Raw genomic sequence first — 49184 nt, 5'->3', positions numbered from 1 at the left:
GTACTCCGTCTCAAGACGCGGGAGAGTAGGTCGCTGCCAGGTCTGCAAAACGCAACAAATATCTTCTCAAGCAAACTCTTCGGCCCAGCCGATACAAAGGGCCGCTCAAAGCGGCCTTTTTGCATTGCGTAACATGAAAACATAAGGAAAACGCAACGTGCGTCCCTTAAAGGAGACAAATCGCCTTCGGCAATTTGCTCCGGAACTATACATCACAGCGTCCCTGTGATGCAGTCGCGATAAATCCCATAGGGATTTACGCTGGTCGCGATAAATCCAATAGGGATTTACGCTGGTAACGCGGGGTGGAGCAGCCCGGTAGCTCGTCAGGCTCATAACCTGAAGGCCGCAGGTTCAAATCCTGCCCCCGCAACCAATATCTTCAAGACTATCAACAACAAAGCCCTCCCATCCCGGAGGGCACCTTGCGTTTAGGGCCTTGGATACCGCAAATGAATTGCTGGCGGTATAGCCACGTGGGGCTCTGGTAGCGTGCAGCTAGGCCTGTATCCTGCTCCCGGAGCACTCTGCAACTATCTAACGATTGGTTCTGAAGATCACGTTCTGTTTTGGCGTATCCCAGTGAAAAACGAGGGCGCAAATCCAGAGTTGCTCGCGCCAATTCAAACCCCCTTAGTTTAGCTTTTCTAAACAAAAACGCATCTGTGGCGGGATTGTCTCTCTTTGTTGACGCGCAAATAATGAGATTTGTCAGAGGGATAAATTGAGGTGGGGCCTTGGGGCTGCAAATTGGTGAAGACCAAATTGCCAGCGAGTTTTTGAGGAAGTTCTGCCTCCCGCGAAACCCTTTGATCGTCTGCAGGTTGACGCAAGCCTTGAGCGATCTCACGGGGAGAGCTTTCGAGGCGATCTGCGGATTTCCGGATATTGCAATCATCAGGACAAGCAAATCATGACGACCCGCCTGGATCCACGTTTTCGCCCGTTCGAGGTAAAGCGCAAGGTGCGCGAGAGTGCCACGATCACGTCATTTTACCTCACGCCTCTCGATCCTGCGGATTGGTGTACTTTTGAGGCGGGCCAGTTTCTGACGATCCAGATACCGCATCCCGAAGGCAAAGAACCGCTTGTCCGGAATTACACGGTTTCGTCAGGACCAAATGAGATCGGGGTCTATCGTATTACCGTGAAACGGGAGGCCGCTTTAGCGCCCGATATGGCCGATGGTCTTGTTTCGTGCTGGCTCCATGACGCCGTAGAAGAGGGTGCGGTCATCCATATTGACAGGCCGCGTGGTGCCTTCAAACTCGACAAGGCCAGTCAGCGACCGGTTATTCTCTTGTCCGGTGGCGTCGGGCTGACACCTACGATATCCATGTTGAAGGTCTTGGTTGCGGAAAGCGATCGGCCCGTCTGGTTCGTCCATGCCTGCGACGGGGCTGCTACCCATGCGCTGCGTGAAGAAGTACGGGTGCTCGCTGAACAGCGCAGCAACGTCCATATTCATTACTGTTATCGTTTTCCGACCGACGAGGATGCTAAAGCCGGGCTGTTCCATTCCGCCGGTTTCATCACGCGGGAGACCTTGCAGTCGTTTCTGCCGCTGGACGATTACGAAGTCTATATGTGCGGACCACCGCCGTTCATGCAGGCGATGTATGACCTGCTCCTCTCCCTCGGCTTGGAGAAAAGCAAGATTGCCTACGAGTTTTTCGGGCCTGCCTCCCTGCTTTCGCCATCGCAGCCGAAGAAGGAAGCAAACCTCAGCCTCACTGTTGCTCCGGTGGCGTCAGAGCCTGAGTACTCAGGCATCGAGATCGTTCTTGGAAAGTCAAATGCCAGATTCGAGTGGGATTCAGCCTCGAAATCCATCCTGAGCTTTCTGGAGAGCCGGGGTATTGAGCCAGCATTCTCCTGTCGCGCGGGTGTCTGCGGCAGCTGTGTCCAGGACCTTGTGTCCGGCGACGTGGAATATGTGGAAGAGCCGCTGGATGACGTGCCATCCGGGCAGGTTCTCCTCTGTTGTTCCAAGCCCGTGAGTTCAGTCGTACTCGACCTCTGAAACCAGATTCCAGCGTTTATCCAAATCAGCGAGATCAACCCCATGGCCGATACACTCAGACTCAACCCGCACGTTGCTGAACTCCCGCCTTATAATGCTGGAATGAATATCGCCGTTGCGCGAAGCAAGACGGGTTTGACCGATATTGCGGCCCTTGCCAGCAATGAGAATCCATATGGTTGCTCGCCGAAGGTAACCGCTGCGCTGGCCAGTCTCGACCCTTCACGCTATGCGGATCCTGCCTGTGTGATCTTGCGTGATGCGCTTAGTCGAAAGATCGGCGTTGCCGGAAACCGGATTGTGATTGGAAACGGCTCGGAAGAGATGATTGCTGCCGTTTGTCGCGCGGTCCTGCGTCCGGATGCTACCGTGGTCGCGATGCTACCTGGTTTCGGCCTTCACGAAATCGAACCCAAAGCAAATGGTGCGAAAATCATCAAGATACCGATGACGAAGGATCTTCGGTTCGATCTTGAGGCGATGACGACCGCATTGCGCGAAAAGCCATCGATATTCTTCATCTCCTCGCCTTCCAATCCCGTGGGCCCGGCGTTGCGACTGGATCAGCTCTCAGCCCTCATTGCAGCTGTCCCGAAAGAGACGTTGCTTGTTTTCGACGAAGCCTATTTCGAATTCTGCGACGGGAATACGCCAGATGGGCTTAAGACACTGGCTGACAGCGCTATCTCCTGGGTCGTGCTCAGAACCTTCTCGAAGGCCTACGGGCTGGCTGGGTTGCGCGTCGGATATGCCGTGGCTTCCGATGAGCGGCTGGCACAGGCCATGTCATCTGCAAAGACACCGTTCAACGTCAATGCAGCCGCGCAATTGGCCGCAGTTGCCGCGCTCGATGACGAAAACTGGATGCGGGTTTCAGTCGAAAGCGTCATCAAGGAGCGCAGGCGCATGGCTGCGGCAATCGCCTCGCTTGATCTTTTCGTTCCGGACTCTCAGACGAATTTTCTCTTCATCGATGTTGGTTGCGACAGTTCGATCGCTTTCGATCATTTCCTGTCCCATGGCGTCATCGTCAAACCCTGGAAAGAACCGGAGTTCGCCAGCTTCATTCGTGTGACCGTCGGGCTTCCTGCGGAAAACGACCGTTTTCTCGAAGCGTTACGCTCACTCAAAGATAAGCTTCCTGAGGCAAAAGTCGCGTCATGATCGAACACAATACCGCCTCAACACGGGATTTGTCCGCCGCGTTTCTTAATGAAATCGACCAGATTATCGGCCTGTCGAACCTGAAACGCGGTGATGCCGTTGCCAATCTCGATTATGGCGTAACGCCTGCGAATTTCGGTGCGGATGCGGTTGCTTTCCCTTCATCTCCGCACGAGGTTGCGTCGATCATAAAAACTGCGGTTGCCCATGGTATATCGGTTGTACCGCAGGGTGGCCGAACCGGGCTTGTTGGCGGGGGTGTGTCCGTCCCCGGTCAAATCGTGGTGTCCACCGCCCGGCTGAACCGGATCGTGGAAATCTATCCAGATGAGCGGGTTGCCGTTGTGGAGGCGGGCGTTACGCTTCAAGCGTTGCAGGCGGCCGCATCGGAGCATCGTCTCGAGCCAGGCATCGACTTGCCATCGCGTGGTTCTGCCACGATTGGCGGAATGGTCTCGACCAATGCCGGCGGGATTTCTGCCTTTCGATATGGGGTGATGCGACATCGCGTGCTCGGACTGGAAGTCGTATTGCCTGATGGCTCGATATATTCCGACCTGACACGCGTGGTGAAGAACGCCGCAGGATACGATCTCAAGCATCTCTTCATCGGGGCCGAGGGTACGCTTGGTATAGTGACCAGGGTTGCCATCAAGCTGGAGCCGGTTCCCGCAGCAACCGCCACCGCACTTTTTGGGTTTCCCTCCGTTGAAGCGGCTCTTGAGGCAACCAGGCTGGGGTTGACCGTGAGGTATGGCCACATGTGTGCGGCGGAAGCGATCTGGAATTCGTTTTTCGCCCTGACGGCGGGCGAGCACCTTTGGTCGGCGCCAGATTATGCCCCTGACTATCCTGTCAACCTCATCATGTCTCTGGGCGGCGGTGACGAGGAACAGCTTCAGATGGAGCTCGGCCGGATTTACGAGGGGCTGTATGAAACCTATCCGAACGTGTCCGCTGTCGTCGCAACATCGAAGGCGCAGGAAGCAGAGTTGTGGCGTCTGAGGGAGGACACGGACCTTATCTATCGCAGATATCCGGCTGCGCCGTCCTTTGACGTCTCCGTCCCCTTGTCGCAGATCGGAGAATATGTGGCTCGCTGCGTACCGGAGCTTCGGTCAATCGATCCTCTCCTCGATCCCTACCTCTTCGGCCACATTGCCGATGGCAATCTTCACATTGTTCTCAATGCAGCCGGGACAGCTCTGACGACCGCCAAGATTGCTGCCATCGAATCCGTTCTCTACCGCGACTTGACGCAATCGGGTGGTTCGTTCTCGGCGGAACATGGGATAGGCTCCAAACGCATTCATTCGTTGCGAGAGACAGCAAACCCGGTAAAATTTGCCTTGATGACGCAGATCAAGGCCGCAATTGATGGCGGATGCACTCTTAACCCCGGCAAAGTCACCGGCTGACATGACAACGCCGCGCTCTTTAGGCGCGCGGCGCGGACACGATATAGGCGACTACGTTTCAGTTCGCCAGAACGCCATTTTTTTGGCTGTCCAGGCGGCGATATAGTCCATAAATGCGGATGACAGGCAGTCGTAAGGTTCGAGACTACTGGCCTTCAGCGCGCTTCGTGACGCATCAGATGTGCCTCGAGCATGCGGATGAGCATGACGAGGGTAAGGTTGATGACGAGGTAGATGGCACCCGCCAGGGCGAAAACCTCGAAAATCGCGAATGTCTGGCTCATCAGGCGCTTTGCATATCCCGTGATCTCGAGAACCGTGATTGTCGAGGCAAGGCTCGTACCCTTGACGACGAGGATCAGCTCATTGCCGTAAGCCGGCAGAGCCTGGCGAATGGCGAGCGGGAATTCGATCCGGCGGAAACGCATAAATGGTGACATTCCCGTGGCTTTGGCCGCTTCCTTGAGACCCGCGGGAACCGATAATAATCCGCCTCGCAGAATCTCCGATGTATAGGCGGCTGTGTTGAGCGCCATCGCCATGACCGCGCAGCGCGCACCATCACTAATCACCCACCACGTTATGGCATTGCCTTTGATAAAGCCAATTTGGCCAAGCCCGTAGTAAAACAGGAACAGCTGTACAAGCAGCGGTGTACCGCGAAAGACCATGCTGTAATATTTTGCAAACCCGGCAAGGAAACGGTTTTCGGACAGCCGCATGAGCGCAAGACCAAGGCCGAGATTGAAACCGATCGCGACAGATATCGCGGTTATGGTCGCCGTTGTGGAAAGCCCTTTCAAGAGGAAAGGCATCGATGTTTTCAGGAATTCGATATCCATCGCGTTACTTCCTCGCCCTTAGTCTCACCAGGCGTTCGACCCTGTCGAATCCAGCCTGGCTTATGATGGTGATCGCGAAATACACGACGGCTGCGATAAGAAAGAAAATCAGGGGATTGCGGGTGCTACCGGCGCCAACCGAGGCGGCGCGCATCAGTTCCTGTAGCCCGACAACCGATACCAGTGCCGTGTCCTTGATGGTTGTCTGCCAGACATTGTTCATACCGGGGATGGCAATGCGTAGCATTTGGGGGATGATGATGCGCCTGAAGATGCGGCGCCCGGGAATCCCCAGTGCGCGCGCAGCTTCTATGTGTCCCGTCGGGATGGAAGCCAATGCTCCCCTGATAACCTCGGTCGAGTAGGCGCCTGAAATCGTACCGATGGCAATGATGGCAATGATGAAGGCATATCCGCTGTCCGCAAGGGCAGCATATCCGAAAGCTGTGGCAACCTGTGTCACGAATTGCACGGAAGAAAAGAACAGCAGATAGATGATAAGCAGTTCAGGCACCCCCCGCACGAGAGAGGTATAGGCGTCTACCACAAGTGTCAGCGGGAATATCCGCGCCCACTTGATGACCCCGCACAAGGTTCCGATCAACGCACCGACAAGCATGCTGACCGTACCGACGGCAATCGTTATTGCGGCCCCCTGCAGAATGGCTCTTATCCAACCACCCTGCCAAACTAGGATCAGACTAGACTCCATTGGATTTGCCTTGGTTTTGCTGCGCACTCCCTTGCCTTTTTGGCAGCAGGCATCGTCAGCGTCTTCGACCGTGCGCACCCTGTCAGGTTGCGATTGAGTGGTTGCCCCGCACTTCTGGGAAGAGCGGGGCAGGCGTCTTAGTTGCAGGGTCTGGAGATATCCATCTTGAACCACTTCTGGCTCGCTTTGCCGATCGAACCATCCGCGACGAGCTCGCACAGTGCCTTGTCGATCTTCGTCTTCAGCTCGGTGTTCTCCTTGGCAATACCGACGCCGATCCCTTCGCCGAGGGTGGAATCGAATTTGCTCTGAACTTTCACGTCGACAAACTGAAAGTCCTTGCCTTCGGGCTTGGCGAGAAAATCCTGAAGTGCAGAGGCGTCTGCAAATGCTGCCTCAACGCGGCCGCTTGCGAGATCGATCTGCATATTGTCGAGCGTGTCGTAGGTTTTGAGATTGGCATTCGGTACCCGCTTTTCGATGAAATGGGCGTGCGTCGTGCCGGTTTGAACGCCGATCGTCTTGCCGTCCAAGCCCTTCAACAAAGTGTCGATATCCTTGATGCCGGCGAGATCGGACGTCTTGGGAACGAGGAACATGTTTGCCAGCTCAGCATATCCGACCGAAAAATTGATTTCCTTTTTTCGATCCTGGGTAATCGACATCCCGGAGATGATGACGTCGAAGCGCTTCGCCTTGAGGGCAGGGATCAGGCCATCAAAGGCCTGCACGACGAACCGGCACTTCACGGCGAGCTTCGTGCAGAGCAGGTTGCCGACATTGGCGTCGAAGCCGGTTACATTGCCGGCAGCATCGGCCATGCTCCATGGTGGATAGGCACCTTCGGTGCCGATCGACAATTCGCCTTCGGCAGCGTGCGCCGTGCTGACGCCTGCAAGAAGCAGGGCGAGTGACAGGACTTTCAGATTCATATGCGAATTCCCCTATTTGGTTATTTGTTGGGTTTGATTTGCCGGACACAGCGCCGGCACAGCGGATCACGTCATAACGTTCGCGACAGAAACTGACGCAGGCGTTCCGATCGCGGATTGGTGAACAATTCCGCCGGGGTACTCTCTTCCTCCACCTTTCCTTTGTGTAAGAAGAGAATCTTGTGAGATACCTCGCGCGCGAACTGCATTTCATGCGTCACGAGGATCATGGTATTGCCCTCTTCTGCCAGCTGACGGATCACGCGCAGGACCTCTCCCACAAGTTCGGGGTCGAGAGCGGATGTCGGTTCGTCACAGAGGATGACTTTTGGCCGCATGGCCAGTGTTCTTGCGATGGCCGCACGTTGCTGCTGGCCGCCGGAGAGCTGCCCGGGATATTGGGCATGCTTTTCCGACAGTCCCACTTTCTTCAACAACTGATGGGCATGGTCGATTGCATCCTGGCGACGCTCGCCAAGAACATGGACGGGAGCCTCGATGATGTTCTCAAGCACGGACATGTGGGGCCAGAGATTGAAGTTCTGGAATACCATTCCCACGCGGGCGCGAATTCTTTCGACCTGGCGCATGTCTGCTGGCTGCGAACGGCCATTCGCTCCGCCCTTCATTCGTATTTCCTCGCCATCAACGACGATCGTTCCACTGCTGGGCTGTTCGAGCAGGTTTATACAGCGCAAAAACGTGCTCTTGCCGGAACCTGACGAGCCGATCATCGAAACGACTTCACCGGGATCGGCACTCAGCCCCACGCCCGACAGGACTTCGTGCGTGCCGAAGCTTTTGTGGAGATCATGAACTTCAACGGCTGGCCGTTCATGGCGTTTGGTATTGAGAGGCACGGCCGGTGGCCAGTCGCTCACCAAAGCCGGAGCGGGTGCGCCCTTTGAAGCCGGGGGAGTAACCGAGGCAAGTGCGGTCAGCGCGCGGTCGAAATATCGCAAGCTTGTCCCAAGACAGTTCTGCTGCCATTCGGGATCGTCAGGAATGAACGCCGTTCTCAGCGTCTTCTTGATTTTCTGCCCAAGCGGAGATTCGATATTCCCGAAAAGATGCAGCCAGTTATCCGCCTGCACGGCGTCCATCACCACCGGGCCTTCAAGGGTTCCGCATTCGATTACCAGCGGCAATACGCGGCTCTCCGGCAAGGATTTGCAGACCGCTGCTGAAACGTAGCCCGTGGCCGTTGCCGCAATGCCGGTATCGGTCGTTGCGCCATTGCCGGTCATCACGACCGCGAGTGCGTGCCCATAGGTTTTCCTGCCCCATTCCAGACCGGCATGGTCCTCTTCCGCCACGGATAGCAGTGCGGGATATCCGTAAGGGCCTGCACCGGTGTGAAGATCGAAGACGACGACATCCGACGCGCCACTGACGAAAGTGCTCAAGATATCGTTGAGGGTGCGGTTCGACCATGTCGGGCCGTTGCCGCCATAAAACAGTCCGTCTGGAAAGTCGTATTGGCCTGCTTCGATAATCGCGGCGATCCCGGCGTGACCATTTAAAGCGGCCTTGGCATCTCTCAGCAGTTGATCGGCACGGTCACGATCGGGTCCATCCCACTCGGCGCAGACAAATGCATTATGGAGTGGGGCGTATCGTTCGTTTCGTGGAACCGCTCTCTTCCAGTCAACGAAGTTTCGGTTGAGATCGACATTGTCCTCGTTGACCCGTCGGCTCCATGCTGTTCCCCACGGGTTGATCAGATGGATCATCACCACAGCCGTATCGGGAGGAAGCGGTAAAGGGTTATTTGCGGCAAGCCATTCAGCCTGGCAAGCCGATCCGAATTGCCCCTCAACTCCGTGCGTGCCGGACAAGATGACGAGTTTTTTTGACGCGTTGCGTTCGCCCAGATATGCAAGATCCGTGAAAAGGTGCTCTCCATCTGGGCCATGCAATGGATGCTTATATTCGAACAACGCAGCATTCGACCGGCGCGCGGCGGAAAGAAAACGTTGCCGCAGCACATTATAGTCCACTGAATAGAGCTCAGGCTGCCTGATGTGGCGCATCAAGGATACTCCCGATTTGTGGCGGGCGTCGGCTTTTGCCGATCACCAGCTATGTTCCCGGTTATTATTTTTTTGCCATCTCCGCCTGACCATTTGAGCAGGCGAAGACCATATCGTTAGTCATTCCGGCGCAGGCGCTTACTCCGCGGCAGCGACGACATTCATGGTCTCGCTATCGATCATCTGTGAAAGCTTGCGTCTGAACCGCAGCGGTCCGACATCGATCTTCAGATCGAGGTTTGGAGTCTTCTTGTTCGCGATCCCGTGGTGGACCGCCTCCAGCACGACACGGTCTTCCTCGAATGCGCCGCGTACGGATGTTGCGAAGCGCGCTGAAACGTCCGGGTCGTCGGGCGCGAAATTTCGCATCTGAAACCAGTAATACTTCGTGCGGTTCTCATCGACTGGCGTCATGAAATTGTAGCTGTCCATCAAGAACGTATTGGCTGGCAATTCGCGGCCTTCGCCACCGGAGCCTGATGGTGCAAAGATGGCCTTGATGATGGCATTGCTGGGGTAGCGAACCTCGTAATGCTGTTTTCGATCGCATTTCCCCTCAAATTGCAGGAACGGTGCGTAGAAGGGGGCTGGATCTGAATCCAGCATCCAGCGCCAGACGACGACGCCATCGCTTTTCACCGTTGTTTCCAATGGCGTTTCTTCGCAGGCGGAACTGGCGAACGAGCTCTGATGCACCCATGCGACGTGGGATGGGTCCAGCAGATTGTCCGTCATGTAGAGGTAATTGCAGTTGATCGTCATCGACTCGCCGCGATTGACGCCCCAGGACGGATCACCGAAATGTTCGACATGGAAAATCTCTGCGGGATCGGCTTTCGCGGCCTCACCCATCCAGACCCAGACGAGCCCGTAACGTTCCTCCACCGGGTAGGAGCGGACGCAGGCCACATGTGGAATACGCTCTGCACCCGGCACGCGGGTGCAGGCGCCGGAACAGTCGAAGGTCAGTCCGTGATAGCCGCATTCGACGTCGTCGCCCTTGATACGCCCCATGGACAAGGGGAGCTTGCGATGGGGACAGGCATCTTCGAGCGCTGCAAGCTTGCCATTCTGAAGACGATAAAGAACGATATTTTCGCCGAGCATCGTTACGGGTGTCAGGTCTCGTCCGATTTCGTGATCCCAGGTGGCGACGTACCAAGCATTCTTGAGAAACATTTTCTTCCCCCGTTCTCGCTTTAATCGGAACAGTATTTTCCTTGTTGCGATGCGGGACAAGCGGATTTTCGTTGCGTTTTTGTTTAGAAAAACTTAACAAAAAGCAGAACTGGAGATACTCTATTGGCTATGCCCCCACTCCATGCCCTGCAAGCTTTCGAAGCCGTAGGAAGGTGCGGCACGATGAGCACGGCCGCCAAAGAACTGGGCGTAACACCCAGTGCCATCAGCCAACAGGTGCGCAAGCTTGAGAACCATCTCGGCGTTACGCTCCTCGAACGTATCGGACGCCGTGTGGAACTGACGTCGTGGGGTGTTCTTCTTCACAAGGAAGTCGCCAAAGGCTTCAGCCAGCTCAATCATTCCGTCGATGTTCTCGAACGGGCGCGGAGCCAGACCGGCATCGTGCTGACTGCGCTCAGCTCGGTTGTGAACAAGTGGATCGGCCGCAAGATCTTCGAGTGGCAGGCTCTCTATCCGGAAGCCAATGTCCGTATCATCGGCAAGGATGACGAACCCAGCCTGTCGGGCGGCCAGAGCGATTTTCGCATAACCTATGGAAAGCGGGCAGAGGTGCACGCGCATTTCGTGCCGCTTTATACGGATTGGGTGGTTCCCGCATGTTCGCCGCGTTTGCTCGGGGGACGGACATTATCGGCGCCCGCCGACCTTCTCAAATTCCCTTTGCTCAATATCGAGTGGGAAGCCCATTACAGCCGTCCGCCACAATGGAGCGAGTGGGCGCAGCTGGTTGGCGCGACCGTGAATGAAAAACTCTCGAGCCTGTTTTTCGCGCTGTCGAGCAACGCAATCGACGCTGCGGTCAACGGACACGGCTTCGTGCTGGCTCAGGTCTCGATGATCGAGGACGAGTTGCAGGCCGGTACACTTGTTGTTCCTTTCGACATCCGCCTTCCGCTTCCCGAGAGCTACTATCTGGCATGGGATCGTTCCGTTTTCGATAAGCCCTACGGAAGAGAATTTCATATGTGGGTGATGGGGATCGCGAAAAAGCAGTCTGTCGCATCGTCCCCGAACCGCAGTGCGTGACTAAGGGCCTACCGCTCGGGATATCACTTTCTGATGTGTTGATATTCTCCGCGCCAGTACAGAAGTGGCCGGGCATCGTCATGCGTCCTTATCGACCGGACGAGGCCGATCAGGATCACATGAGATCGATGGATGATCGCGTCTTCGAGTTCGCAGTCCAGACTTGCCAGAGCGCCATCCAGCGCAAGGCCGCCTGACGCCATCGTGTGCCAGACGGCGCCATCGTAGCGGCTGGCACCCTTAAGGCCATTAAAACCCGAGAATGAGTGGGCGACGTTTTCCTGACCTTCAGCGACGACGTTGACGCAAAACCGTCTGGCTTTCTCGACGATTTCCCAGGACGAGGATCCACGATTGAGTGCGACCATCACAGTCGGGCCATCCGCAGAAAGTGCTGTGACGGATGTTGCGGTGAAGCCGGTTCGTGTTTCACTCGTGCCTGTTGTGATGACGCAAACGGCACCCGCCAGATTCCGCATGGAGGATTTGAAGAGGTCAGCGCCCGGAGACGGCACCTGCATTTTCATCTGGTCCACTATGATCGGCTCCTTCAGATGCGCTCTTTATCGCCTTTGGCGGCCGTGTAACGGTTGGCAGGCATCGAAAGCCCCAGGTTCTCGCGCAGCGTCGATCCTTCATATTCCTCACGAAACAGTCCGCGTCGCCGCAACTCCGGCAAGACAAGGCGGACGAAATCTTCCAGGCTTGCGGGAAGTGTCGGGAACATAAGAATGAAACCGTCGGCGGCACGGGTTTCGAACCACTCTTCCATGTAGTCTGCGATTTGTTTTGGTGTCCCGGTTATTCCGTTTCCGGTGTGGCGTTCTGCGTAGTGGCGGATCAATTGTCCCACTGTCTGTCCTTGTTTGACGAACTCGACGAGCTGGTCAAACATCTTGCGCGAGCCTTTCGGCTCGGCGGGCAGCCGGTCCATCGGAAATGGTTGATCGAGGGGGACGCCACGAAGGTCGGCTTCGAGGAACTCCGAAAGCATCAACCGACCCACGTCCGGATGCAGGCTGTCGATGAGAAAATCGACTTTTGCCTTCGCCTCGGCCTCGGTCTCTCCGACATTGACGACAATTCCCGGCATGACCTTGAGATCTTCGGGATCGCGACCGAATGCCGGCATACGTCCTTTGACGTTCTGGTAGAAAGCCCTGTTGCTCTCGATGTTGGATGCCAGGCTGAAGACGATTTCAGACGTCCGTGCAGCAAGGTTCATTCCGGCCTCGGAGCCTCCGGCCTGAGCAATAACAGGCCGCCCCTGTTCGGAAGGCGCAATGTTGAGGGGGCCGCGCACCTGAAAATGCTTGCCGACATGATTGAGGATATGGTGCTTGTCCTTGTCATAATAAACGCCGCTTTCGCGATCAAGCAGCAGGGCGTCGCGTTCAAAGCTGTCCCATAGGCCGAACACTACGTCGATGAATTCTTGCGCGCGCTCGTAACGGACGGCGTGAGGATCGAGACCCTGACGATTGAAGTTGTAGCCGGTCTCGTCATGATCGGAGGTGACGACATTCCAGCAGGCGCGTCCCCGGCTCAGCTGATCGATAGACGCAAAAATCCGGGCGACATTGAAGGGTTCATAATAGCTCGTCGATACCGTCGAGACCAAACCCAGTCTTTCCGTCATCACCGAAAGTGCCGAGATGAGAGAAAGCGGTTCGAACCGGTTCTGCTTGGTCGGGCTGCGCGCCAGGGCGTCGGGGTCACCAACGGCAGCCGCAGCGGAATCGGCGAGGAACATGAAATCGAATTTGGCAGCTTCAGAAATTCTGGCCACATTCAACATGTGGCTGAAGTCGGTTGCTGCCGTTACCTTGCTTGCCGGGTGCCGCCATGCGGCTGCATGGAAGCCGAACGTGTAAACAAAGGTTCCGAGCTTGATCTTGTCCTGCCGTTTCAACATCGTTCCCTCTTTTGCCTGATACCAATTCTGGTCTCAGGCTATTCGAGGATCAACGCTGCAACAATCGGCCGAAATCTTCTCCGTAGGTTAGAAATACTAACAAGGATTAGTGGCGCGTCTGCGCATCAGCCCGAGAGGCTGCGGCGCCACGCAACAGGATCACATTCCCGTTGGAAGGCCTGATGATGGCGCTTCACTATAAGTATTCATAAGTCACACTTAAGTCGCTGTTAACCAACATCTGGTCAATTTATTCATATAAGAAGTTGTCTTCGCAGGCGAATTTCGCGCAGGCGCTTCATTTTTATGACCACATGACGCGGTCGTCTTTTCCCAAAAAAATGTTTCCAGATCCGTTGAATTCGCTCGGTGAAAGCCGAGGAGTTCGCGCGTCTATTCGCCCGCAATCCAATGATAGCGAGGACAAGTGCAAATCGTATTGGTCGATGACAGCAAGTCGATTCTTGTTGCCCTGAAAGCGACGGTCCGCGGGCTTCCGGATGTCGGCACCATCGTGGGCTTCACCGATCCCACGGAGGCGTTGGAATTCTGCCGCAACAATGCGGTCGATCTGCTTGTGGTGGATTATACGATGCCGAAATATAACGGCATACAGCTCCTCAAGGCACTGAATACGTATGAGCATTTCGCGCATGTGCCTGTCATCATGATCACATCGGAAAGAGGCCGGCCTGTCCTTATCGAAGCGATAGAGAGCGGTGTCACGGAATTCATCCACAAGCCCTTTGACCCGGTGGAGCTGAAGGCGCGGGTGCGCAACCTTCTCGCCTTGCGCAAGGCGCAGCGCGATCTTGCCGGACAGGCGCGCAGCCTTGTGGATGAGGTGCGCAAGGCCACCCGGCAACTCGCGGCCCGCGAAGAAGAAATCATCTGGCGCCTGGCGCGGGCCATCGAATTCCGCGACGGCCACACCGGCGACCATATTTCCCGCGTCGCGCAAATCAGCATGCTGATGGCAAAGGATCTCGGCCTCGATGACGAGCATTGCCGCATGATCTATCTCGCGGCACCCTTGCACGATGTCGGCAAGATCGGAATTTCCGACAGCGTGCTGCTGAAGCCGGGTCGCCTGACGCCTGATGAGATCACCGAAATGCGAAAACATGTCGGTATCGGCGTGCAAATTCTCGAAAACGGTTCATCCGATCTGCTGCGCATAGCCGAGGCGATTGCAGGCGGCCATCACGAAAAATGGGATGGAACGGGATATCCGCACGGCTTGTCGGGCGATGGCATTCCGCTGGAAGCCCGTATCGTCGCCATTGCGGACGTCTTTGAGGCTCTCTGCTCCGAGCGCCCTTACAAGAAGGCGTGGTCGACCCAAGAGGCCTATGCGCATGTTGTCGCGCATAGCGGCAGCCATTTCGATCCCGCCTGCGTCGCGGCGTTCCAGCGCCAATGGACGCTGATCGACAGGCTCATGACGGGTCACGGCGTTCTGGAGATCGAAGTGCCGAGCCTCGAAACACCGGAAGAACAACCGATCAGGGCGGATGGCGGCATGCACACCGAAACCGTTCGGGAGACTCCCCATGTTTGATGAAACCACGAACGACACACTGAAGATGCCGCAAGCGCTTTCCATACGGTCGATTGCGTCGGCACACGGTCTTCTTCTCGACCGTCTCAAAGACACCGACAGGCTGGTGGTCGAGGTGCCCAAGGATGCGGATGCGGATTTGAGCTTCGTGCAGCTGATGGAAGCCTCGCGCAATTTCGCGGCGCAGAACAACAAGACGATAACATTGAAAGAGCCGGCTGACGGTCAGGTTTTGCAGACATTGCGGCGGGGCGGTTTCCTGTCGCGGATGGATGAAGCCTCCCGCCAGTTCTGGTTGCATGGAAAGGACATATCATGAGCGCACATATTTTAACGGTCGACGATTCCGCCAGCATTCGCATGACGACGAAGATCGCCCTCACAGGCGCGGGCTACCAGATTACCGAGGCCGTTGATGGGCAGGACGGTCTTGCCAAGGCGAAGGCCGCGAATTTCGACCTCATCGTCACTGATCTCAACATGCCGAACATGAATGGTCTCGAGATGATTGAGGCGCTTCGGCAATCTCCGGCTCATACCGGCATTCCGATCATCTTTTTGACGACGGAATCCGATGCGGACATGAAGGCGCGCGCCAAGGCCGCCGGTGCCACCGGCTGGCTGACCAAGCCTTTCGATGCTGAACATCTGGTCAAGATCGTCAGAAAGGTCCTCGGAAAATGACGACGCTGGACCCTATTCAGGTTTTCAGAACGGAGGCTGCGGAGCTTTTCGAGCAAATCGAGGGGGGCCTTCTCGATCTGCTTCACGATTTGACCGATCAGGATCAGATCGACGCCGTTTTCCGCGGACTGCATACATTGAAGGGGTCCGGGGCAATGTTCGGGTTCGAGGCGCTTGCCGCCTTTACCCACCATTGCGAAACCGCCTTTGACCGGGTGCGCAAGGGCGAGGTTCCGGCAACCAGCGAACTGGTCGCAGCCGTTCTTGAAGCGCAGGATCATATGCAGGCGCTGGTCGACAATCCGCACGGTGTGCAGGGTGATGTTGGAGAGCAGCTGCTCGCCAAGCTTCGTGCGGCAGTCGGCACTCGTGGCGATGGCGGTGTCCTGACACATGTTCCGGCGCAGAATCTCGCCAGGAAGCAGGCAAAGGCAAAAGCTGCCACTTGGGAAATCCGGTTCCGGTTGCCCGTCAATGCCATGGCAAACGGAACCAATCCCCTTGGTCTGCTGGATGAACTGGCCGAACTCGGCGATTGTGAAATCGTTGCCGACACCTCGACGGTGCCGTCTCTCGATGCACTTAATCCGAGCGATCTCCATCTGGGCTGGACAGTCCGGCTGACGACCGAGCAGCCGCAATCGGCAATCGACGACGTTTTCATCTTCGTGATGGATGACATGGAGATCGATATCCGCGCAATCGAAGCGGTTGTCGAAGAAGAGCTCCCCGTTTCCGAGATCCTGCCGGAAGCCAGAAAGGTCGCCGCCGATCCGAAGGGCGGCAAGGCGGCCGAAAACGTGCGGGTGCCTGCCGAAAGACTTGACGAGTTGATGGATCGGGTCGGTGAACTCGTCATTGCCCAGTCCCGCCTTTCGCAGCTGGCGGGTAGCAGCGTCGATATTCTTTTGCGCTCTGTTTCGGAGGATGTCGAACGTCTTTCCGGAGAACTTCGCGATACGATGATGGTCCTGCGAATGGTGCCGATCGCCCAGCTTTTTGGTCGGTTCCGCCGTCTGATCCATGACCTGGCGCGGGAAACGGGTAAACAGATCGAGCTGGAGACCGAGGGCGAAGGCACAGAGGTCGACAAGGCGGTGATCGAACGCCTGGCTGATCCACTTGTGCACCTTGTCCGTAACTCCTGCGACCATGGACTCGAAAAAAGCGATGAGCGTGTGGCGGCCGGCAAACCGGCGACGGGGCGGATCACCCTCATTGCCCGCCAGTCGGGCGGTGATGTGACGATCACCATCCGTGACGATGGCCGTGGCATTGATCGCCAGCGCGTCCGGGCAAAAGCTGAGGCTTCCGGCCTTTTGGCTCCGAACGCGCAGGTCAGCGATCAGGAACTGCTGCAGATGATCTTCCAGCCGGGCTTTTCGACAGCCTCTGAAGTTACCAGTCTTTCCGGCCGTGGTGTCGGCATGGATGTGGTGAAAAAGAGTGTCGAGGCCCTTCGCGGCACGATCAGCGTTACCAGCACGCCGGGCGCGGGTTCGGAAGTTTCGCTGGCGATCCCGTTGACTCTGGCCATCATCGACGGCCTGCTGGTGCGGGTCGGCAATGGTTGTTACGTCATTCCGCTGCCGGCGGTGGAGGAATGCCTCGAACTGTCGCCTGACGACGATATTCGTTCGCGGGGCCGGTCCTTCATTTCACTGCGCGAGAGCCTCGTTCCCTTCATTCGCCTGCGCGAATTGTTCAACACCGGAACCAAGCCGGATCAGTTCCAGAAGATCGTCGTCATTTCCACCGGCTCCGAGCGGGTCGGGCTTGTGGTCGACCAGATCATCGGCGATCACCAGACGGTCATCAAGGCCATGTCGAAACTGCACCATGACGTCGCGACATTCTCCGGCGCGACCATCCTCGGTGACGGCAATGTCGCCCTTATCCTCGATGTCGCACATCTGGTGATGGCGGGGCAACAGCAGGAGGCGCGATTGCGGGCCGCGGGATGAACCAGTCTCTCTTGAAGCAGACGGACGAATTTTGGGGCGTGTCCGACGCCGTGGAAGTTCTAACCTTCAACATCGCGGGCGAGACCTTCGCCATCGAGGCGGTGAAGGTTCGGGAAATTCTGGATCTTCTGCCCGAAACCGCCGTTCCCGGTGCTAAAGCCTTTGTGGCGAGTGTTATCAACTTCCGGGGCAAGGTCATCCCTCTGGCCGATATCCGTCTTGCCTTCGGCATGGAAGCCACCGAGCGAACCATTGATAGCCGTATCGTCGTCATAGAACTGCCGTTTGATGGCGAGCCGGCATTGATCGGCATCAGGACCGATAAGGTCAACGAGGTGACCACGTTCAGCCGGGCAGCCAGCGAACCGCCGCCGAGCGTCGGCATGCGGTGGCGGGCGGATTACATCCATTGCCTCATCAAACGCGGCAGCGAGTTCGTCATTCTTCCAAATCTGACAGCAATTTTCACGGGGCATCGCGAGTCCGGACCGGTTTCGTCCAGCGCGCGTGGCAACGTCATCGAACTTTCCAAGGAGCATTGAGATGCGATTTACAATCAAGATGAAGCTGGCGGTTGCCTTCGGCTTTCTGATCCTGATGCTTGCCGGAACGGCCGGCTACGGCATCTACAGCCTCGGTATCGCCAAGAATGCCATGGACGATGTGGTCGACGGTACTGTCGTGCGCCTCGACAAGGTTCACCAGATGAACGCACTGGCGCTGGCAACCGTCCGGTCGCAGAAGAATATCATCCTTGCTGCTTCGCCGGAGGAAACCCAGCTTTTCAAGGCGGCCGGTAACGAAACTCGCGACCAGTTGACGGCCATGCTGAATGATATGGCAGCCACCGCCAGCGCCGAGACGCGTGCGTTCTGGACGGATCTGCAGGCCATCACCAAGGCTTTCGAGGCCAGTGATGATCACGTCCGGGAACTGGTTGCGCAGGGCAATACGTCGCTCGCCGCGTCGTACTCGTCCGGCAAGGGCCGTGACGCTGCCAATGCCCTGACAGGGAAACTGGGCGAGGGCGTCAAGATGAACCGCGACCGTCTTGAAGAATCGAAGCAATTGGCGGCTGATGACTATGAGCAGACCCGCACCCTGCTGGTCAGTGCATCGGTCGTTGCCGTACTAATCGCCATCGCGACAGCATTCTGGATCGCGCTCGGCATCAGCAGCGGATTGCGCAAGATCATGACCGTGGCGGAGGCGGTTGCGATCGGCGATCTCGATCAGAATGTCGAGATCAAGACCAATGACGAGATCAAGGATCTCGTTGCGCGCATCAACACGATGACGGGCAATCTGCGCAATACCGCAGGCATTGCCGACCGGATTGCCGATGGCGATCTTACCGTCATGCCGAAACCCCTGTCCGACAGGGATACTCTCGGCCTTGCGCTGGAACGGATGGTTGAGCGCCTGCGTGGCATTGTCGCCGATGCGCTTTCCGCTTCCGACAATGTGTCCTCCGGCAGCCAGGAACTGTCGGCCAGCTCCGAACAGCTAAGCCAGGGCGCGACCGAGCAGGCATCGTCTGCCGAAGAGGCTTCGGCCTCGATGGAAGAGATGGCTGCCAACATCAAGCAGAATGCCGACAATGCCGCGCAAACGGAAAAGATCGCGCGTCAGTCGTCCAAGGACGCCGAAGCCAGCGGTGAAGCCGTCAACCGTGCCGTGGTCGCCATGCGCACCATCGCCGAGAAGATTTCCATCGTGCAGGAAATTGCCCGCCAGACCGATCTTCTGGCGCTGAACGCCGCCGTTGAGGCGGCGCGCGCTGGAGAACACGGCAAGGGTTTTGCTGTCGTGGCATCGGAAGTGCGCAAGCTCGCCGAACGCAGCCAGGCTGCTGCCAGCGAGATCAGCTCGCTTTCCGGCGAGACCGTGCAGGTGGCAACCGAAGCGGGCGACATGCTTAACCGTCTGGTGCCGGACATTCGCAAGACCGCCGAGCTGGTTGCCGAAATCTCCGCCGCCTGCCGTGAGCAGGATATCGGCGCCTCCCAGATCAACGAGGCAATCCAGCAGCTTGACAAGGTGACGCAGCAGAACTCCGGGGCTTCGGAGGAAATGTCGGCGACTTCGGAAGAGCTGGCGGCGCAGGCCGAAGAGTTGCAAAGCAGTATCGCCTTCTTCAAGGTGGATACCTCAAGCGTCTCGTCGCGCCCCGCACAGGCTGCACATCGGCCTGCCGCAAAGCCTGCTGCGACGCGTCCGGCGATGAAGCCGGCCCCCGTTCGCAAACCGCAGACGGGCAACACCGTCAGCGCCCAGCAAGCCCGCGTCAAAGGTTTCGCACTGGATATGTCCATGGGCGGTCCCGATGCTGACGACGCGGATTTCCGCGAAAGCGCCTGACCATGACCAGCACATCTTCAGAAGGCCAGTTCGTGACATTCAGCCTCGGTGAGGAGGTCTTTGCGGTATCCGTCGCGGTCGTCCGTGAAATCCTCGACTATGAGGACACGTTCAAGATTCCGCATAGTCCTGAATATCTGCTGGGTCTGAGAGATGTGCGCGGGCAGGGTGTGCCCATCATCGATCTGCGGCTGCGGCTCGGAATGAGCCGCAGCGTGCGGACACCCCATACCCGCGTGCTGGTGCTGGATATTCCGTTTCCATCCCGCACGCTGGCGATAGGTCTCGTGGCGGACAAGGTATTCGAGGTGACGCCGTTCCGTCGCGACCAGATGGAAACGGCACCCGATATCGGCGTTCACTGGAACTCCGACTACATTGCAGGTGTGGTTCGCCGGGAAGGTGATTTCGTCGTCATCATCGATCTTGCAAAGCTTTTCTCGAACGAAGAAAATGCCATTGCCCGGCAGGGCGGCACACCGGTTCAGGCGGCATGAGGAGAGCCCTTCCCGTGGATGCCTCCATTGCTGCCAGCTCCGCGCATGATGGCCTGAGTCAGCGGGATTTCCGGCTGCTCGCCGAATACATCTACAATTACAGCGGCATAAAGATGCCGGACAGCAAGCGCACCATGCTGGAAGGGCGTCTGCGCAAGCGCCTTCGCGCCACGGGGCATGCCACCTTCGCTCAATATTGCAATTTCCTCTTCCGCGAAGACGGGCTGGAAGAGGAAGCGATCTACCTGATTGACGTGGTGACGACCAACAAGACGGATTTTTTCCGTGAGCCGAACCATTTCGACTACATGGAGAAATTCGCTTTGCCTGCACTTGCGGGTGAAGGCCATGGGCGTATCCGCGCCTGGAGTTCCGCCTGTTCGACGGGTGCGGAACCCTATACCATGGCGATGGTGCTCGCCGAAGCGGCCGAGAAACAGGTCATCAACAATTTCAGCATCCTTGCGACCGACCTTTCCACTGATGTGCTCAGGAAAGCCCATAGCGGTATCTATGCCCGTGAACTGCTCGAACCGGTTCCGGCCGACATGATGCGCAAATATGTCATGCGGTCGGTCGATGCCGGACGAAGGGAGGTTCGGATCGTGCCGCGGCTGCGTTCCAAGATCGGTTTTGCCCGCCTCAACCTCATGGACCCGACCTACCAGATCGGCGATGCGGTGCACCTTCTCTTCTGCCGTAACGTTCTCATCTACTTTGATAAAAAAACGCAGGTGCACGTCCTGACCCAATTGTGCAAGCGCCTGGTGCCGGGCGGTTACCTTTTCATCGGTCATTCCGAAACGATAACCGGTATCGACCTGCCCCTGCGGCAGGTCGCCAATACCGTTTTCAAGAAGCAATAGCGGCAGAGAGCCATGTCGAAAAAAATCCGCGTTCTTATCGTCGACGATTCCGCCAGCGTCCGGCAGACCCTGACGGAGGTTCTCGAAAGCGATCCCGGCATTGAGGTGATCGGGGCCGCTGCCGATCCGTTTGTTGCGGCCAAGCGCATCCAGGAAGAAATTCCCGATGTCATCACGCTTGATGTGGAAATGCCGCGCATGGACGGCATCACCTTCCTGCGCAAGATCATGTCGCAGAAACCGATCCCTGTAGTCATGTGCTCGTCGCTGACCGAGGCCGGATCGGAAACCCTGCTTCAGGCGCTGGAGGCGGGGGCGGTCGACATCATCCTCAAGCCGAGGATAGGCGCTGCGGATCATCTGGCGGAGCAGGCCACGCGCATCTGCGAGGTCGTCAAAAGTGCGGCGCACGCCCGCGTCGGCAATGCGCGGGCGGCGCTGCGTTCGGCTGCCGCAAGCGGTCCGCAGGCCAAGCTGACCGCCGATGCCGTGTTGCCGCCGCCTTCGGGCAAGGCCATGGCACGCACCACTGAAATGGTGGTCTGTGTCGGTGCATCCACCGGCGGCACAGAAGCGTTGCGCGCAATGCTGATGAAGCTGCCGGCCAATTCACCCGGCATCGTGATCGTTCAGCATATGCCGGAAAAATTTACCGCCGCATTTGCAAAACGCCTGAACAGTCTCTGCGATGTCGAGATCAAGGAGGCCGAGGACGGCGATCCGGTGCTGCGCGGCCATGTGCTGATTGCGCCGGGCGACAGACATATGCTGCTGGAGCGGCAGGGTGCACGTTATCGCGTTTCGGTCCGCACCGGGCCACTGGTTTCGCGACACCGGCCTTCAGTGGACGTTCTGTTTCGTTCTTCCGCGCGTGCCGCCGGTGCCAACGCCATGGGCATCATCATGACAGGCATGGGTGATGATGGCGCACGCGGCATGCTGGAGATGCATCAGGCCGGCGCCTTCACGGTGGCGCAGGACGAAGCATCCTCTGTTGTCTTCGGCATGCCGAAGGAAGCGATCGCCCATGGCGGTGTCGACAAGGTTCTGCCACTCGACAGGATCGCGCTGGAAATTCAGGCCGAAGACCGCCGCCGCTGATGGCGCGACCCTTTTTTTACCCGGCATTAACCAAACTCGCCAATGATGGCGGTAACACCATGCGACAGGTGCGTTCCGCGAGGCATGACAGTCTCCGCCCAGTTTTCCGGATCATGCCATGCCAGTTATCACCTTCGCGAACACCAAGGGCGGTGCCGGGAAAACCACGGCGGTTCTTCTCCTGGCGTCCGAACTGGCGCGTCGCGGATCGCGGGTTTGCGTCATCGATACAGATCCACAGCGCTGGATTTCCCGCTGGCGTGAAAAGGCCGATGCGCGTGTCGATTTTTCAGTCATCACCTATGTGACGGCGGCGACGTTACAGCAGCATGTCATCGACAGCCGCCGTGCATTCGATCATGTGATCATCGACCTGCCCGGTGCGCAATCGCCCCTGCTCGCGACTGCGATAGGTCTCTCCAACCATGTGCTGATACCCGTTCAGGGCAGCACCATGGATGCGCAGGGCGGGGCGCAGGTGCTCGAGCTGCTGCGTTATCTCGATGAAAAGGCGAATATCCGGATCGACCATTCCGTCGTGCTGACCCGCGTCAATCCGCTGGTCACGACCCGCGCGCTTCTGGCCGCACGGGAACTGCTGGCGCAAAGGAATGTACGTGTTCTCGATACGCCGATTTTCGAACGTTCTGCGTTTCGCGATATGTTCGAATTCGATGGATGCCTGCATATGATGAAAGCCGGCCATGTCAGCAATCTCGACAAGGCTCTGCAGAATGCCGAAGCTTTTGCCGCCGAGGTTCTCCGTCTCCTTGAGGCCTCCAGCAAGAAAAGCCCTGGCAAACTGATGCAGGCGGCCTGACGCCGGGAACCCGGCGCAGTAAAAGCGCCCCATCGATCCCGTTTAGATCGAATACGCTCTAGAAAAGCGCGTCGGCAAAGAGATCGTCGTCATCTTCGACGGTGGCGGGTGCTTTCTGCCCGGGCGCAAGATCGACCGGCAAGTAGCGAAGATGCACGTCGCGCTCCTGCGCCATCGTGTAGATCTTGTAGATGCATGTCGAAAACGGCTGGATTTTCTCCGCAAAGCCGGAAATGTCTCCGGCGCCGCCGGCGGCCAGCCCGCTTGCCACGTGATGGCATTCTTTCAGGACATCGCCGAGTTCGCTTTCGAAATCGAGCTTGATCACGGCGGCACTGATGCGGCTGAAAACGGCCTGACCTTCCGTGGCGAGATCCTGAAGACCGGTTTCCATCTGACCCTTGGCGTGGCTTATGGCTTCCAGTGCTTCGCTCAATGGTTCCCGCAGGTCACCGGCGCTCCGGTTCTCAGCCGTCTTCAGATTTGTAATGACGCTTTCGATCCGGTGGAGATCGGCAACGATCGAATCCGCCGGGCTTTCCAGCTTGTCGGCAAAGACCCGCAGCTCGCCGCTGACGACATTGACCGACCGGCCTTCGTCGCCCAGTTTCGAGCAGCGCAGGTTTGAGTTCAGCGCCATATAATGGATTTCAGTCTTGATCGAGCGCAGCACTTCAATGCCGTGCAACAGGTCCTGTGCGGTACCGGTAACGGAAGCGACGACCGCATTGGCATCCGCCATGCCTTCCTGAACGCGCCCGGCCAGATCGCACGCCTTTGCTATGTCCTTCTCAAGCAGCTGCAACGCGCTGCCGCCATCATTGGCAGCATCTTCCACCAGGGTGTCGCGCAGTGAAAGAATGGTTGCGGCATCGTCGGCGAAACTTGAGATGCCTGCAAAGATCTTGCGGCAATCCTGCTGGAAGGTGGTTGCCATCTCGTCGATCTGGGCGCTGACCATCTCGAAAACGGTGTCGTAAAGAGCGTCCATTTCGGCGGAATTTAACGCCTGCGCCTCTTCGGAATTCAGATAATCGCTGAACAGGGCGAGTGTCGTCTGCACATGTTCGACACGTTGGCGGGTGATGTCGCCGATCTGGAGGGAGGACAGCGTTGCCGCTATCTTGCCCTGCACGCCCTGCGCGACGGATTTCACCTTGGCCGCCATGGCCGTCATGGCGCGATGCTGTTCGCCGATGCGACCGGAATTTGTCTTCAAACCTGCGACGATGCCGGGGATCGTTGCTTCGAAATCGGCGCCGATGACGGATGAGACGTCGCGCGCTCTGGCAAGCTGCTTGTGCATGAGATCGAGATATTGCGCGAATTTGCCGACTTCAGTACCGCCGAAATGGATGCGCTCGCGGATTTCCTCGGCAAAGGAGGAAAATTCGGCGATGCCTGCGCCGGTAATCTTTACTGTGACCGCAAAGGTTTTCAGGTAACGGATCGTCTCGCGGATATCATCGACATGGCCGTTTGCAGACTTGCAAAGGGAACTCATTTCAACGAAGGCGGCCTGTCGCAACTGTTCGGTTTCCGGCAGGCGGACCATGTCCTCAATGGTCTTTTGCATGTTGGCCACTGCCGCATCCGCGGTATCGCCGTCCATCGAACCCGTCATGCGGTCCAATATGGTGATGAGCTGGTTCAGGATGTCCATGACTGAAACGAGCACGGAGCCGCCTTCGAGAAAGGTCTTCTCGATACGAGACTGTGCGGTTGCAAGGCGCGCGGTCAGGTACGCTTGCGGATCACTGGCTTCAGCTTTTGGTTGATTTTTCACGACGGTACTGTTTCCCATACTCGGATGGCGTGATCCTAGAGAGCAGGAAGAAACGGACAGTGAATATTCTGAGTTGATCGGGAGTTAACAACTCAATTGATTGACGAATTCCTCTCCCCCTGGAAGGCCTTCTCGGGGCTTATCGAATCTGGAGGTGGTCGGTGCCTACCGGAAAAGTCAGTTGTACCCTTGCGCCATCGCCCGGCATCGAGCTGATATGCGCCTCGCCGCCGCTCTGCCGGACGAAGCCGTAGACCATTGCAAGGCCGAGGCCTGCCCCGCCGTGTTCCTGCCGGGTGGTGAAATAGGGCTCGAAGGCCTTGTCCACCGCCTCGGGCGTCATGCCCACTCCCTCGTCGGTGACCGCGATCACAAGTGCATCCTTCTCGGAAGCGGCGCTGATCGAGATCAGGCCACCATCGGGCATGGCCGCTGCCGCATTCAGGCAAAGGTTGAGGATGGACTGCTCGAGGAGGGCAGGGTCTAGCGCAATCGAGGGAAGATCCTCGTCAATCTCCAGCGCAATCCGGCATTTCGGGCCGACTGCAATCTCAAGGATATCGGCCATGCCGCGCAGCAGGTTTGCGACGTTGATGCAGCTCGGATGAATGGGCTGCTGGCTGCCGATGGTCAGCATGCTGCTGGCCAGAGAACGGCCGCGATCCGCCGCCTTCCGGATACGGGCGATGTGGCGTTTCTGGCGATCGTTGAAACCAGTTTCGCGCTCCAGCAGGCCGAGGCTGCCGGTGATGATGCCGATCATGTTGCCCACTTCATGACTGACCTGATGAGTCATGCGCATGATGCCATCAAGCCTCTGGGCTTTTGCGGCCTCCGCCTCCTGACGATCGAGAGAAGTTACATCCCGGGCGAGCAGCACGATACCGCCATCCGGCTGGCGTGACATCGATACTTCGATCACTCGTTGATCTCCGGTGCGATGGCGCACGACTGCCCGGTCCATCAACTCGCCTCGGCCGCTCTCGAAAGGGAACAGTGCGGGATCGATCTCCGGTATCGGTTCGACAAAACGGCGAAGCGGCAGCTTACGCGACGAGCCGGAACGACCGACAAGTTCTATGATCCGGCGGTTCATGGTGATTGGCCGACCGGTCGGATCGAACAGCGCTATTCCCTCATTCATGTTGCGGAAGGTGGAGCGGATGGTTCGGGCCGCCGCTTCCGCCGTGCGCCGCAGGCGGGAGACACGATCGACGCTGTCATGGAAAGCCCGGAAAGCATCGAGCAGGCGGATCAGTTCCGTCTCCGATCCGGTGTAGGATGGCGGGCCGACATCCTTTTCACCCTTGGCGAGCGCGTTCATGCCGTTGGAAAGCGTCGCGATCCCGCGTGAGACACGCATCACTGATCGAATCGAGAATGTTGCCATGACCAGAACCAGAAGCGAAGCGACTGCGACGATGACCAATAGCCGGCTCAGAGCGTCCGAGGTCGAGATCAGGTCCTCGTTGAGGCTGCGGGCAACCGCATCGCTCTGGGTTTCGGTGACATGAGACAGATCGCGCGACACAATGTGAAGCCGCGATACCGAGGCGCGGATCGCAAACATTTCCAAGAGGTAACGGCTCTGCGCTTCAAAGACCCGCTCATAGGGTTGCAGCTCGGCCACGGGGAGCCGCTCTCCGGGATAACCTTCCTGGCGCGCGGTGGTTTCGGCAACATAGCGGCGGCGCAGTTCACCAAGCTGGAAGAGGCTGTCGGATGCGGATGCGGCCTGCACGATGCCGTTCATCCGCCTGCGCAGTTCGGGATCGGTGATGCCGCGACCCGTGGCAATTTCGCCAAGCGCGGCTGCCGCTTCCGCCTTGTGGCCCTGCGCCGCATCGGCATCCTTTGCCAGATCCAGCGTCTGTGTTCTGATCAATTCAAGGAGTTCGACGATGCGCTCGTTGGCAAAGCCGCGGGCGACCCGATCACCGTTGCCTGGCCCTGTCATCTCCAGCAGGATATCGACCTGCTGGACCACTGACCGGCTTTCGCTGGAGACGCGATAGGGCGAGGCGGCATTCATCAGGAAAGGTGCACTCGAGACGAGGTCGGAGACCTGCCGCGAAACCAGCGATGCCTTGGCAAGGCTGGAAAAGGCCTGCAGGCCGTAGGCGGCCATTTCATCGCGAGCGCGTTGCAGGCCGTAGATGGCGATGGCGGATAGGCTGAAGACGAGAATGCAGATGAAGACGATCGCAAAGGGCAGGCGAAAGGCGATCGAGGAAAGGAAGGAGCGGCTGATCACGGAGAAAGCTCGCCCTCGTCGGTGTGGAGCACATAACCCCTGCCGCGCCGCGTCTTGATGTGACGCGGCAGATCGGGGTTTCGCTCGATCTTGCGCCTCAGCCGCAGCACCAGCACATCGACGTTTCTATCGATATAGCGGTCGCTTTCCGAGCCCAGCCTGTCGAGGATCTGGGAGCGACTGACGGGCTGGTTGGGCGTTTCGGCCAGAATTTCCAGAAGTGCGAATTCGGCACTTGTCAGCGTTCTGCTGCGATCGGTCAGGCAGACCGCCTGTCGGGCATTGAGATCAATCGCCCAGTCGCTGAGGAGCAATGCTGCCCGGCCGTGGTCGCGCTCACTGTCCTTTTCCTGCTTTAAGGAGGGGATCGTCCGGCGCAGAACGGCCTTGATCCGTGCCGTGAGTTCGATCGGTTCGAAGGGTTTGACGACATAATCGTCGGCCGCTGTTTCCAGGCCGAGAACCCGGTCGGCGGCGCTGCCGGCAGCCGTTACCATGACGATGCCGATATCAACCTTGCTGCGTAGTCTCTGGGCAAAGGTGCGGCCGGAGGTGCCGGGCAAGTTGTGGTCTACGAGCACGAGCTGCATCACGTCCTTCGCCAATATCTCGTCCGCTTCCTCGGCGGAGCGCGCGCAGGTGGGCAGCCAGCCCTCGGCCTCGACGAGGTCCGAGATAAGCTCTGCCATATCCGGATCGTCCTCGACGATCAGAATGCGAACCTTCTGATTAAGCACTGCGTATTCCTCCCGCCATCATCATAGGCGCGGCAGACGCGATCTTCAAAGCCTAGCTGGTTATCCGCCCTGTCATATTTGTAATATCTGTAATCTTGTTCGGAAAGATTGGTAACCATTCTTCGATTGCGGTGCGGTCAGGATGTGACATGCTAATGGCGGAGATTGGAACGGGGAGGTTCCAAGCAGGGAGGCTCAGTTGAGAGCATTGACCGCACTTGCGGCGAGCATGGCCTTATGGCTGTGCGGCGCAGGGCATGGCATGGCCGCGACGAAGTTGAACGTCCTGTGCGGCGTCGACGAGGCTTGGTGCGTGACCATGCAGCGGGCTTTCGAAGCGCGGATGGGGGTCGAGATTTCGATGGTTCGCAAGAGCACCGGCGAAATCCTCGATCAGATTCGTGCCGAACGCGCCCATCCGACTGTCGACGTCTGGTGGGGCGGTACCGGCGACACTCATTTGCAGGCGGGTTCGGAAGGCCTTCTGGAAGAGTATCAGCCCGCCCATCAGCAGGATCTGCTGCCATGGGCGCAGAATTTCAATGCGATGTCGGGATCGAAATCGGCCGGAATCTATGCCGGTGCGCTCGGTTTTGCCTATAATTCGGAACTGCTCGCCAAGAACAATCTGCCGGCCCCGACATGCTGGAAGGATCTGGCGAAGGAGATTTATCGCGGCCATATCCAGACCGGCAACCCGAACTATTCGGGCACGGCCTTCACCATGCTTGCCACGCTTGTCCAGCTCTTTGGCGAGGAGGAGGCTTTCAGTTTCATGGGCAAGCTTAACCAGAATGTGGTGAGTTACACCAAGGTCGGCTCGGCGCCCGTAAAGGCGGCGGCGCGGGGGGAGGTTCTGATCGGGATTTCCTTCATGCATGACGCCGTGACACAGAAGATCGAAGGCTTTCCGCTGGTGATCGTCGCCCCTTGCGAGGGAACCGGTTACGAGATCGGGGCGGTCAGCATCGTCAAGGGCAACCACAACGATACGCTGGCGCAGGCCTTCGTTGAATTCGCGCTGACCCCGGAAGGGCAGGCGACCGGGGCAAAGGCGGGGCAGAACCAGGTGCCATCCAACGCCCGGGCGACATTGCCGCTGACGGCGCCCGATATATCGATGATCAAGATGGTGGATTACGACTTCGCCACCTTTGGCCAACCCGAAGAGCGAAGTCGATTGTTAAGCCGCTTCGACAACGAAATTCACCCGACCCAGTAGGGGTCAGCAATCCAAGACCGAAAAGACAGACAGCGTGGCAGCACAAGATGCCGCGACCGGCAGCGCCATGTTTGTGGACTGCCGAACCATTCAGACGCAAGCTACAGGAGGATAACCATGCGACTGACGATACTTTCCACATTGCTTTTTGCCGGTACGGCACTCGGCACCACATCGGTGCAGGCGGCAGGCGAGCTTAACCTGATCTGCTCTGCCGATGTCGTCATCTGCGAACAGATGAAGGGCGATTTCGAAAAGTCGCATGACATCAAGGTCAATATGGTTCGCCTGTCTTCCGGCGAAACTTATGCCAAGGTGCGTGCGGAAGCCCGCAACCCGAAGACCGATATCTGGTGGGCCGGCACCGGCGATCCGCACATGCAGGCGGCCTCCGAAAACCTGACGCTCGAATACAAGTCGCCGATGCTGGATCAGCTGCAGGACTGGGCCGTCAAACAGGCGGAAAGCACCGGTTACAGAACCGTCGGCGTTTATGCCGGCGCGCTGGGCTGGGGTTACAACACCGAAATCTTCAAATCCAAGGGTTACAAGGAGCCGAAGTGCTGGGCCGATCTGCTGGCACCGGAACTGAAGGGCGAAATCCAGATCGCCAATCCCAACTCTTCGGGCACAGCCTATACGGCGCTTGCCTCGCTCGTTCAGATCATGGGCGAAGACCAGGCGATCGATTATCTGAAGAAGCTCAACGCCAACATCTCGCAATATACCAAGTCCGGCTCCGCGCCGGTGAAGGCGGCAGCGCGTGGCGAGACGGCACTCGGCATCGTCTTCATGCATGATGCCGTGGCGCAGACAGCGGAAGGTTTCCCCGTCAAGTCCATCGCGCCCTGCGAAGGTACCGGCTACGAAATTGGCTCCATGTCGATCATCAAGGGTGCCCGCAACCTCGAAAATGCCAAGATCTGGTACGACTGGGCGCTGAAGCCAGAGGTCCAGTCACGCATGAAGGACGCCAAGTCCTTCCAGCTTCCATCCAACAAGACCGCGGAAGTGCCGAAGGAAGCGCCGAAGTTCGAGGACATCAAGCTCATCGACTACGACTTCAAGACCTATGGCGACCCGGCCAAGCGCAAGGCGCTGCTGGAACGCTGGGACCGCGAGGTCGGTGCAGTCGCAAACTGATCTGAACTCCGGCGATCGGCATCCCGGCTTTTGAAAGCCGGGATGTCCGCCGTTCTTTCATCGGCATGAAATAAGCGAGGTCGGCCATGACACGTGGCAATCGCAGGCTGAACATTGTCCTGGCGCTCGGGGCTTTTGCCCTGGTTTTTCTTCCCTGGTATCGCATTGAAGGCGGCTTCTTCAGCTTCCGCTGGCTGTCTGAGTTTCTCTCTTCCCCCAGCAATGCGCCCGGTGTGCTGCAAATATTGGTTTATGGAAAACCCTGGCTTGCCGGTGCCGGCCTGTTTTTCCTTGCCGGATGCCTTGTCCGCCCGATTGGCGATCCGATGCTGCGGGGCAAGCTGCTTGCGTGGATTGGTGCTGCCGGTCTCGTGGTTCTGATTTTGCAGGGATTGGCGATCGGCTTTACCGGCTGGACATGGAGCGTCAGTGAAAACCTGTTCGGCGTGCTTTCCGATGGCCAGCCCGCCATGGGCGCCGGTGCCGTCGTCATGTCGCTGGTCTTTGTGCTTTTCTTTGCCTTCGGGCTTGCCGAACGCGGCGTGATGAAAGGCGATGCCTTTGTCGTCGGCTCGATTTCCATTCTGGCCTTCCTCGTTACCGTTTTCGTATTCTATCCGATCGGCAGCATGCTGATCGCATCCGTTCAGGATTTCGATGGCTCCTTTAATGCCGATGGCTTCATCCGCAATATCAAGGATCCCGGCATCTGGAGCCTTGGCTGTGTCACGGGTGAAGAGCGCTGCGGCGTTGCCTGGCGAACGCTCTTCCTCGCCTTGATGACCGCCTTCGGCTCCACAGTGCTTGGGTTGGGTTTCGCGCTGGTCGCCACCCGCACCCGTTTTCCGTTCAAGAAGGGCCTGCGTCTTCTGACGGTTCTGCCGATCATAACGCCGCCTTTCGTCATCGGTCTTGCCCTGACGCTGCTCTTCGGCCGCGCCGGTGTCGTCACTGAATGGCTTTCCTATCTCTTCGGCATCGAACCCGGCCGCTGGCTCTACGGCATGACCGGCATATGGATCGCGCAGGTGCTCTCCTTCACGCCGATATCCTTCCTGGTGCTGATCGGTGTCGTCGAAGGTGTCAGCCCGTCGATGGAGGAGGCGTCGCAAACGCTTCGCGCCGACCGCTGGCGCACCTTCTGGCGGGTGTCGCTGCCGCTGATGAAGCCGGGTCTCGCCAATGCGTTTCTCATCGGCTTCATCGAAAGCATGGCGGATTTCGGCAATCCGCTGGTGCTTGGTGGCACGCATGGGGTGCTGTCGACGGAAATCTTCTTTGCCGTTGTCGGTTCGCAGAACGACCCTTCACGCGCCGCTGTTCTCGCCATTATCCTCCTGTGCTTCACGCTTTCGGCCTTCCTCGCCCAGCGTTTCTGGCTGGCCGGCAAGAACTTCGCCACGGTTACCGGCAAGGGCGACAGCGGCGCGCATATCGCGCTGCCACGCGGCCTGTCCATTGGTGTCCATGCCGTCGTCGTGCCGTGGATGGTCTTCACCATCGTCGTGTACGGCATGATCCTCGTCGGCGGTTTCGTGAAGACCTGGGGTCTGGACAATTCGCTGACGCTTGACCACTACATCCGCGCGTTCTCCGTCAGCTTCTCCAACGGCTCGATCGCCTGGACCGGTGTTGCCTGGAACTCCTTCTGGACCACCATGGAGATCGCGCTGGTGTCGGCGCCGCTGACCGCTGCCGTCGGTCTGCTGACGGCCTATATCATCGTGCGGCAGAAGTTTGCCGGTCGGAACATCTTCGAATTTGCCCTGATGATGAGCTTTGCCATTCCCGGAACGGTCATCGGCGTCAGCTATATCATGGCCTTCAACCTGCCGCCGGTGGAAATGACGGGATCGGCGCTGATCCTGATCGCCTGCTTCGTCTTCCGCAACATGCCGGTCGGCGTGCGCGGCGGCATTGCGGCAATGAGCCAACTCGACAAAAGCCTCGATGAGGCCTCGCTGACGCTGCGCGCCGACAGTTTCCGCACGATCAGGAAAGTGATCCTGCCACTGCTGCGCCCGGCGATCACGGCGGCTCTGGTCTACTCCTTCGTCCGAGCGATTACCTCGATCAGCGCCGTCATCTTCCTCGTCAGCGCCCAGTACAACATGGCGACCTCCTACATCGTCGGTCTCGTCGAAAACGGTGAATACGGTGTCGCCATTGCCTATTCCTCCATGCTGATCGTGGTGATGATCACTGTTATCACCGGCTTCCAGCTCATTGTAGGCGAGCGTCGCCTGCGCCGCGAAAACCGCGTCGCGGGACTGCCGTCCGCGTCCTCCGTTCCTCTCGCTCAGGAGAAAACCGCATGATTTCCGTAAAGCCCGGCTCGGTCACCTTTCAGAATGTCCGCAAGACATTCGGCGCCTTCACCGCCATCCCCGACCTTTCGCTCACCATCGAACCCGGCACGCTGGTGACACTGCTCGGTCCCTCCGGTTGCGGCAAGACGACGACGCTGCGCATGCTGGCGGGGCTCGAACATCCGACGGCCGGTCGCATTCTGATCGGCGACAAGGATGTGACCATGCTGCCGGCCAATGAGCGCGATGTCTCGATGGTTTTCCAGTCTTACGCGCTTTTCCCGCATATGACGGCGCTCGACAATGTCGCTTATGGCCTGCAATCCTCCGGACTGCGCAAGGCGGAAGCACGGGAGAAGGCCGAGGAAGGTCTGAAGCTCGTGGGGCTGGCCGGCATGGGACATCGTCTGCCTGCCGAGCTTTCCGGTGGTCAGCAGCAGCGCGTGGCGGTTGCCCGCGCTCTGGTGCTGGAGCCGCAGGTGCTGCTGCTCGATGAACCCCTTTCCAACCTCGATGCGCGTCTTCGCCGCCGGGTTCGTACCGAAATCCGGGAATTGCAGCAGCGGCTTGGTTTTACCGCCGTTTATGTGACGCATGATCAGGACGAGGCGCTGGCCGTTTCCGACCGGATCATCGTGATGAAGGAGGGCGAGATCGCCCAGTCAGGCGCGCCGCGGGAACTCTACGAGGCGCCGGCTTCTTCCTTCATCGCCGACTTCATGGGCGAGGCGAATGTCGTCGGCTGCGAGGTGGTCAGCCTTGAGGGCGCCGATGCGTTGATCCGCGTTGGGGGGATCGATCATCGTGTTGCGGCACGCAACGCTAAACCCGGCCCGGCAAAGCTCGCGGTTCGTCCGGGTTCGATTTCCATCGCCCAATCGGGCGGGCAGGGACTTGCCGGGCGGGTGCTGCACAGTGCCTATCTCGGCGGTCACGTCGAATATGAAGTCGAGACCGATATCGGCACGCTCTTCATCATCGACCATGCGGTCGAGACCAGCCTGCCGCCCGAAAGCGATGTCACACTCGGGTTCAAGAACCGTGGCATTGCCTTGATCCAGGCCTGAGTTTCAAAGCGTATCGCGGCGGCCCTCTCAAATGTCCTTTGCGAGACGCAGCGCATCGTAGATCGCCGCATGTGTATTGCGTGCGGCGACCGCATCGCCGATGCGGAACAGCCGGTAGGCACCGCCAGGGTTGCGCTCGACGGTTTGGGCGGAGCCCTCCAGCAAGGCGTCGTAGGATATTTCGCCGAGGTTCCTGGAGCCGGGCTTGAGGTCGAAATAGAGATCGTCCAGCGGCACCGTGCCGTGATTGACGACGATCTGGTCCACGGTCCTTGATTTCGTCACGCCGCCATAATCGCTGCCGACGTGGGCGACGAGCTGGTTGCCGTTTCTTTCCGCCGCTTCCAGCCGATAGGTGACGGTGAAGGTGACGTCGAGTGTTTGCAGTGAGCGCATGTAAGGAACCAGGTTCATCGCCATGACTTCGGGCGCGAAAGCGCGATCCGGGGTCATGATCTCCACTTTTGCGCCCGCCTTTGCGAGAAATTCTGCTGCCTGCAGGCCCGCATGGTCGCCGGCATCGTCGAAAACCAGCACATTCGTTCCCGGCTTGACGTCGCCGGAAATGATATCCCACGAGGAAACGACCAGATCATTGCCGTTTGAAAGCACATCGGTATGCGGCAATCCGCCGGTGGCGATGATGACGACATCTGGGCTCTCCGAGAGAACCGTGTCCGCTTCCGCCCAGCTGTTGAAGTGAAAGGTAACGCCGAGCCTTTCGCACTGGCTCATGCGCCAGTCGATAATGCTGATCATTTCGCGGCGGCGTTCGCTTTGCGCGGTCAGGCGGATCTGGCCGCCCGGATCGTTTGCGGCCTCGAAGACGACGACCTCATGGCCGCGTTCGGCACAGACACGCGCGGCCTCCAGCCCGGCCGGACCGGCGCCGACGATCACGACCTTCAGGCTTTCCTTCGCCTTGGTGATCTCGTGCGGCATCGTTTCTTCGCGGCCTGTCGCCGGATTGTGAATGCAGAATGCGAGGCCGCCCTGATAGATGCGGTCGAGACAGTAGTTGGCGCCAACGCAAGGCCTGATATCGTCCTCCCGCTTTTCCATGATCTTGCGCACGATATGCGGGTCCGTCATGTGAGCGCGGGTCATGCCGACCATATCGACCTTGCCGGAAGCGATGGCGTATCTGGCGGTGGCGACATCCTGGATCTTGGCGGCGTGGAAGGTGGGGAAACTGGTTGCCGCGCGGATTTCGCCCGCGAAGTCCAGATGCGGCGCGTTCGCCATGCCCTGAATGGGAATGACGTCGGTCAGGCCGGGATCGGTGTCGATATGGCCCCTGATAACGTTGAGATAGTCGATCAGGCCGCTATCCCGCAACCGGCGCGAGATTTCGAGGCCTTCCGCCTTTCCGGTGCCGCCTTCAAGACATTCGTCGGCGGTATAGCGAACCCCGAGGATGAAATCGTCGCCGACACGTTCGCGCATCGCCCTGAAGACGTCGAAACAGAAACGCATGCGGTTGTCCAGCGAGCCGCCATAGGGGCCATCCAGCTCGTTGGTCAGCGGCGAGACGAACTGGTCGATGAGATGGCCATAGGCTTCAAGCTCCACCCCGTCCATGCCGCCCGCCTTCATGCGTTCCGCAGCGTCGGCGAAGTCCTTGATGATGCGCTCGATATCCCAATCCTCGATCTTCTTCGGGAAAGCGCGATGCGCGGCTTCCCGCTGGTGGGATGGTGCCAGCACCGGCAGCCAGTCGCCCTTGTCCCAGCGCGTGCGGCGGCCGAGATGCGTCAGCTGGATCATGATCGCTGCACCCTCTTCATGCACGGCGTCGGTCATTTCCCTGATCCACGGAACGATTTCATCCTTGTAGGCCAAGAGGTTGTTGAAGACGGGCGGGCTGTCTTTCGAGACGGCTGCGGAGCCTGCCGTCATCGTCATGGCGACGCCGCCCTTTGCCCGCTCGAGCGTATAGGCGCGGTAGCGCCCTTTCGGCATGCCGTCCTCCGGATAGGCGGGTTCATGCGAGGTAACGATGATGCGGTTTCGCAGGGTGAGATGCTTTAGCTGGTAGGGCTGAAGAAGGGGGTCATTCGACATGGCGACCGTGCTCCGAGAACGTTTATCGGAGAAGGCTAAGCGGGAATGTACATAGGTGTCAATTAATAAAACACTTGTGTTTATGCATTCGACATGAGTGGACATTCGCCTTGTCGCGACCAGACCGATTTGCTAGGAAATCATCATGGAAGCGACATTGAACGAGACCGGTTGGCGCGGATCGCAGGAGGGCTGGCTTGAGGCCGCCTACCAGGCACTTCTCGAATCCGGCGTGGATTCCGTGAAAATCCTGCCGTTGGCGAAAAAACTCGGTCTGTCGCGCACGAGTTTCTACTGGTTCTTCCGGGATAGGGAGGAGTTGCTGGCCGCACTCGTCTCCCGCTGGCGCGAAAAGAATACCGGCAGCATCGTCAGGCAGTCGGAGGCCTATGCGGAGACCCTGGCCGAAGCGATGCTGAATGTCTTCGATTGCTGGCTGGATGCCGGCCTCTTCGACAATAGGTTCGAATTTGCGGTTCGCAGTTGGGCTCTTCAGTCCGATGATATTCTTGCCGAGGTGCGTAAGGCTGATCAGACGAGAATGGATGCACTTTCGCGCATGTTCATGCGTTTTGGCCATTCCGAAAATATGGCGGATGTGCGTGCCCGCACCACCTATCTCGTGCAGATCGGCTATATCTCCATGCAGTCGGAGGAAGATATGGCCGTGCGCATGAAAAGGATCCCGGACTATATTGCGATCTACACCGGTGAGGTGCCGCAGCAGCGCGAGCTTGACCGGTTTTATGCAAGACATGGGTACAGGCCGGGATAAGGCATCCAAGGTGTGACGGTCGATTTGCGTCTGGCAGGAGGGTGAGAGAAGGATAGTCCGGCTCCTTGCCTGCAATGTAGCTGTAACATTCACCGACCAGTGGTGAGGACGGCAAGAGTTCACCTTTGGGGAAAAGTCATTGCGAATCCTGCTTCTCGAGGATGAACCGGAAATGGCGCGGGTCCTGCTCGAAGCCCTGCGACGGCGTGATGTGCTTGCGGATCATGTCAGCACGATTGCCGATGCCGACGCGCTGGCGCGTGACGGCTCTTACGATGTGCTGGTTCTGGATCGTCGCCTTCCGGATGGTGAAGGGTTGAACCTTGTGTCTTCGCTTCGCAAAGCCAGGCATTCGGTGCCGATCCTCGTTCTGACGGCGCTCGGAAGTGTCGATCACCGCGTTGACGGTCTTGACGCCGGCGCGGATGATTACCTCGCCAAGCCTTTTGCGATCGAGGAATTGCTTGCCCGCCTTCGGGCGCTGCACAGGCGCGGCCCTTCGCTCTCCAGCCAATATGTGAGCTTCGGAAATCTGAGCATTGATCCGAAGAGCAATGAAGTCACGGTTGCCGGTGCCATCATCGAGTTTCGGCGGCGGGAATATCTGGCGCTCGAGGCTCTGATGCGACGCCCGAACCGCATCGTGACGCGTTCCAATCTGGTCGAGGCGGTTTACAACCTGGATGATGAGATCGAATCCAACGCTCTCGACGCCCATATCTCCCGCATCAGGAAGAAGCTCGCGCAGGCCGAAGCCACGGTCGAGATAAGAGCCGTGCGAAACATCGGCTATCTCATCCGGGCGAATACATGAAGCAGGAGCGCAACCGATCCCTGCGGTGGGCGCTGATGAAGCGTCTTTTCGCCTTGCAGGCGTTCTTGCTCGTTCTGTTTGTCATCCTCCTCGTCGGCTGGATCTGGATCATTGATCCACGGCTGGAGGGCGCCAATGAAGAGGCTGTCCGCATCGTTGCGGAAAGCGTGACAAAGGATGGGCAGGGCCGGGCGCAAGTTTTGCCCACGCCCGGATTGGTCGAGCTGAAACAGCGCTATCCGAATCTTTGGTTCTTGGTGCGGGACGCCGATGAAATCGTCCTGCGATATGGAGAAATCCCAGTACCGGCTTTGGCGGCAGTTTTTCCGTCAAGCATCGAAAGGGCGCGTCTGGAAGCGGGGGAAACAGTCCGGGCCACCATGGAAAACCGCGATACACCTGCCGGGCGGCTGCAATTCATTGCCGGGACGGAAAAAGGCATCCCGAATGACGGCCTCAGCCTATGGATCAGTATGCAGTTAGATCTGGAAAAGGATGCCAACGGCGAGATCCGCTGGCTTACAGTCTTGCCGGGTGTGGGCTTCGTCATTCTTATCGCCGTCGTGCCCATGCTGATCCTGACTGGTATCGCGACATTGATCGTGACCCCGTGGGCGGTCGGCCGTTCACTTGGCGGCCTGATGGAAACGGTCAGCCAGGCGCAATCCATCAATTTCGAGAACCGGTCTGCCCGTATCAATCGTTCCAAGGTGCCCAGCGAAATCATTCCCCTGGTAAATGCCTTCAACGTCGCGCTTTCCAAGCTGGATGAGGGATATAATCGCCGTAACCGCTTTCTTGCCGATGCCGCGCATGAGTTGAGAACGCCGATTGCAATCGCGCGGATCAGGGCCGATCTTTTGCCCGATGACGCGCTGAGCCTACAACTCCGGGCCGATATCGATCGCCTCACACGCGTTGCGCACCAGTTGCTGGAGATGCAGGCGGTCGGCGTGGTGGAATTACCCGCCGAGCGGCAGGACCTGAACATCCTTGTCGAGCGCATCGCGACCGATGTCGCGCCGATTGCGATGGATGCCGGTTACGAGTTCGATTTCGAGCCAAGTGAAGGAGAGGCCGTGTTCACGGTCCAGACTTCGATCATCGAGATGGCGGTCGTCAATCTCGTTCGCAACGCAATCGATCATGGCGGCGGCGAGGGTTCTATCACGATCCGGGTCGGTGCTGCGGGCTTCATTGACGTTTGCGATGAAGGGCCGGGCATCCCCGTCTCGGAGCGCGAGCAGGTATTCGAGCCGTTTCACCGCGTCAATACGAACTCGCCAGGAGCCGGCCTCGGATTGAACCTAGTCCAGAAGGCGGCAGAGATTCATGGCGGACGCGTTGTCTTCCTCGACCTCAATCCCGGTTTTTGCGTCCGGCTGGAAATTCGCTCGGTGGCTTTGAAAGGTGCTGCGGCTGACACTGTCTAGCTGACGGGATTTTAAGCGATCAGGCACGTTTCCCCGGCCTTACCGCCAAAAAGCTCAAGGATGGAAACGGCGTCACGGGTGCCGACTGCTGGAACCAGGGCTATCGGGTTGGCGCCGGCGTCGAACAGAGCTTCGGCGGCGGCCTGTCGGCCAAGTTTGGCGAGCGGCAGGTCGAAGTCCGATCCAAATGATCACGTCATCAAGGCCGGCCTGAACTACTGCTTCTGACCGGCCCATCCGATGAGAAATCCCAGGGAGAACGTTCCAACGAAAACCGCCGCTTCAAGCATCAAAGCGGCGGTCAAAAATCTGGGAGGGCGGAGTTTGAAATCCGGAAACGATCACTCGCATTCGAGCGCCGGTTGCCGGAAGCTCGTGACATACCATTCGCCGCCGGAATTGCGTGTGTAGAAAGTGTAGAAGCAGTCTATGCGCTCGACATAACCCGGCGTCTCGGACACTTCGTAACGCTCTCCGCGCCGTGTTGTCCGCACTTCGCCACTCGATGATCCGGCGACAACCTGTGTCTTGTTCTTCCGCCACTGGTAGGCCTGCTGTCCACCGCCAAGGCTATAGATATTGTCCGGCGACCCATAGTCCAGCATCACGCTGGTGATGGGCGCGCCGATATAGCTTTTCATGACTGTTGAGGCGCAGGCCGAAACCAGGATCGATGCTGTGACAAGGGCGAGCGTTGTCAGGAAGGCGGGTGACAATCTCTCGGACATGGGCAATTTTCCTCCGCTGTGGTGAGTTGCCACAGGGATAGGAACCAGCCATTACAAGTACATTGCACGCGAAGGTCGTGACGGGTCAGCGGATCCTTGGGGGATCAGAGACCGGCAATATTGCGGCCGATGTGGCGCAGGATGCTTTTGAAAAGTTTCACTTCGGCCGGGTCGAGGCCTTCGATCGCGGTCTTTTCGAACATGGCGGCGATGGGCATCAGTTCCTCGGCAAGTTCTTCACCCTTTGGCGTCAGCGTGATGCGCACGATCCGCGCATTGTCGACCGGTCGCTCGCGGCTGACGAGGTTGCGTCTGACGAGCAGGCCAACAAGCCGGGAGAGCGTGGAAATCTCCACCGACACGAGGTCTGAAAGCTCGGTCAGCGTTTTGCTTTCCTGTTGTCTCAGCGTTGCCAGCACACGATACATCGGCAGGGTAATGTCATAGGATGCCAGCCTCAGGGAGAAGCGCTCTCCAAGCCGAACACCTACCCAGTTGAGCAGGTAGGGTACCGAGTCAGTGAACTGATAAGACACAAGCAAAACCCCGTTTTGAGAAACACGTGCGCGGATGACGTGGCGCACCCATCGGCTGTACCGGCATAATCTATCAGTTTCAATAGTTTCGCTCCAGAAGACCGGGGACGGCGAGGCCATATCGCAGCTTCCCCCGCCATAAAACATTTGCATTGACAAATGTTGCAAATGAAAATATTTAAGAATGCAGGATTTGGGAGGATCTCATGACATCAGCACTGTTTGGCCTGAACAATCTTGCGCCTGAAGGCGTCGGCCAGAATTTCCGCACGACGATGCGCCGTTTTCCGGCGACAGTGACGGTCATCACTGCCTGTGCCACGGGTGATCAGCGCGATCACGGCATGACGGTTACCGCCGTCACCTCGGTTTCGATGGAGCCGCCCTCTCTTCTGGTTTGCCTGAACAACCGCACGTTTCTGCACGAATTGCTGCTCTGCCGGCCCGATTTCATCGTGAATGTGCTGACGCAGGACCAGATTGCCTTGTCTGATGCTTTCAGCGGCAAGGTTTCACCGGAGGAGCGTTTCCGCAACGGCGAGTGGCAGCGTCATGACAACGGTGTTCTTTATCTGCCCACGGCCCATGCCGCCATCGCCTGCCGCCGTGTCGCGGCAATGCCATATGGAACGCATACGGTGTTTATCGGACAGGTGGTGTCGGCCGATGTAAGCGAGACGACACGACCGCTGCTTTACGAAAATGCCCAATATTGCGCCGCAAGCCCGGCAGGCCTGTCCGCCTGATATTTCCCGGCTAGACTATTCTCGGAGGAGACAATCATGAACGATATGAGCCATGCGCCGCAGCCGGCGCAAACGAACCCGCATGTCCGCCTCGTCGGTCGCGTTGCCGGTGTAGCGGATCTTTTCCGGTCCAGCGCCCGACAAACAGAGGAGGCGCGCCGCGTTCCCGCCAGTCATATCGCGGCGCTGCGCGGCATCGGCTATTTCGATGTCGTCAAACCGCGGGCTTTCGGCGGGCAGGGCGGTGAATTTGCCGAGCTTGTCGAAGCCAATATCGAGCTTTCGGCGGCCTGCGCGTCGACTGGCTGGGTTGCCGGCCTGCTTTCCGCCCATCAATGGCTGCTGGCGATGTTTCCAGAGGAGGCGCAGGCGGATGTCTGGGGCGAAAATCCTGACGCGCTTCTGTGTGGTTCCTATGCGCCGGTAAAGATGGCGGAGGCCGCTGACGGCGGTTACCGCCTGAGCGGCAAATGGGCCTTTGCCTCGGGCTGCGAGAATGCCCAATGGTCTCTCTGCGCCGCCATCCTGCCGCCGCAGGGCGAAGGCAGGCCGGTTCCGGCCTTCCTTCTCGTGCCTGCGAGCCAATATGCCATTGAAGACACGTGGCATGTGGTCGGGCTGGCCGGCACGGGTTCCAAGACGCTGGTTCTCGATGATGTCTTTGTTCCCAAACATCGGGTTCTGACCTTTCCGGACGCGACCAGCGGCTACACGCCGGGCGGGCGGTTTTATGCGCAGGAAGGTCTCTTCAACATGCCGCTTCTGACCGGCATTCCTTCCTGTCTCGCCTCGGCTGGAGTCGGTGCAGCCAAGGGTGCCCTGGCAGCCTATGTCGATCATGTCGGTGGCCGGGTGACGCGCGGTGCGGTGGCGGGCGGCAATAACCGCATGGCGGAATTTCCAACCATCCAGCTGCGTGTCGCGGAAGCCGCTGCGAGCGTGGATGCCGCTTGTGAAATCCTGTTGCGCGACGTTGCGCGGGCTCAGACACTCTCACAGGCAAGGATTGAAGGGCGGGCGGAATTTTCGGTGGACGACCGGCTATTGAGCCGTCGCGGCCAGTCCTTTTCGGTCTCTCTGGCGCTACGCGCCGTGCAGGCACTCAACGATTCCACCGGCGGTGTCGGGCTCGATCTTTCCAATCCGGTCCAGCGGGCCTGGCGGGATGCGAATGCGGTGGGCCGCCATATCAGCATGAACTGGGATGCCGTGGGCACCATGATCGGCCAGAGCATGCTCGGCCTGGAACCCAAGGGCCAATATTGACCGCACATGTGGCGGCAACTGAACAGCGATTTTCGGAGGAAATAACATGCAAGGCAAGGTCGCTCTCGAAGAGCATTTCGCAATCCCGGAAACACTTCAGGATTCGGCCGGGTTCGTGCCCGGTGATTACTGGAAGGAACTGCAGCATCGCCTGCTCGACATTCAGGATACGCGCCTGAAGCTGATGGATGCGCATGGCATCGAAACCATGATCCTGTCGCTGAATGCGCCGGCGGTGCAGGCTATTCCCGACAAGAAGAAGGCGATCGAGATTGCGCGCCGCGCCAATGACGTCCTGGCTGAAGAATGCGCCAAGCGGCCGGACCGCTTCCTCGCCTTCGCAGCCCTGCCGTTGCAGGACCCGGATGCGGCGACCGACGAGCTTCAGCGCTGCGTCAACGACCTCGGTTTTGTCGGCGCACTCGTTAACGGCTTCAGCCAGGAGGGCGATGGCCAGACACCGCTTTATTACGACCTGCCGCAATATCGTCCATTCTGGGGCGAGGTGGAAAAGCTTGATGTGCCTTTCTATCTGCATCCGCGCAATCCGCTGCCGCAGGATTCCCGCATCTATGACGGCCACCCCTGGCTGCTTGGCCCCACCTGGGCGTTTGCGCAGGAAACGGCGGTTCACGCGCTGCGCCTCATGGCATCAGGCCTGTTCGATGAGCATCCGCGCCTCAACATCATTCTTGGCCATATGGGCGAGGGCCTGCCCTACATGATGTGGCGCATCGACCACCGCAATGCCTGGGTGAAGCTGCCGCCGCGCTATCCGGCCAAGCGCCGTTTCATGGATTATTTCAACGAGAATTTCCACATCACCACCTCTGGCAATTTCCGCACCCAGACCCTGATCGATGCCATTCTGGAAATCGGTGCCGACCGCATCCTGTTCTCCACCGACTGGCCCTTCGAGAACATCGATCATGCCTCCGACTGGTTCAATGCGACGAGCATTGCCGAGGCCGACCGGGTAAAGATCGGCCGTACCAATGCGCGCCGCCTGTTCAAGCTCGACGGAGCCTGAGCCATGCAGCCGTTCGTCTATACGACGGCCCCGGCCCGCATCGTCTTTGGCACGGGTAGCTCCGTGGGGGTGGCGGAGGAAATCCGTCGCCTCGGGCTGTCACGGGCGTTGGTGCTTTCCACACCCCATCAGAAGGGCGATGCGGAGGCTTTGGCCGCCCAGCTTGGCCAATTGGCTGCCGGTGTTTTTGCCGATGCGGCCATGCACACGCCGGTCGAGGTGACGAAAAGGGCGGTCGAGGCCTATCGCGCTGCCGGTGCCGATTGCGTCGTATCGCTCGGCGGCGGCTCTACCACCGGTCTTGGCAAGGCCATTGCCTTGCGCACCGATGCGCCCCAGATCGTCATTCCAACGACCTATGCCGGCTCTGAGGTGACGCCCATTCTTGGCCAGACGGAAAATGGCGTGAAGACCACCCTGCGCGGTCCGGAAATCCTGCCGGAAGTGGTGATTTACGATGCCGAGCTGACACTTGGATTACCTGTTGGCATCAGCATGACCAGCGGGCTAAACGCCATGGCCCATGCGGCAGAGGTGCTTTATGCTCGGGATCGCAATCCCATCGCCAGTATGATGGCGGTGGAAGGGTTGCGTGCGATGATCGAGGCGCTTCCCGGTGTGAGGATGGCGCCGCAAGATACCAAGGCGCGCGAAACGGCACTTTACGGCGCGTGGCTGTGTGGCACGGTGCTTGGCGCTGTTGGCATGTCGCTGCATCACAAGCTTTGTCATACGCTGGGCGGCAGTCTGGATTTGCCGCATGCAGAAACCCATGCGGTGCTTCTGCCGCATACCATCGCTTATGTGGAACAGGCGGTGCCGGATCAGCTTGCGCCGCTGGCCGCACTTGTCGGTGGCAGGGCAGGGACGGGTCTTTACGATTTTGCCGCCCGGCTCGGCGCGCCGGCAAGCCTTGCAGCACTCGGTGTTGGCGGGGAAGATCTCGACGCTATGGCCGAGCTTGCGACCGCCAATCCTTACTGGTGCCCGCGGCCAGTTGAAAAAACCGCGATCCGCGCCCTTTTGCAACGCGCCTTCGAGGGCGCAAGGCCGGAGTGATCCGGCAAGCAGGGAGCGGCAATGATGGGAGGAGGACATTATGGACATGAAAACAACCGGTGACGACGGCTATTTCGTCGAGGAACGTTCGGCCGAAACCGTGATTGCCCGTATGCGCGATTGTGACGATCCGCGTCTCAAGGAGATCATGGCGGTCGTCACCCGCAAGCTTCACGAGGCGGTGAAAGAGATTGAGCCGACTGAAGAGGAATGGATGAAGGCGATCCATTTTCTGACCGAGGTCGGCCAGATCTGTAATGAATGGCGGCAGGAGTGGATCCTTTTTTCCGATATTCTCGGCGTTTCCATGCTGGTCGATGCGATCAACCACCGCAAGCCGAGCGGCGCGTCGGAATCCACCGTTCTCGGGCCTTTTCATGTGGCCGATGCGCCTGAGATGCCGATGGGCGCCAATATCTGCCTCGACGGCAAGGGCGAGGACATGCTGGTAACCGGCCGCATTCTCGACACCAATGGAGTGCCGGTCGCAGGCGCCCGCATCGACGTCTGGCAGGCCAATGACGAAGGTTTCTACGACGTGCAGCAGAAGGGCATTCAGCCCGATTTCAACCTGCGTGGCGTATTCGTCACCGGTGAGGACGGACGCTACTGGTTCCGGGCGGCGAAGCCGAAATATTACCCGATACCGGATGATGGCCCCGTGGGGCAGCTTCTGCGGGCCATGGGGCGCCATCCCTACCGACCAGCGCATCTGCACTACATCGTTTCGGCAGAAGGCTTCACCACGCTCGTCACGCATATTTTCGACCCTGATGATCCCTATATTCGTTCGGATGCGGTTTTCGGTGTGAAGGAAAGCCTGCTGGCCGATTTTCAGCGGGTGGAGGATGCGCAGAGGGCGCAGGAGCTGGGGTTCGCCAACGGCTGGTTCTGGTCGGTGGACCACGATTTTGTGCTCGCCCGATGACCGGCGGTAGCGACCGTCCCCGGCTCTATGTGCGTTTTGCGGAAAGTGATCCCGCTGCCGCTGAGCAAAGGTTGGCGCAGATGAGTGCCCACAAGGCTCATTTACGCAACGAAGATGGCGTTCCGGAAGGATTCAGAATTCTCGCATCCGGCCCGATGCAGGCGGAAAGCGGAGGGTCTGCCGCGGCCCTCATCATTGCTGAAGCCCGCTGCATCGAGGACGTCATGGCTTTTAGCGACGCCGACCCTTTTGTCATTCACGGCGTCTATAACCGCATTCGTATTTTGAACTGGACGCCGACTTTGTCGAGGATTTCGGAGCTGGAAGGCGACTGAAATCCACGCCTGCAATGGCTGTTGACGATTGTTAATATTTCAATTGCAATTTTTGCAAACGCAACATTTAATCGAAGGCGGGTGATGCTGGCGATATGTGTCTTGACAGGAGCGAGACGCACATCAGGGTGGAGCAAGCCGGGCACCCAGGGAGCAATCGCAGGAACGGGAAGACGTCGATCCATTCCGGGTGGCGCGTTCATGCGTGAAAGGGAGGAATATGTCCACGAACTATATGAGCGCCGCCTCGGTGCGGACGAAGAACCCGGCTGGCGTCATCGCGACATGCGGCCTGATGATCATGTTCGACGGTTACGATCTTGTCGTTTACGGCGCGGTTGCACCGGCGTTGCTGAAAGAAGGCGCATGGGCGCTCAATCCGGCCATGGTCGGGCGGGCTGCCGCCTTGACGTTGGTGGGCATGCTGCTCGGCGCGCTGTTTGCCGGCACCATGGCGGACCGTATCGGCCGCCGGAAGGTCGTTCTCATCAGCCTTGCCGGATTTTCAGCGATGATGATTGCCTCGGCCATGACGCCGAACTTTCTTGCTTTCGAAATCACGCGCTTCTTCGCCGGTCTCGGCCTTGGCGCGCTCCTGCCGACGGTGACGGCGCTGGTGCTGGAATTCTCGCCGCCCAAGCGCAGGGCGCAGGCAAATTCCCTTTCCTTCCTCGGTTATCTTATCGGCGGCATCATTTCCGGCCTCATGGGTATTTTGCTTCTGGAGAGCTATGGCTGGCGGCCACTGATGCTGATCGGCGGCCTGCCGCTTATTCTTCTGCCGATCTTCATGCGGTTCCTGCCGGAATCGCCGGAATGGCTGGCAAGCAAGGGCCGGCAGGCAGAGGCAGACGGGATTTGCGACACTTACGGCCTGCAACGCATCACGCCACATGCCAAGATCCAAAAGGGCGGCGTGGGCGCCCTCTTCTCGGAAGGCCGGCTGCTTTCGACGCTGAATGCCTGGGGCATTCACTTTTGCTCGCTTCTGCTGACCTTCGGCATGGTCAACTGGCTGCCCACCATCATGAACAAGATGGGCTACGATATCAGTTCGGCGCTCAGTTTTTCCATCATGCTCAATGTCGGAGCCGCAATTGGCATTCTCATCGGCGGGCGTTTCGCCGACAAGGGTAACGTCAAGGTGGTTGTGGCCGTCCTGTTTGCCATTGGCGCGGCCTCGATCTGGGCCTTGACGGTAAACAAGGGGCCGTTGCTCTATCTTTTCGTTGCCCTTGCGGGTGCGGGAACGATTGGAACCCAGATTCTTGCCAACGTTCTGGTCGGGCGGCTTTATCCTGTCCATATTCGCGGTACGGGTCTTGGCTTTTCCCTGGCCGTCGGGCGGCTGGGCGGCATCGCCGGTCCGATGATTGGCGGTCTCGTACTGCAACGGGGCCTGGCTCCGGAGTGGAACTTCTACATTTTCGGCTCGGTCGCGCTGGTCGGGCTGGCTTTGACCGTATTGACCCTGCTCTACCGCACTTCAGGCGACGGGCGGGTTTGACTAAGATGATGTTGGCCGCAGGGCAAAACCTGCGGCCAGCACTAATAGATGGTCTAACCTCTGCGGCGGCTGCGGAGTTGCCCCAACGTCGCGAGTGTATTGCCGCTGATGGACGTGCTGCCGCTGCCGAATAAAGCGAGACGCGGATCCGACGTTGCGTTGTTCGCTTCGAATGTCAGCAAAAAGCGATTAACCAGTTTTTCGACCTTCTTGGGGTCCTGCAGGTCCTTTATCTTCAACTTCTTCTCGATCATCTTTGCCTGCGCATCCACCTTGGAGTTTGCGGTTTCTGCGGGAATTCCAAGGGCGGTGCGGGTGAACTCCGCAAGCGCATTATCGGCGAGTATGTCATAGGGATTGGAAATGCTGGCAGCCATGCGCTTGAAATAGAGCGCAAGGCGAACGCCGGAATTTTCTTCGCCGACCCGCTGTTCCAGCGTCTGCCGAACATATTTGTCGCGTGTTTCCATGAGGCTGCGGGTGTTCTGCACGCTCTGGCCGGCTTTCGCGACGATATTCCCCTTGGCGTCGAAATTGAAGGAGCCGGCAAGTGCGCGGAAGCGGGCATCTTTTTCGGTATTGGCGAAACTTTTGGGGTCCTTGAGGTCGGACTTGAAGATCTTCTTGAGGTAGTCGGTGGTGACCGTTTTGGGGTCGATACGCTGCGCAATCAGCATGAAATCGAGAAGGCGGCGGTCGGAGAGCAATTGATCGACGGTTTCAATCGTTTCCATTTTCTGGCGATAGTAGGTGACCTCCTTTTCGCCTTTCTCCCTGACCTTTTTGTCCTTGTCCCAACGGGTAACTTCCTTCAGATAATTTCGCGATATTCGAGTGATCTCGTTTTCCGACTGGGCGAGCCGGGGTGAGCCGATCTTGCCCTCGGCATCAAAGTTGAAAGCCTTGGCCAGCCGCACGAAACGCTCGTCTTTCAAAGTATAAACGTAACTTTTCGTGTCTGACAGATCGCTGGTAAATACCCGTTTCAGCGTGAAGGACGAGGCTTCTTCAGCGGTAATATCGAAGGCCTTCAGGGCGAAGTTTCGAATGATGACCGCGCCCTGCGCGTTCGACAGAAAATCCTCGAGATTTTTCGTCAGGCCGATGTAGCGCTGGTAGTTCTTGATTGCCTTTTCGTCCGCTGCTTCGTCCTTGTCATCGTAACGGCTGAAGTAGAGGTTCATCATGGTGTTGAGCTGTTCGGCGGTCTGCGCGACCTTGCCGGTCTTGATCTTGCCATCCGCACCGAAATTGAAGGCGCGTGCCAGATCGACAAGACCTTTGTCCTTCTCCTTGTGGATAGGGCTTTGCGGATCATTCGGATCCTGCAAGACGGCCCAGCCGATTTTCTTGTCCGTCTCATCATTGTCGGTCAGATTGAAGCTGACGATGAGCATCGTTCTCAGGCGCGCAAACTGCGTCATCTGGCTGGCCTCGGTGATGGTTTTCATCTTGTCGGCGAAATACTCGCGGTTGAGAACAGCTCCGGCCTGCGTCAGGCGGGGATTTGAAAGAACGTAGGTTTCGTTAATCAGTCGCCTCTGCGCAGTCGTCTGCGCCGGCATGCCGTCATCTACGCGGCCGTCGTCCCGGAAATTAAACGCGGCCGCCATCTCGAACAGTTTGTTGGCATCGTTGATACGCTTGTTATATTGGCTGATCAGGTAGTCGATCTTTGCGAGCGCCGGTTTGTCGGTGGACGCGACGCCTGCACGTTCTATGCGCAGATCGGCCGCCTTTGCCTTCCACTCCGGTATCAATGACTTGTAGGTCTTGTTGATGTAGCTATCGGCATTGCTGATATCGCTCGTCAGAACGTTTTTGACGTGCTTGTAGCTGAAGGTCTCGGGGTCGATGCCGAAGGATTTGAAGATATAATCCCGAAGCCGCGTGTTCTTGAAGATATCGTCGACATGCCCGACCTTCTCGATGGCAATGTTATAAAAACGGGTCTCTTCCTTTAATTCGGTGCCTTCCTGTTCGATCGTAGCGTGATAGGTGGCAATCAACCGGTCCTGCTGGGATTTTGTCTGAACCGATTTTTCCGCTTTGATCGTGCCGAAATCGAAAGAGGCAGCGAAGTCGCGGTATCGCGTATCCTTCAGTTTGTTTGCGAAGCTGTTCGGATCGTTGAGATTGCTTTCCAGCACCTTCTTCATGAAGGCGGTGGCATAGATCATTTCCTCCAGTCCATGTGCCTTCATGGCGTAGGAATAGAGCCGGAAGTCCTTCAGGAACGCGTCGAGGTTTTTAACCTTGCCGATATTATCCGTATAATATTTGGCGTCGCGCGATACGACGGGGTCGTTCGCGACGCGTTTCA

At 58.3% G+C, this 49184-nt stretch carries 42 protein-coding genes, 1 tRNA gene and 2 pseudogenes (1 of these 45 cut by a window edge); 30 read left to right on the top strand and 15 right to left on the bottom strand.

Annotated features, from left to right (window positions below):
* Nucleotides 1-299 precede the first annotated feature (299 nt).
* The 4 genes from ACQZ6D_RS07820 to ACQZ6D_RS07805 all read left to right on the top strand — a co-directional run bounded on the left by ACQZ6D_RS07820 (nucleotide 300) and on the right by ACQZ6D_RS07805 (nucleotide 4605).
* A tRNA-Met gene (locus ACQZ6D_RS07820) sits at nucleotides 300-376 on the top strand.
* A gap of 537 nt (nucleotides 377-913) precedes the next feature.
* A complete protein-coding gene (locus ACQZ6D_RS07815) occupies nucleotides 914-2023 on the top strand; it encodes a 2Fe-2S iron-sulfur cluster-binding protein (RefSeq protein WP_065702558.1) in 1110 nt (369 codons plus the stop codon).
* 42 nt (nucleotides 2024-2065) lie between these two features.
* Nucleotides 2066-3187 (top strand): histidinol-phosphate transaminase, encoded by a 1122-nt coding sequence (hisC, locus tag ACQZ6D_RS07810; RefSeq protein WP_065702559.1) that lies wholly within the window; start codon nucleotides 2066-2068, stop codon nucleotides 3185-3187.
* A complete protein-coding gene (locus ACQZ6D_RS07805) occupies nucleotides 3184-4605 on the top strand; it encodes an FAD-binding oxidoreductase (RefSeq protein WP_448729757.1) in 1422 nt (473 codons plus the stop codon). Before hisC ends, ACQZ6D_RS07805 begins: the two co-directional genes overlap by 4 nt.
* A 51-nt stretch (nucleotides 4606-4656) precedes the next feature.
* On the opposite strand, the pseudogene ACQZ6D_RS07800 reads toward ACQZ6D_RS07805, so the two are convergent.
* The 6 genes and pseudogenes from ACQZ6D_RS07800 to ACQZ6D_RS07775 form a co-directional block, all read right to left on the bottom strand.
* Nucleotides 4657-4782 (bottom strand): annotated as a pseudogene (locus ACQZ6D_RS07800) (S-(hydroxymethyl)glutathione synthase); the annotation flags it as partial.
* Nucleotides 4761-5447, bottom strand: a complete 687-nt coding sequence (locus ACQZ6D_RS07795; RefSeq protein WP_013636823.1) for an ABC transporter permease — start codon at nucleotides 5445-5447, stop codon at nucleotides 4761-4763. The gene ACQZ6D_RS07795 and the pseudogene ACQZ6D_RS07800, both read right to left, overlap by 22 nt.
* 4 nt (nucleotides 5448-5451) lie before the next feature.
* A complete protein-coding gene (locus ACQZ6D_RS07790) occupies nucleotides 5452-6159 on the bottom strand; it encodes an ABC transporter permease (RefSeq protein WP_035198759.1) in 708 nt (235 codons plus the stop codon).
* Nucleotides 6160-6296: 137 nt separating this feature from the next.
* On the bottom strand, nucleotides 6297-7091 hold the full coding sequence (locus ACQZ6D_RS07785) for a transporter substrate-binding domain-containing protein (RefSeq protein ID WP_448729756.1): 795 nt from the start codon (nucleotides 7089-7091) through the stop codon (nucleotides 6297-6299).
* A gap of 71 nt (nucleotides 7092-7162) precedes the next feature.
* Nucleotides 7163-9124 carry a DUF2817 domain-containing protein gene (locus ACQZ6D_RS07780; RefSeq protein WP_448729755.1) on the bottom strand — a complete coding sequence of 654 codons (1962 nt, stop codon included), beginning with the start codon at nucleotides 9122-9124 and terminating at the stop codon, nucleotides 7163-7165.
* Nucleotides 9125-9262: 138 nt separating this feature from the next.
* Nucleotides 9263-10303 carry an aromatic ring-hydroxylating dioxygenase subunit alpha gene (locus ACQZ6D_RS07775; protein ID WP_013636820.1) on the bottom strand — a complete coding sequence of 347 codons (1041 nt, stop codon included), beginning with the start codon at nucleotides 10301-10303 and terminating at the stop codon, nucleotides 9263-9265.
* Between the two features lie 129 nt (nucleotides 10304-10432).
* Between ACQZ6D_RS07775 and ACQZ6D_RS07770 the strand changes: the two genes are divergently transcribed.
* Nucleotides 10433-11353: a LysR family transcriptional regulator gene (locus tag ACQZ6D_RS07770; RefSeq protein WP_080797685.1), complete on the top strand. Its 921-nt coding sequence runs from the start codon at nucleotides 10433-10435 to the stop codon at nucleotides 11351-11353.
* 23 nt (nucleotides 11354-11376) lie between these two features.
* Here the strand turns inward: ACQZ6D_RS07770 and ACQZ6D_RS07765 are convergent, their stop codons facing one another.
* Together ACQZ6D_RS07765 and ACQZ6D_RS07760 are read right to left on the bottom strand one after the other, a co-directional pair.
* Complete coding sequence (locus ACQZ6D_RS07765) at nucleotides 11377-11892, bottom strand: flavin reductase (RefSeq protein WP_111804637.1); 516 nt, start codon at nucleotides 11890-11892, stop codon at nucleotides 11377-11379.
* An 11-nt stretch (nucleotides 11893-11903) separates the two neighbouring features.
* Nucleotides 11904-13265 carry an LLM class flavin-dependent oxidoreductase gene (locus tag ACQZ6D_RS07760; RefSeq protein WP_111804656.1) on the bottom strand — a complete coding sequence of 454 codons (1362 nt, stop codon included), beginning with the start codon at nucleotides 13263-13265 and terminating at the stop codon, nucleotides 11904-11906.
* A 430-nt stretch (nucleotides 13266-13695) separates the two neighbouring features.
* Here ACQZ6D_RS07760 and ACQZ6D_RS07755 point away from each other — a divergent pair, with 430 nt between their 5' ends.
* From ACQZ6D_RS07755 to ACQZ6D_RS07710, 10 genes are all read left to right on the top strand, one after another.
* Nucleotides 13696-14829 (top strand): HD domain-containing phosphohydrolase, encoded by a 1134-nt coding sequence (locus ACQZ6D_RS07755; RefSeq protein ID WP_448729754.1) that lies wholly within the window; start codon nucleotides 13696-13698, stop codon nucleotides 14827-14829.
* The gene (locus ACQZ6D_RS07750) at nucleotides 14822-15148 is read left to right on the top strand and encodes a hypothetical protein (protein WP_111798695.1); all 327 of its coding nucleotides are present in this window, start codon (nucleotides 14822-14824) and stop codon (nucleotides 15146-15148) included. The genes ACQZ6D_RS07755 and ACQZ6D_RS07750 overlap by 8 nt, the downstream gene beginning before the upstream one ends.
* Nucleotides 15145-15513: a response regulator gene (locus ACQZ6D_RS07745; RefSeq protein WP_013636814.1), complete on the top strand. Its 369-nt coding sequence runs from the start codon at nucleotides 15145-15147 to the stop codon at nucleotides 15511-15513. The genes ACQZ6D_RS07750 and ACQZ6D_RS07745 overlap by 4 nt, the downstream gene beginning before the upstream one ends.
* Nucleotides 15510-17477: a chemotaxis protein CheA gene (locus ACQZ6D_RS07740; protein ID WP_003514186.1), complete on the top strand. Its 1968-nt coding sequence runs from the start codon at nucleotides 15510-15512 to the stop codon at nucleotides 17475-17477. The genes ACQZ6D_RS07745 and ACQZ6D_RS07740 overlap by 4 nt, the downstream gene beginning before the upstream one ends.
* Nucleotides 17474-18019, top strand: coding sequence for a chemotaxis protein CheW (locus ACQZ6D_RS07735; RefSeq protein ID WP_003514184.1), 546 nt, complete (start codon nucleotides 17474-17476; stop codon nucleotides 18017-18019). The genes ACQZ6D_RS07740 and ACQZ6D_RS07735 overlap by 4 nt, the downstream gene beginning before the upstream one ends.
* A 1-nt stretch (nucleotide 18020) precedes the next feature.
* Nucleotides 18021-19838, top strand: a complete 1818-nt coding sequence (locus ACQZ6D_RS07730; RefSeq protein ID WP_448729753.1) for a methyl-accepting chemotaxis protein — start codon at nucleotides 18021-18023, stop codon at nucleotides 19836-19838.
* A 2-nt stretch (nucleotides 19839-19840) separates the two neighbouring features.
* On the top strand, nucleotides 19841-20335 hold the full coding sequence (locus ACQZ6D_RS07725) for a chemotaxis protein CheW (RefSeq protein WP_003514179.1): 495 nt from the start codon (nucleotides 19841-19843) through the stop codon (nucleotides 20333-20335).
* Nucleotides 20332-21201, top strand: coding sequence for a CheR family methyltransferase (locus tag ACQZ6D_RS07720; protein WP_013636811.1), 870 nt, complete (start codon nucleotides 20332-20334; stop codon nucleotides 21199-21201). The genes ACQZ6D_RS07725 and ACQZ6D_RS07720 overlap by 4 nt, the downstream gene beginning before the upstream one ends.
* 12 nt (nucleotides 21202-21213) lie before the next feature.
* The gene (locus tag ACQZ6D_RS07715; RefSeq protein ID WP_035198754.1) at nucleotides 21214-22302 is read left to right on the top strand and encodes a protein-glutamate methylesterase/protein-glutamine glutaminase; all 1089 of its coding nucleotides are present in this window, start codon (nucleotides 21214-21216) and stop codon (nucleotides 22300-22302) included.
* A gap of 118 nt (nucleotides 22303-22420) precedes the next feature.
* The gene (locus ACQZ6D_RS07710; RefSeq protein WP_013636809.1) at nucleotides 22421-23122 is read left to right on the top strand and encodes a ParA family protein; all 702 of its coding nucleotides are present in this window, start codon (nucleotides 22421-22423) and stop codon (nucleotides 23120-23122) included.
* 58 nt (nucleotides 23123-23180) lie between these two features.
* On the opposite strand, the gene ACQZ6D_RS07705 is transcribed toward ACQZ6D_RS07710, so the two are convergent.
* The 3 genes from ACQZ6D_RS07705 to ACQZ6D_RS07695 form a co-directional block, all read right to left on the bottom strand.
* A complete protein-coding gene (locus ACQZ6D_RS07705; RefSeq protein WP_448729752.1) occupies nucleotides 23181-24908 on the bottom strand; it encodes a chemotaxis protein in 1728 nt (575 codons plus the stop codon).
* A 139-nt stretch (nucleotides 24909-25047) separates the two neighbouring features.
* The gene (locus ACQZ6D_RS07700) at nucleotides 25048-27162 is read right to left on the bottom strand and encodes a sensor histidine kinase (RefSeq protein WP_019565038.1); all 2115 of its coding nucleotides are present in this window, start codon (nucleotides 27160-27162) and stop codon (nucleotides 25048-25050) included.
* Nucleotides 27159-27899 (bottom strand): response regulator transcription factor, encoded by a 741-nt coding sequence (locus ACQZ6D_RS07695; RefSeq protein ID WP_003514167.1) that lies wholly within the window; start codon nucleotides 27897-27899, stop codon nucleotides 27159-27161. Before ACQZ6D_RS07695 ends, ACQZ6D_RS07700 begins: the two co-directional genes overlap by 4 nt.
* A gap of 229 nt (nucleotides 27900-28128) precedes the next feature.
* Here ACQZ6D_RS07695 and ACQZ6D_RS07690 point away from each other — a divergent pair, with 229 nt between their 5' ends.
* From ACQZ6D_RS07690 to ACQZ6D_RS07675, 4 genes are all read left to right on the top strand, one after another.
* Nucleotides 28129-29121, top strand: a complete 993-nt coding sequence (locus ACQZ6D_RS07690) for an ABC transporter substrate-binding protein (RefSeq protein WP_174065759.1) — start codon at nucleotides 28129-28131, stop codon at nucleotides 29119-29121.
* A 117-nt stretch (nucleotides 29122-29238) separates the two neighbouring features.
* Nucleotides 29239-30264 carry an ABC transporter substrate-binding protein gene (locus ACQZ6D_RS07685; RefSeq protein WP_113157452.1) on the top strand — a complete coding sequence of 342 codons (1026 nt, stop codon included), beginning with the start codon at nucleotides 29239-29241 and terminating at the stop codon, nucleotides 30262-30264.
* Between the two features lie 86 nt (nucleotides 30265-30350).
* Complete coding sequence (locus ACQZ6D_RS07680; RefSeq protein ID WP_065658625.1) at nucleotides 30351-32582, top strand: ABC transporter permease; 2232 nt, start codon at nucleotides 30351-30353, stop codon at nucleotides 32580-32582.
* Nucleotides 32579-33640, top strand: coding sequence for an ABC transporter ATP-binding protein (locus ACQZ6D_RS07675; protein WP_003514159.1), 1062 nt, complete (start codon nucleotides 32579-32581; stop codon nucleotides 33638-33640). Before ACQZ6D_RS07680 ends, ACQZ6D_RS07675 begins: the two co-directional genes overlap by 4 nt.
* A 27-nt stretch (nucleotides 33641-33667) precedes the next feature.
* Here ACQZ6D_RS07675 and ACQZ6D_RS07670 read toward each other — a convergent pair whose 3' ends face one another.
* Nucleotides 33668-35704 (bottom strand): oxidoreductase, encoded by a 2037-nt coding sequence (locus tag ACQZ6D_RS07670; RefSeq protein ID WP_448729751.1) that lies wholly within the window; start codon nucleotides 35702-35704, stop codon nucleotides 33668-33670.
* Between the two features lie 145 nt (nucleotides 35705-35849).
* On the opposite strand from ACQZ6D_RS07670, the gene ACQZ6D_RS07665 reads away from it, so the two are divergent.
* The 4 genes and pseudogenes from ACQZ6D_RS07665 to ACQZ6D_RS07650 all read left to right on the top strand — a co-directional run.
* Nucleotides 35850-36479: a TetR/AcrR family transcriptional regulator gene (locus ACQZ6D_RS07665; RefSeq protein WP_013636802.1), complete on the top strand. Its 630-nt coding sequence runs from the start codon at nucleotides 35850-35852 to the stop codon at nucleotides 36477-36479.
* Between the two features lie 139 nt (nucleotides 36480-36618).
* Entirely contained in the window at nucleotides 36619-37293 is a 675-nt protein-coding gene (locus tag ACQZ6D_RS07660) for a response regulator transcription factor (RefSeq protein ID WP_065702575.1), read from the top strand.
* Between the two features lie 35 nt (nucleotides 37294-37328).
* Nucleotides 37329-38726 carry a sensor histidine kinase gene (locus ACQZ6D_RS07655; RefSeq protein ID WP_236768943.1) on the top strand — a complete coding sequence of 466 codons (1398 nt, stop codon included), beginning with the start codon at nucleotides 37329-37331 and terminating at the stop codon, nucleotides 38724-38726.
* A 35-nt stretch (nucleotides 38727-38761) separates the two neighbouring features.
* A pseudogene (locus tag ACQZ6D_RS07650) lies at nucleotides 38762-38954 on the top strand (outer membrane protein); the annotation flags it as partial.
* A 113-nt stretch (nucleotides 38955-39067) separates the two neighbouring features.
* On the opposite strand, the gene ACQZ6D_RS07645 reads toward ACQZ6D_RS07650, so the two are convergent.
* On the bottom strand, nucleotides 39068-39454 hold the full coding sequence (locus ACQZ6D_RS07645) for a hypothetical protein (protein WP_111798686.1): 387 nt from the start codon (nucleotides 39452-39454) through the stop codon (nucleotides 39068-39070).
* Between the two features lie 104 nt (nucleotides 39455-39558).
* Nucleotides 39559-39990, bottom strand: coding sequence for a MarR family winged helix-turn-helix transcriptional regulator (locus ACQZ6D_RS07640; protein WP_025594436.1), 432 nt, complete (start codon nucleotides 39988-39990; stop codon nucleotides 39559-39561).
* Nucleotides 39991-40196: 206 nt separating this feature from the next.
* On the opposite strand from ACQZ6D_RS07640, the gene graD reads away from it, so the two are divergent.
* From graD to ACQZ6D_RS07605, 7 genes are all read left to right on the top strand, one after another.
* Entirely contained in the window at nucleotides 40197-40736 is a 540-nt protein-coding gene (gene graD, locus ACQZ6D_RS07635) for an FADH(2)-dependent resorcinol hydroxylase reductase component (protein WP_003514147.1), read from the top strand.
* A 36-nt stretch (nucleotides 40737-40772) separates the two neighbouring features.
* A complete protein-coding gene (gene graA, locus ACQZ6D_RS07630) occupies nucleotides 40773-42002 on the top strand; it encodes an FADH(2)-dependent resorcinol hydroxylase oxygenase component (protein WP_448729750.1) in 1230 nt (409 codons plus the stop codon).
* Between the two features lie 46 nt (nucleotides 42003-42048).
* Nucleotides 42049-43032 carry a gamma-resorcylate decarboxylase gene (gene tsdA / locus ACQZ6D_RS07625; protein ID WP_174049974.1) on the top strand — a complete coding sequence of 328 codons (984 nt, stop codon included), beginning with the start codon at nucleotides 42049-42051 and terminating at the stop codon, nucleotides 43030-43032.
* Between the two features lie 3 nt (nucleotides 43033-43035).
* Nucleotides 43036-44091, top strand: a complete 1056-nt coding sequence (gene graC, locus ACQZ6D_RS07620) for a maleylacetate reductase (RefSeq protein WP_112154338.1) — start codon at nucleotides 43036-43038, stop codon at nucleotides 44089-44091.
* Between the two features lie 40 nt (nucleotides 44092-44131).
* Entirely contained in the window at nucleotides 44132-45019 is an 888-nt protein-coding gene (gene graB / locus ACQZ6D_RS07615; RefSeq protein ID WP_112178629.1) for a hydroxyquinol 1,2-dioxygenase, read from the top strand.
* Entirely contained in the window at nucleotides 45016-45354 is a 339-nt protein-coding gene (locus ACQZ6D_RS07610; protein ID WP_065702582.1) for a YciI family protein, read from the top strand. Before graB ends, ACQZ6D_RS07610 begins: the two co-directional genes overlap by 4 nt.
* Nucleotides 45355-45574: 220 nt before the next feature.
* A complete protein-coding gene (locus ACQZ6D_RS07605) occupies nucleotides 45575-46861 on the top strand; it encodes an MFS transporter (RefSeq protein WP_013636793.1) in 1287 nt (428 codons plus the stop codon).
* A 53-nt stretch (nucleotides 46862-46914) separates the two neighbouring features.
* Here the strand turns inward: ACQZ6D_RS07605 and ACQZ6D_RS07600 are convergent, their stop codons facing one another.
* On the bottom strand, nucleotides 46915-49184 hold the 3' portion of the coding sequence (locus ACQZ6D_RS07600; RefSeq protein WP_448729749.1) for a DUF1217 domain-containing protein. The gene runs 58 nt beyond the window's last position; 2270 of the gene's 2328 nt are visible here — the last part of the coding sequence; its start codon lies beyond the right edge, outside the window — the gene reads right to left on this strand; it ends in the stop codon at nucleotides 46915-46917.

The sequence above is a fragment of the Agrobacterium sp. 22-3639C2 genome (assembly GCF_053522105.1).
This window is presented reverse-complemented; position numbering and strand designations above follow the sequence as displayed.

Excerpts from the sequence above, each read along its gene's own strand:
- graC (WP_112154338.1), top strand. The coding sequence starts at position 43,036 with ATGCAGCCGTTCGTCTATACGACGGCCCCGGCCCGCATCGTCTTTGGC.
- ACQZ6D_RS07735 (WP_003514184.1), top strand. The coding sequence starts at position 17,474 with ATGAACCAGTCTCTCTTGAAGCAGACGGACGAATTTTGGGGCGTGTCC.
- tsdA (WP_174049974.1), top strand. The coding sequence starts at position 42,049 with ATGCAAGGCAAGGTCGCTCTCGAAGAGCATTTCGCAATCCCGGAAACA.
- ACQZ6D_RS07750 (WP_111798695.1), top strand. The coding sequence starts at position 14,822 with ATGTTTGATGAAACCACGAACGACACACTGAAGATGCCGCAAGCGCTT.
- ACQZ6D_RS07610 (WP_065702582.1), top strand. The coding sequence starts at position 45,016 with ATGACCGGCGGTAGCGACCGTCCCCGGCTCTATGTGCGTTTTGCGGAA.
- ACQZ6D_RS07645 (WP_111798686.1), bottom strand. The coding sequence starts at position 39,454 with ATGTCCGAGAGATTGTCACCCGCCTTCCTGACAACGCTCGCCCTTGTC.
- ACQZ6D_RS07770 (WP_080797685.1), top strand. The coding sequence starts at position 10,433 with ATGCCCCCACTCCATGCCCTGCAAGCTTTCGAAGCCGTAGGAAGGTGC.
- graA (WP_448729750.1), top strand. The coding sequence starts at position 40,773 with ATGAACGATATGAGCCATGCGCCGCAGCCGGCGCAAACGAACCCGCAT.
- hisC (WP_065702559.1), top strand. The coding sequence starts at position 2,066 with ATGGCCGATACACTCAGACTCAACCCGCACGTTGCTGAACTCCCGCCT.
- ACQZ6D_RS07775 (WP_013636820.1), bottom strand. The coding sequence starts at position 10,303 with ATGTTTCTCAAGAATGCTTGGTACGTCGCCACCTGGGATCACGAAATC.
- ACQZ6D_RS07675 (WP_003514159.1), top strand. The coding sequence starts at position 32,579 with ATGATTTCCGTAAAGCCCGGCTCGGTCACCTTTCAGAATGTCCGCAAG.
- graD (WP_003514147.1), top strand. The coding sequence starts at position 40,197 with ATGACATCAGCACTGTTTGGCCTGAACAATCTTGCGCCTGAAGGCGTC.
- ACQZ6D_RS07780 (WP_448729755.1), bottom strand. The coding sequence starts at position 9,124 with ATGCGCCACATCAGGCAGCCTGAGCTCTATTCAGTGGACTATAATGTG.
- ACQZ6D_RS07605 (WP_013636793.1), top strand. The coding sequence starts at position 45,575 with ATGTCCACGAACTATATGAGCGCCGCCTCGGTGCGGACGAAGAACCCG.
- graB (WP_112178629.1), top strand. The coding sequence starts at position 44,132 with ATGGACATGAAAACAACCGGTGACGACGGCTATTTCGTCGAGGAACGT.
- ACQZ6D_RS07670 (WP_448729751.1), bottom strand. The coding sequence starts at position 35,704 with ATGTCGAATGACCCCCTTCTTCAGCCCTACCAGCTAAAGCATCTCACC.
- ACQZ6D_RS07680 (WP_065658625.1), top strand. The coding sequence starts at position 30,351 with ATGACACGTGGCAATCGCAGGCTGAACATTGTCCTGGCGCTCGGGGCT.
- ACQZ6D_RS07685 (WP_113157452.1), top strand. The coding sequence starts at position 29,239 with ATGCGACTGACGATACTTTCCACATTGCTTTTTGCCGGTACGGCACTC.
- ACQZ6D_RS07655 (WP_236768943.1), top strand. The coding sequence starts at position 37,329 with ATGAAGCGTCTTTTCGCCTTGCAGGCGTTCTTGCTCGTTCTGTTTGTC.
- ACQZ6D_RS07725 (WP_003514179.1), top strand. The coding sequence starts at position 19,841 with ATGACCAGCACATCTTCAGAAGGCCAGTTCGTGACATTCAGCCTCGGT.
- ACQZ6D_RS07785 (WP_448729756.1), bottom strand. The coding sequence starts at position 7,091 with ATGAATCTGAAAGTCCTGTCACTCGCCCTGCTTCTTGCAGGCGTCAGC.
- ACQZ6D_RS07665 (WP_013636802.1), top strand. The coding sequence starts at position 35,850 with ATGGAAGCGACATTGAACGAGACCGGTTGGCGCGGATCGCAGGAGGGC.
- ACQZ6D_RS07740 (WP_003514186.1), top strand. The coding sequence starts at position 15,510 with ATGACGACGCTGGACCCTATTCAGGTTTTCAGAACGGAGGCTGCGGAG.
- ACQZ6D_RS07790 (WP_035198759.1), bottom strand. The coding sequence starts at position 6,159 with ATGGAGTCTAGTCTGATCCTAGTTTGGCAGGGTGGTTGGATAAGAGCC.
- ACQZ6D_RS07815 (WP_065702558.1), top strand. The coding sequence starts at position 914 with ATGACGACCCGCCTGGATCCACGTTTTCGCCCGTTCGAGGTAAAGCGC.
- ACQZ6D_RS07795 (WP_013636823.1), bottom strand. The coding sequence starts at position 5,447 with ATGGATATCGAATTCCTGAAAACATCGATGCCTTTCCTCTTGAAAGGG.
- ACQZ6D_RS07805 (WP_448729757.1), top strand. The coding sequence starts at position 3,184 with ATGATCGAACACAATACCGCCTCAACACGGGATTTGTCCGCCGCGTTT.
- ACQZ6D_RS07715 (WP_035198754.1), top strand. The coding sequence starts at position 21,214 with ATGTCGAAAAAAATCCGCGTTCTTATCGTCGACGATTCCGCCAGCGTC.
- ACQZ6D_RS07745 (WP_013636814.1), top strand. The coding sequence starts at position 15,145 with ATGAGCGCACATATTTTAACGGTCGACGATTCCGCCAGCATTCGCATG.
- ACQZ6D_RS07730 (WP_448729753.1), top strand. The coding sequence starts at position 18,021 with ATGCGATTTACAATCAAGATGAAGCTGGCGGTTGCCTTCGGCTTTCTG.
- ACQZ6D_RS07690 (WP_174065759.1), top strand. The coding sequence starts at position 28,129 with ATGGCCTTATGGCTGTGCGGCGCAGGGCATGGCATGGCCGCGACGAAG.
- ACQZ6D_RS07720 (WP_013636811.1), top strand. The coding sequence starts at position 20,332 with ATGAGGAGAGCCCTTCCCGTGGATGCCTCCATTGCTGCCAGCTCCGCG.
- ACQZ6D_RS07710 (WP_013636809.1), top strand. The coding sequence starts at position 22,421 with ATGCCAGTTATCACCTTCGCGAACACCAAGGGCGGTGCCGGGAAAACC.